At 41.1% G+C, this 57,671-nt stretch carries 42 protein-coding genes and 2 pseudogenes (1 of these 44 running past the window's edge); 38 read left to right on the forward strand and 6 right to left on the reverse strand.

Annotated features, from left to right (window positions below):
• Positions 1-428: 428 nt before the first annotated feature.
• A pseudogene (locus LJE12_RS08045) lies at positions 429-1,192 on the forward strand (IS5 family transposase).
• Here LJE12_RS08045 and LJE12_RS08050 read toward each other — a convergent pair.
• Positions 1,184-1,708 carry a phage integrase SAM-like domain-containing protein gene (locus LJE12_RS08050; protein ID WP_227292147.1) on the reverse strand — a complete coding sequence of 175 codons (525 nt, stop codon included), beginning with the start codon at positions 1,706-1,708 and terminating at the stop codon, positions 1,184-1,186. The pseudogene LJE12_RS08045 and the gene LJE12_RS08050 sit on opposite strands and share 9 nt — an antisense overlap.
• A 295-nt stretch (positions 1,709-2,003) precedes the next feature.
• On the opposite strand from LJE12_RS08050, the gene LJE12_RS08055 reads away from it, so the two are divergent.
• The 14 genes and pseudogenes from LJE12_RS08055 to LJE12_RS08120 all read left to right on the forward strand — a co-directional run bounded on the left by LJE12_RS08055 (position 2,004) and on the right by LJE12_RS08120 (position 20,542).
• Entirely contained in the window at positions 2,004-2,774 is a 771-nt protein-coding gene (locus tag LJE12_RS08055; protein ID WP_227292174.1) for a prolipoprotein diacylglyceryl transferase family protein, read from the forward strand.
• Positions 2,774-3,286 carry a hypothetical protein gene (locus tag LJE12_RS08060; RefSeq protein ID WP_227292149.1) on the forward strand — a complete coding sequence of 171 codons (513 nt, stop codon included), beginning with the start codon at positions 2,774-2,776 and terminating at the stop codon, positions 3,284-3,286. Before LJE12_RS08055 ends, LJE12_RS08060 begins: the two co-directional genes overlap by 1 nt.
• Positions 3,283-4,344, forward strand: a complete 1,062-nt coding sequence (locus LJE12_RS08065) for a hypothetical protein (RefSeq protein WP_227292151.1) — start codon at positions 3,283-3,285, stop codon at positions 4,342-4,344. The genes LJE12_RS08060 and LJE12_RS08065 overlap by 4 nt, the downstream gene beginning before the upstream one ends.
• A 19-nt stretch (positions 4,345-4,363) precedes the next feature.
• The gene (locus LJE12_RS08070; protein WP_227292153.1) at positions 4,364-7,885 is read left to right on the forward strand and encodes an FtsK/SpoIIIE domain-containing protein; all 3,522 of its coding nucleotides are present in this window, start codon (positions 4,364-4,366) and stop codon (positions 7,883-7,885) included.
• A gap of 71 nt (positions 7,886-7,956) precedes the next feature.
• A complete protein-coding gene (locus LJE12_RS08075) occupies positions 7,957-8,436 on the forward strand; it encodes a hypothetical protein (RefSeq protein WP_227292155.1) in 480 nt (159 codons plus the stop codon).
• A gap of 2 nt (positions 8,437-8,438) precedes the next feature.
• Positions 8,439-8,921 (forward strand): hypothetical protein, encoded by a 483-nt coding sequence (locus LJE12_RS08080; protein ID WP_227292157.1) that lies wholly within the window; start codon positions 8,439-8,441, stop codon positions 8,919-8,921.
• Positions 8,922-8,960: 39 nt separating this feature from the next.
• The gene (locus tag LJE12_RS08085; protein WP_227292158.1) at positions 8,961-13,520 is read left to right on the forward strand and encodes an ATP-binding protein; all 4,560 of its coding nucleotides are present in this window, start codon (positions 8,961-8,963) and stop codon (positions 13,518-13,520) included.
• Between the two features lie 20 nt (positions 13,521-13,540).
• Positions 13,541-16,072 carry a hypothetical protein gene (locus tag LJE12_RS08090; protein ID WP_227292159.1) on the forward strand — a complete coding sequence of 844 codons (2,532 nt, stop codon included), beginning with the start codon at positions 13,541-13,543 and terminating at the stop codon, positions 16,070-16,072.
• The gene (locus tag LJE12_RS08095; RefSeq protein ID WP_227292160.1) at positions 16,050-16,229 is read left to right on the forward strand and encodes a hypothetical protein; all 180 of its coding nucleotides are present in this window, start codon (positions 16,050-16,052) and stop codon (positions 16,227-16,229) included. Before LJE12_RS08090 ends, LJE12_RS08095 begins: the two co-directional genes overlap by 23 nt.
• Before the next feature lie 15 nt (positions 16,230-16,244).
• Positions 16,245-17,390, forward strand: a complete 1,146-nt coding sequence (locus LJE12_RS08100) for a hypothetical protein (protein WP_227292161.1) — start codon at positions 16,245-16,247, stop codon at positions 17,388-17,390.
• Between the two features lie 9 nt (positions 17,391-17,399).
• Positions 17,400-17,468: pseudogene (locus LJE12_RS21050) on the forward strand (zinc-ribbon domain-containing protein); the annotation flags it as partial.
• Between the two features lie 39 nt (positions 17,469-17,507).
• Positions 17,508-18,350 (forward strand): tetratricopeptide repeat protein, encoded by an 843-nt coding sequence (locus LJE12_RS08110; protein ID WP_227292176.1) that lies wholly within the window; start codon positions 17,508-17,510, stop codon positions 18,348-18,350.
• Positions 18,347-18,694 carry a tetratricopeptide repeat protein gene (locus LJE12_RS08115; protein ID WP_227292162.1) on the forward strand — a complete coding sequence of 116 codons (348 nt, stop codon included), beginning with the start codon at positions 18,347-18,349 and terminating at the stop codon, positions 18,692-18,694. The genes LJE12_RS08110 and LJE12_RS08115 overlap by 4 nt, the downstream gene beginning before the upstream one ends.
• A gap of 186 nt (positions 18,695-18,880) precedes the next feature.
• Entirely contained in the window at positions 18,881-20,542 is a 1,662-nt protein-coding gene (locus LJE12_RS08120) for a LamG-like jellyroll fold domain-containing protein (RefSeq protein ID WP_227292163.1), read from the forward strand.
• Positions 20,543-20,833: 291 nt separating this feature from the next.
• Here LJE12_RS08120 and LJE12_RS08125 read toward each other — a convergent pair whose 3' ends face one another.
• Positions 20,834-21,460, reverse strand: coding sequence for a hypothetical protein (locus LJE12_RS08125; RefSeq protein ID WP_227292164.1), 627 nt, complete (start codon positions 21,458-21,460; stop codon positions 20,834-20,836).
• Between the two features lie 556 nt (positions 21,461-22,016).
• On the opposite strand from LJE12_RS08125, the gene clpB reads away from it, so the two are divergent.
• The 4 genes from clpB to LJE12_RS08145 all read left to right on the forward strand — a co-directional run bounded on the left by clpB (position 22,017) and on the right by LJE12_RS08145 (position 27,665).
• Positions 22,017-24,608: an ATP-dependent chaperone ClpB gene (gene clpB / locus LJE12_RS08130; RefSeq protein ID WP_227292165.1), complete on the forward strand. Its 2,592-nt coding sequence runs from the start codon at positions 22,017-22,019 to the stop codon at positions 24,606-24,608.
• A complete protein-coding gene (locus tag LJE12_RS08135) occupies positions 24,609-24,782 on the forward strand; it encodes a DUF4250 domain-containing protein (protein WP_008706656.1) in 174 nt (57 codons plus the stop codon).
• Between the two features lie 426 nt (positions 24,783-25,208).
• The gene (locus LJE12_RS08140) at positions 25,209-26,648 is read left to right on the forward strand and encodes a sodium:proton antiporter (protein ID WP_227292167.1); all 1,440 of its coding nucleotides are present in this window, start codon (positions 25,209-25,211) and stop codon (positions 26,646-26,648) included.
• Between the two features lie 15 nt (positions 26,649-26,663).
• A complete protein-coding gene (locus tag LJE12_RS08145) occupies positions 26,664-27,665 on the forward strand; it encodes a cytidylate kinase-like family protein (protein ID WP_227292169.1) in 1,002 nt (333 codons plus the stop codon).
• Positions 27,666-27,789: 124 nt separating this feature from the next.
• Here the strand turns inward: LJE12_RS08145 and LJE12_RS08150 are convergent, their stop codons facing one another.
• Positions 27,790-29,124 (reverse strand): sodium-dependent transporter, encoded by a 1,335-nt coding sequence (locus LJE12_RS08150; RefSeq protein ID WP_118509247.1) that lies wholly within the window; start codon positions 29,122-29,124, stop codon positions 27,790-27,792.
• Positions 29,125-29,297: 173 nt separating this feature from the next.
• Between LJE12_RS08150 and LJE12_RS08155 the strand changes: the two genes are divergently transcribed.
• The 9 genes from LJE12_RS08155 (at position 29,298) to LJE12_RS08195 (ending at position 43,108) form a co-directional block, all read left to right on the forward strand.
• A complete protein-coding gene (locus LJE12_RS08155; RefSeq protein ID WP_055052619.1) occupies positions 29,298-30,182 on the forward strand; it encodes a LysR family transcriptional regulator in 885 nt (294 codons plus the stop codon).
• 250 nt (positions 30,183-30,432) lie between these two features.
• Positions 30,433-30,906 (forward strand): MarR family winged helix-turn-helix transcriptional regulator, encoded by a 474-nt coding sequence (locus LJE12_RS08160; RefSeq protein ID WP_227292170.1) that lies wholly within the window; start codon positions 30,433-30,435, stop codon positions 30,904-30,906.
• Positions 30,907-31,046: 140 nt separating this feature from the next.
• Complete coding sequence (locus LJE12_RS08165) at positions 31,047-33,209, forward strand: ABC transporter ATP-binding protein (RefSeq protein ID WP_008706649.1); 2,163 nt, start codon at positions 31,047-31,049, stop codon at positions 33,207-33,209.
• Positions 33,206-35,044: an ABC transporter ATP-binding protein gene (locus LJE12_RS08170; RefSeq protein WP_227292172.1), complete on the forward strand. Its 1,839-nt coding sequence runs from the start codon at positions 33,206-33,208 to the stop codon at positions 35,042-35,044. Before LJE12_RS08165 ends, LJE12_RS08170 begins: the two co-directional genes overlap by 4 nt.
• A gap of 500 nt (positions 35,045-35,544) precedes the next feature.
• Positions 35,545-37,602: a HelD family protein gene (locus LJE12_RS08175; RefSeq protein WP_227226530.1), complete on the forward strand. Its 2,058-nt coding sequence runs from the start codon at positions 35,545-35,547 to the stop codon at positions 37,600-37,602.
• Between the two features lie 402 nt (positions 37,603-38,004).
• Complete coding sequence (locus tag LJE12_RS08180) at positions 38,005-39,153, forward strand: hypothetical protein (protein ID WP_195303081.1); 1,149 nt, start codon at positions 38,005-38,007, stop codon at positions 39,151-39,153.
• 171 nt (positions 39,154-39,324) lie between these two features.
• Entirely contained in the window at positions 39,325-40,137 is an 813-nt protein-coding gene (locus tag LJE12_RS08185) for a class I SAM-dependent DNA methyltransferase (RefSeq protein WP_055052582.1), read from the forward strand.
• A 117-nt stretch (positions 40,138-40,254) separates the two neighbouring features.
• Complete coding sequence (hslO, locus tag LJE12_RS08190; protein ID WP_227226531.1) at positions 40,255-41,133, forward strand: Hsp33 family molecular chaperone HslO; 879 nt, start codon at positions 40,255-40,257, stop codon at positions 41,131-41,133.
• 58 nt (positions 41,134-41,191) lie between these two features.
• On the forward strand, positions 41,192-43,108 hold the full coding sequence (locus LJE12_RS08195; protein WP_227226532.1) for an NAD(+) synthase: 1,917 nt from the start codon (positions 41,192-41,194) through the stop codon (positions 43,106-43,108).
• A gap of 61 nt (positions 43,109-43,169) precedes the next feature.
• Here LJE12_RS08195 and LJE12_RS08200 read toward each other — a convergent pair whose 3' ends face one another.
• Positions 43,170-43,607 (reverse strand): FMN-binding protein, encoded by a 438-nt coding sequence (locus tag LJE12_RS08200; RefSeq protein ID WP_008706640.1) that lies wholly within the window; start codon positions 43,605-43,607, stop codon positions 43,170-43,172.
• Between the two features lie 103 nt (positions 43,608-43,710).
• Between LJE12_RS08200 and addB the strand changes: the two genes are divergently transcribed.
• Together addB and addA are read left to right on the forward strand one after the other, a co-directional pair.
• The gene (gene addB, locus LJE12_RS08205) at positions 43,711-47,085 is read left to right on the forward strand and encodes a helicase-exonuclease AddAB subunit AddB (protein WP_227226533.1); all 3,375 of its coding nucleotides are present in this window, start codon (positions 43,711-43,713) and stop codon (positions 47,083-47,085) included.
• Between the two features lies 1 nt (position 47,086).
• Positions 47,087-50,896, forward strand: a complete 3,810-nt coding sequence (addA, locus tag LJE12_RS08210) for a helicase-exonuclease AddAB subunit AddA (RefSeq protein ID WP_227226534.1) — start codon at positions 47,087-47,089, stop codon at positions 50,894-50,896.
• Between the two features lie 54 nt (positions 50,897-50,950).
• Here addA and LJE12_RS08215 read toward each other — a convergent pair whose 3' ends face one another.
• Positions 50,951-52,354, reverse strand: coding sequence for an RsmF rRNA methyltransferase first C-terminal domain-containing protein (locus tag LJE12_RS08215; protein WP_227226535.1), 1,404 nt, complete (start codon positions 52,352-52,354; stop codon positions 50,951-50,953).
• 764 nt (positions 52,355-53,118) lie between these two features.
• Here LJE12_RS08215 and LJE12_RS08220 point away from each other — a divergent pair.
• The 5 genes from LJE12_RS08220 (at position 53,119) to LJE12_RS08240 (ending at position 55,767) form a co-directional block, all read left to right on the forward strand.
• Positions 53,119-53,439: a PadR family transcriptional regulator gene (locus LJE12_RS08220; RefSeq protein WP_020993548.1), complete on the forward strand. Its 321-nt coding sequence runs from the start codon at positions 53,119-53,121 to the stop codon at positions 53,437-53,439.
• Complete coding sequence (locus LJE12_RS08225; protein ID WP_227218919.1) at positions 53,436-54,143, forward strand: DUF1700 domain-containing protein; 708 nt, start codon at positions 53,436-53,438, stop codon at positions 54,141-54,143. Before LJE12_RS08220 ends, LJE12_RS08225 begins: the two co-directional genes overlap by 4 nt.
• The gene (locus tag LJE12_RS08230) at positions 54,140-55,093 is read left to right on the forward strand and encodes a DUF4097 family beta strand repeat-containing protein (protein ID WP_227226536.1); all 954 of its coding nucleotides are present in this window, start codon (positions 54,140-54,142) and stop codon (positions 55,091-55,093) included. The genes LJE12_RS08225 and LJE12_RS08230 overlap by 4 nt, the downstream gene beginning before the upstream one ends.
• 132 nt (positions 55,094-55,225) lie before the next feature.
• Positions 55,226-55,411: a PspC domain-containing protein gene (locus LJE12_RS08235; protein ID WP_118576105.1), complete on the forward strand. Its 186-nt coding sequence runs from the start codon at positions 55,226-55,228 to the stop codon at positions 55,409-55,411.
• A gap of 158 nt (positions 55,412-55,569) precedes the next feature.
• Entirely contained in the window at positions 55,570-55,767 is a 198-nt protein-coding gene (locus LJE12_RS08240) for a small, acid-soluble spore protein, alpha/beta type (RefSeq protein WP_008706625.1), read from the forward strand.
• Between the two features lie 64 nt (positions 55,768-55,831).
• Here LJE12_RS08240 and LJE12_RS20590 read toward each other — a convergent pair whose 3' ends face one another.
• Positions 55,832-55,978 carry a DUF6783 domain-containing protein gene (locus LJE12_RS20590; protein WP_319017431.1) on the reverse strand — a complete coding sequence of 49 codons (147 nt, stop codon included), beginning with the start codon at positions 55,976-55,978 and terminating at the stop codon, positions 55,832-55,834.
• On the opposite strand from LJE12_RS20590, the gene LJE12_RS20595 reads away from it, so the two are divergent.
• The 3 genes from LJE12_RS20595 to LJE12_RS08250 all read left to right on the forward strand — a co-directional run.
• Positions 55,943-56,044, forward strand: a complete 102-nt coding sequence (locus LJE12_RS20595) for a DUF6783 domain-containing protein (protein WP_319017432.1) — start codon at positions 55,943-55,945, stop codon at positions 56,042-56,044. The genes LJE12_RS20590 and LJE12_RS20595 overlap by 36 nt on opposite strands.
• Positions 56,041-57,009 carry a Gfo/Idh/MocA family protein gene (locus LJE12_RS08245; protein ID WP_119253604.1) on the forward strand — a complete coding sequence of 323 codons (969 nt, stop codon included), beginning with the start codon at positions 56,041-56,043 and terminating at the stop codon, positions 57,007-57,009. The genes LJE12_RS20595 and LJE12_RS08245 overlap by 4 nt, the downstream gene beginning before the upstream one ends.
• A gap of 194 nt (positions 57,010-57,203) precedes the next feature.
• Positions 57,204-57,671, forward strand: the beginning of a protein-coding gene (locus LJE12_RS08250) for a putative Ig domain-containing protein (protein ID WP_118338615.1). The gene runs 2,214 nt beyond the window's last position; 468 of the gene's 2,682 nt are visible here — the first part of the coding sequence; it begins with the start codon at positions 57,204-57,206; its stop codon lies beyond the right edge, outside the window.

Genomic DNA, 57,671 nt, shown 5'->3' on the forward strand with positions numbered 1-57,671 from the left:
TGTATATAATTTTCCTACATGGCAATACTGTAAGTACAAAGATATATTCGACAGCCGCATAATCATTAATTCGACAGCAAAATTTTACATATCTATTTCTTATCAGAAAGATTTACTTTCCATAGACACAAGAATTTTTACACCCTCGTTTGCTCCGACAAAGAAATGTCCTCCCACCGTAAAGCACAAATTTCACCAATCCGTAAACCCGTAAACAGACATACAAGAATTCCTATATTACAAGGTTCTGGATTTTTCAATATATACATACAAAGCTGTTTTTGTTCAATTTTATTTAAAACTCGTATTGGTTTCGAATCTTGTTTTACTTGAATATCACTAGAGCGTGTCTGAAAAATAAAAATTGCACAAAACGCATGTTTTATTTCCCTTTTTCATGATAAAATAAAGAAAAAGGGGTGTTCACTATGTTGAGACGATATGAGTTGACTGATGAAGAATGGCTTCGCATTGAACCTTTATTACCTCCTGAAAATACTGGAAAACAAGGACGTCCAAGGAAAGACAATCGTATCATTATGAATGGAATTGTATGGCTTGCACGTAGTGGAGCACCTTGGCGCGATCTTCCTGAACGTTATGGTTCATGGAAAACTGTCTATAGCCGATTCCGAAAATGGATCGATGATGGTATCCTTGATAATATTTTCCGTATTTTAAGTCTTGAAGCAGAATTGGAAGAATTATCCATTGATGCTTCTATTATCCAGGCGCACCAGCATAGTGCCGGTGCAAAAAAAGGGGGCCTTCAAATGAAATCGGGCATAGCCGTGGAGGAGCCAGTACCAAAATCCATGCGACAGTAGATGCCTATGGATATCCAGTTTATTTAATGATCAGTGAGGGACAGCGTAATGATATCAATTATGCAATCCCTTTGCTCGATCAAATTGAAATAAACGGAAGCAATGTGTTAGCTGACCGAGGATATGACAGTAATAAATTACTTGATTATGTGTACGCCCGCGGTGGAGAGCCAACCATTCCATCCCGAAAGGGAGCTAAATTTGAACGTCATTGTGATTGGTGGTTATACAAAGAACGCCATTTAGTAGAAAAGTATTTTCTGAAATTAAAAGCATTCCGACGAATCGCTACACGTTATGACAAATTAGCTGCAACCTACTTGGGATTTATTTGTATCGCCTCAATATTAATTTGGTTAAAATAAACAATTTAAAATGTTTTTCAGACACGCTCTAGGATTATAGGCAACATAAATTCCTTTTTTTACAGCAAATTTTGTGATACTTCTAATTATTGAAAGAACATCATTTACAGTTTTAGAGGATAATCCTTGCTCTTTTTTTTCACCAGATTTCAATAAAAATCTGCAATGAGATTCTATTAATTCATAAGTTATTGTATCAAAAGTTTGCTTTCCGTACTGTGGAATAACATAAAGGGTTAATAAATTATGATATTTATTTTGTGTGGATAGTTTGGTGTACGCTTTAATACTTTCATACCATTCTGAAGCAAGGGTAGAAAATAATGGAGTTTGTTTTTTGACAAATCGTACATTAATGGTTGAACTTTTTTCCTTCAACTTTATTTTTGTTTCACGATATGTTCGTGAATACACATATCCATATACTATTTTCCCTTCGTCAGTCCTTGCTTTTATATATCGTCCTTCCCATCTACCGTCTTTCCTTTTGTATATGTTTTCTCCTTTTTTAGGCATAAAATAGCCTCCTTTCATTTGCGACTATCATTTTGACGACTTATGAGAAATAAAAAACAAATTTTTTTAAAAATTGCTATTCATTTTATACGTTTTTGGACATTAACACATTGACGCAAATATATTTAAGCAGTAAAATAAATGCATATCGTGTTGAAAAATGGTATAAAAACCATTCACAGAGTAGGATACTCTACGAAAAATATCATATAAATAAACTGCTAGATTCTGTTGAGAGAATTGTTCAGACAGTATATTGTGAATAGAGGTGAAAATACTGATAACTTTTAATAGTGTGAATTTTCAGATATTCGGCACACCTGCATATTTTTTATGCGCATTTGCAGGATTTGTTGTTGCAACATCTGTTTATATTGTTCTTATGTATTCTAAAAGATATGATATCTCGCAAAGTATGAAGATTTTGATGATTTCTCTTTTTGGTCTGGTATTAGGAGCCAAAATATTTGGATTTTTAACCGGAATATATAGAAATATAGGAACTGGGGAAAAAGTGACTTTAGAAACAATGCTGGATACAGGAATAGTGTTTTATGGTGGATTGCTCGGTTTACTTATTGTATATATGTTGTGTTTAAAGTCAAAACGTTACTGCTTGGATAAATATGCCGTAGATATTTTGGCTGTATGCATACCATTATTCCATTCAATAGCGAGGATAGGTTGCTTTTTATCTGGATGTTGTTTTGGAAAAATTTATGAAGGTGTGCTATCAATAAATTATATAACAATAATAAATGGGAATATTGACGAAAATATGCGTTTTCCTATTCAACTTATAGAAGCATTATTTGAATTTTTGCTTTTTTTATATCTTTTAAATTCATTAAATAGCGATCGATGGAAAGAAAAAAAACTATTAGTAAGATATCTAATTTTCTATAGTATCTTTAGATTTATGTTCGAGTATTTGAGAGGGGATATAAGAAGAGGACTCATATATGGTATTTCATTTAGCCAATGTATATCAGTTTTTATATGGATGAACTTAGGCTTTTTATATCTAAGACAATATATAATTTCTAAACGAAAAGGAGGATTATAATGGGCAAGACAATCTTATATACATTAAAAGGAGCAGCTATAGGGGCTATCGGAGCAGTTTGTTTATTTGTAGTGGGGTTTTGTATTGAACTATTTAATATGGGTTGTGCAATATTAACGTGTGATTGCGACAAACCAATGGTATTTGATTGGTCCGGAATGTGGGGACTGTTATTTATATGCACTATTGGCGGGGCAGTTGTTGGTATGGTATATGGGATTTATAAAGCAAAAGAGGAAATCAATGCTGAGAAGTCTAGGAGAGAAGCTGAAAATTCAGAAGCAGCGCGAAAACAGAGAATTCAATGGGCAAGCGAAGTGAAACAGAAAGCATTAAATGTAAGTAATACTTGTGAAGCAAATTGTAAAAATGTTCTACCGCTTGTAAGCAGTGCATATAAAGCAGATGCTCAAATGGAACTTGTTTTGTCAGAATTGGCTAAAGCTGCTGAATTGATGGGTAAAGTTGATGCGATGGCGGAAGATGTTCAGAAAGGTGGAGAAACTAAATGATAATTGTTACATGTCACAAATGTGGAAAAAAGATTCATAAAGCTGATAAGTGCCCATATTGTGGTGATTCGACAAAATTTGGGACTGTGAATGTAATGACAGATGTACATGAAAATGCATATATGGAATATTCACAGTTAGCTACTATTTTGGACTCAGGAGATTTTGCAAAATTAATAGAAAAATCTCGAGTTGTGCTACGGTGGATGCCAACCTGCTCTGAAGTTTTTTGGATGCGATTGTTAGCAAAAAATGGATGTAAGACCGATGCAGAACTTATACAAAAAGGGATAAACTGTGATGATTCAGGAGATTTTTATAATGCATATAGATATGGAACGTCTGTTGAAAAAGCTACATATGATAACGTTAAGAATTTGATTGGAAATGTGCGTACTATTCTTGAATCAGCAATTATTACTCATGAATATGAAGAAAAAGCTGCGACTTCTATTATGAGATGCAAAAGTGAGTTTCCTTTAGAACTTCAGGTTAAACGTAAAGAACTTTTTGAACTTTGGACACAATTGGAAAAAACGGAACAAGAGATGCATGTCATTGAACAGGAATGTAAACTTTTGCTTAATGAGCATAAAATAGCATTGGATAATTCAAAAAGCGAGGCTGCTCAAATAAAGACTCAAAGCTACAAGCTTAACGAGTGCACATCCGAGGAATTTAACGAATATATGATTCGATTGGGGAATGTCTTAAATCAATCAGATACTAGTAAAAAAGAGATTGAATTAATGAGAAAACAGTTACCTTGGGTAGAGACATTTAATAATAAGGTTCAAGAACGAGAAGAAATTAATTTAAAGATTACATCAAAACTATCTGATTTAAAATCGTATGAGAACAGAATTAAATCTACAGTTTCAGAAATTGAGCATATAGAAAAAAGACATCGACTGGCATTACGAAATTTGGCTAATTATGATTTTCAAAGTACAATCTCGTTATTAGGAATTAAGAAATATGAAGAAAGTTTGAGTAACGCAGGTTTAACATTGGCTTCTAGAGATGTAAAAGAAACTCAAGGTTTGTTTGATAATTAATCAGAAGGAGTACGGCTATATGGAATATACAGCAGAATTATTTGTGGAATTTTTGACAAAGTTAGGGTCGCTGGATAAAGATATCAGATCTACCCTTTCTGCGTCTGAAAGCATGGTATCATCGCGAGAATCTAAAGAACAATTTGAATGGCAAGAAGTTCAAAACAGATTAAGTCAGGTGCAAAGCCTAAGAGTATCCAAAAGTAAAAACGTTTTAACAGAATATTGCAATAATGTTGAAAATATTTTTTCTAAAGAAGTAAGTGATAAGAGAAGCTATTTTTTACGTCTGCAGAAGTGTAAGGAAGTATTGTCATTGCTTACAAGTGCAGAAAGTATTATTACGAATAAGGAGGTATATGATTCAATAAAAACGGGTCAAACATATTCGGTTAATATTTCAATTGAAGACTTACTTGCTGGAAAAATTGATTTTTTTGGAATGTCATATGCTGTAAACATTGCAATCAGAGATGGAAGGAAAAAAGAAATTTCAATAGCTAGTTCAAAGCTTTACAGTACATGTCGATATGCAGAACAAATTTTAATTCAAGAAAAAACAAACATTTTATCTCATATTAGTGGAAATAGGGATAGTGTTCGTAAAGAATATAATGCTGCAGGTGAAAAAGCTCATCGAGATATGGAAAAAGAATGGAATGTATCTTTTGAAAAATTTAATGAGATGTCTGCAAGCTTTGCACAGCAAAAGAAATCATCAAGAGCAAAAACTAGGGTAACAGAAGTGGAAGCAATTTCTGGCAAAAAAAATCAATTGGGAAAAATTATCGAGCGTTTTTGCACGGAATTTTCGCCAGAGCAGTTTGAAGAAGAGTACATTCGCTTGTATTCTTTGGAACCATCGTATAATCATTACGAGTGTGTATCAGAAATGCCTCGGAATCTTTATATAAGTACTCTGGAATATGATCTTTCAGAATGGAATTTATGCGATTATACAAAAGAATTTTTGGACAGATACTATTATTTTATGTATGGGGAGAATAAATTATATATTCCTCATTGTGCTCAGTTTGGTCAGAAATTCAATTATTTGTTTAAGTGTAACGGGACTGCCAAAGGAAAGGTTGTGAGTGATGCATGCAATATGGGAATGCGTTTATTCATGATGCTTCCACCTGGCAAAGTAAACTTTACTTTTGTTGATCCAGTATCTTTGGGCGAGAGCTTTGCAATGTTCACAAGACTCGTTAATGTAGATGATAGAACAAGTGAAGTTATAAATGGAAAAATATGGTCTTCTCCGAATGATATAGAGGATAAATTGAGGATTATGACGGATCATATCTCAAATGTTACTCAAAGATGTTTGCAGGGGAAATATGATAATATTTATGAGTATAATAAAGTGGCAGAGCAGAACGCAGAAGCATATCAAATTATTATGCTTATGGACTTTCCGGCAGGACTGTCTGAACAATCATTGCGACTTTTGGAACAGATTTCTACTTCTGGCCCAAAGTGTGGCGTGTTTACTATAATTTATAGAAATGAAACACAGTTTAGCAAAATCCCTGAACGCTCCCAGCCTTTAGTTACAAACATAGAAAATGGATTTCAGGTGTTTGATTATTCAGATGATGCAAAAAAAATTACATGTTCAAAAGGAACCGTAAAAGGACAGCCACTTTTGTGGAGTGGAATTGAAATGCCGTCTGCTGAATATATGGATAAAATAATAGATATATTGAAAAAAGGTATTAAATCTGCAGATAAGGTAGTCATTGGAATTGACAAGGTAAATAGAACTGAGAATGAGAGGGAACCAGAAGAGACATCAACAAAGAATGGAATTCGAATTCCAATAGGATTACATGGTGCTAAAGAGGTTCAATATCTTACTCTTGGAGTCGGAGGCAGTCATCATGCTTTGATTGCTGGCGTTGCCGGATCTGGTAAATCAAGTTTGTTACATACTATTATTCTTCAAGCACTTTCGCAGTATGGACCGGATGAATTGAGAATTTATCTTGTAGACTTTAAACGTGGTGTGGAATTTAAGATTTATGCAGATTACAAACTTCCTTCGTTTGAAGTTGTTGCGATTGAAAGTGAACGTGAGTTTGGATATAACATTCTTAAAGCACTTGAAAGAGAACAGAAAATTAGAGCAGATCGCTTTAAACGTGTAAAAGAAAGAAAAATTGATCGTATTGAGGATTATCGTGCATTGCCAAATGCAGCCCCGATGCCAAGAATTTTGGTTATTATGGATGAATTCCATGAATTGTTCTCAAATGCTAGTGATAAGATTGGAAAAGAATCAGCAGAGATGATGGAGCGAATTGTTCGTCAGGGTCGAGCTTTTGGTGTTCATATTATTCTTGCGTCCCAGAGTTATTCAAATGTGGGGGGATTAGATAAGTCTGTTTATGATCAGATGGCGGTAAGAATTGTTTTGAAATGTTCAAAGACAGATGCATCCCTTCTACTTGGAGATGGTAGCTCGGATGTGGATCAGATTTCAATTGATGATCCTGGACGTGCAATCTATAATTCGGAAGCAGGAAATAAGGAATACAATAGTCATTTCCGAGTAGCTTTTATTGACCCGTCTAAACATCGTGAAATTCTGGAAGGTGTCAGTGAAAGAACTTGCAAGCTTTCCAATAATAAAACAAGAATTCTCCTTTCTAATATTGAAGATAACAAATATAGCATTTTCAATCAGTTTACAGACTATGATATGGAAGCGTGCAAGGTTCCTGGAAGATTATATTTAGGTGAGCCACTTAGTGTTGTAAATAATCTCAACATGGATTTGGTAAGAAATGAATATGCAAACATGTTGATGGTTGGTTCTGATAGTGATAAGGCAAGAAGCATGTTTGCGTTTGCTATGCTCAGCTTGGCTATTAACTATTGGGTATCTCACAATAAAAAGGCACCAGAGGAACCGTTTATTTATTTTCTGAATTACAAGCCGCTTAGAGATGACTATTTCATTGATGCACCCAATATATTGGCTGCAGAGTTACTAACTAAGTATGTAAAGAATATACCAATTAGTAATCCTGGTGAGATTAGAAATACTATTCAGAATTTATATTCAGCATCTATGGATACACAGGGCAGTGTAAGTAGCGAGAACAAATATTTGATGGTATTTGGTTATCAGAGAGCTGAAGACCTGAAATCTGAAGATAAGGCTGCGGAGAAACAGGACATTATGAGTATGATGTCTTCGAGAAATCAAGGACCGACACATTCGATGAAGGAAATGATCGAAGTGATTCTGACAATGGGAGCACAGAATGGAATACATTCAGTATTTTGGCAGGATGATTTTAAAGCACTCGATTTTGCTGATCGAAAACTTATCACTTACTTCTATCAGAAGATTGCTTTTGATATGTCCAAAGAAGATTATTCACAGTTCGTTGGCGTGAATGATATTAGTCAGTTTGGTGAAAATACAGCTGTATATAATAATCGAATCGATGATACAAGAAGCTTCAGACCATATCAGTCGCCAGACAGGGAGTGGCTTGAAACTGTATGTGAGTCTTTGAATCAGTGATGGATTAAGGAGAGGGTAAGTTGTGATATCACTCCTACCCTCTCCTTCTTTAGATTAATGGAGGTTACACCATGGGTGAATTAAAAAATAAAGGTCGTGAAGGCGTAAAAGAAAATCAGGATAAGTATCAGGAAATTCATGAAGGTGCTGAGCAGTCTCTTGAAGAGAGAAATCGGAATATCGAAATCGTCCATTCGTTAGAGGGTGTTGATGATGATGATAAAGCTTCTATTGAGGATAGCAAGGAGCAAGGCAAAGAAATAGCAGACCAGATTGCAGAGAGTCAGATGGAAGCACCAAAAAATGAAGTGAATAGCAGAATGGAGAGCACTGTAAGTGAAATGAAAGACCTTGAAGGTCGAGAAAAAGATGATGTTAGCAAATCAAGTGCAATGGATGGCAATTATGGCGATGTTGGCGCAGGACTGGAGAGTAAATTCGAAGAAAGTGCTAATGAATTCAATGATATTGCCACAAGTGGAGAAGAGATTCAGGAACAGTCTAATGCTCAGATTGATAATATCATTCAGAACATGAAAGAAGATTGGTAAATATGGGGAAATTAGAAAACCGACTTCGAGAAACTATAGCTGACCTTCAAGAAAAACATAATGAAATAGTTGAACAGGGCGAGGAAAAGCTTAGGGAAAGAGATGAACATTTAGCCCCACTAATCGGAAGATTAGAAGAAATTGATGATGAAGATATTGCTTCGATTCAGAATGCGGGAGATTATGACGTGAACTCTCTTAAGAGTATTATTGATGCGTTAGAGTGCATAGATGATGATGATGCAGTAGTAATTCAGGAAGCAAAAGATGCAGCGAAACAGGTTTCAGGAAGTCTGGATGACGTTAATCAAACTATCGAGATTGAACCACCTCATGAGTTGATTGATTATGGCACAAGTCTATGTGGAGACTTAGAAGACGCGACTACGAATTTTGAAGATACTGTGGTCGAAATAGAGAATAATGCGGAAGAGTTTTCAGAAGAAATAAGTAAAATTATTCAGGAAATGAAAGAAGCATGGTAAGCAAATTGGCCTTGTTTGGGGGCAGAAAGGAAAATGCGAATGGAAGAGCAAACATACTATCTCATATTTACAGTAGATAGAATACCTGATCTGACATTAACAAAATATAGTGTGTTAGATGGATCCAGTGTTGATGACATTATGGACAAGCATGGAGTATTTCTGCGCCAACTTCACAGACTTGGCTCAACATCTGGAGTATATTTCCATCTTTTGTATTATTTTGATCCTGATGAAAGAATACCTAAGGGACATCATCTGTCGGTTGTATTTTATGCGACTTCAAGAGATCGGAGAAAACTGGAGGGCATTCGAGAGTTTTTGACCACCTCTGTTTTAAGCACTTACTATGATTTTCATTGCTATGAGGTAAGTACGGAGTTTTGCCCAGATACATTACTGACTTCTGATAAGAGAACAGAAAATGTAATCATGTTGACAAATATTGCTGGACAGAAAAAAACATACGGAATACATGGTTCAAATGTTGCTGATGTAAGTAGCTATAAGGCTGAAGTTAGTATGGGTTTACGCCAGACTATCACTTGTGAGATTGCTTCTGATGGTGATGCTGTCTTAAGCTTTAATTCTTTGAAAGCGAATAAGAATGGACAGATTCTTTTTTCAAGAAAGCATGTTCTGGCGAAGAGAATGCAAATAGTCGATGGGAAACTGAGACTGTTTGAGAATGATAAGATTGATTCTATTTATGAAGATTTTGAGTATGAATTAAGTGAAACATGGGAGCAGGTGTTTATAGAAGAACGTTCTGCTGACGATGGAACACGCTTCATCTGTTATTTTGAGCCTGATGGAACCAAAATTATTGAAATTGGTTCCAAAATGGTGCCGATGTATTTTTCTGAGAGGCATATAGTGGCTCGGCATATCGAATTTGGAATGAATGAAAATGGTGTTAGTACACTGTTTGTTATTCATGATGACGGAGCAAAACCTGACGAATATCAATATGACTTAACAGATGAACAGATTAATCGTTTCATCAACGATTTTAATAGTGGTTCAAACAGAGTCGCAGTTTGTTATTTCAATACATCAGGAAATATAATCGTAGAACTTGGATGTCATGATGAAATCCATGGAGATGCGAAAACATTTTTGACAAATGCTCCAGAAATAGAACGGAAATTTAATTTTGCTGCCTTCTTAACTAAAAAAGACTACTATTTGCCTGCTCAAAATAGATTGGATATTGATCCAGCTGGAGAAGTTCCGCTGTACTCAATTATGGAATGGGAACCTTGTGAGGATGGCAGACTGTACAATGTTCTCAAATTGATGGAAGGCTATAATAGCACAGTTGCTCTGCGTATCGACATTTTCCCTGTTGAGCAGACACAGTATATTCGACAGAAAATATTGCCATATGCAGATACAAGAAAAAGAATATCTGAAAGACAACAAGGAAAAGATGATAACAGCGAAAATATTATCAAATCATGGGATAAATATCTTCAAAACATGATGAAATTCCCTCAGTTTTTTGCAAATGTTGTCGCTTTTTCTGATAAAGAAGATATTGCTGTAATGCTTGCAGATAGCGTTGCTGCGGAAGCGGTTGAGTCAGGTACATATATTATTGAGAAAATTTATAAAGAGAATGGAATGTCGGTATATTACAGCGATCAGAGGGCACTTAACCTCGTTCGACTTGCTGAAAATGACGACCTTAGACTTAGACCGGACTCTCCTCTGTATTATAAGGAACCTGGAAATTATATTGCCCAACTTTTGACTTTGTATACTCTTGAAGAATTACGGCCGATGTTCTCGTTGCCTATTCTCTATCCGGGTGAATCAATCGAATGCTTGAAAGAGACGGATCCTAAACCGTTCAAAGAAAAAGATGGTGAGTCGGTATCTCTTGGAACGAGTAGTTTGGGATATGATGTCGATTTTCCTGTTAAATTGTTTAAAAAACATGCATTTATTGCTGGTGTTCCTGGTGCAGGAAAGACCAATACCATGCTCCATTTAGTAACCAGTTTGTGGAGAGATACAGAGGAAAAAATTCCTTTTCTAGTATTAGAACCAGCAAAGCAGGAATACCGCGCTCTGGCAAAGATTAAAGGAATGGAAGAATTAAGAGTATTCTCTCCTGGCGCGGACACATACTTCCCTCTTCACATTAATCCATTCCAGTTCCCAGTTGGATTGACATTGGCAGAACATATTGCAAATTTGAATGCAGTATTTGCAGGTGCATTTGAATTGCCGCCTCCTTCACCGCATTTTATCGATACATGTATTGAAAAAGTGTATCTTGATAAAGGTTGGAATGTCAATGAGAGAAACACGTTGGATGAGAATGGCAATTATCGCCATGAATTTCCAACGTTGCAAGAGTTGTATGCTTCGCTTGAAGTTGCCGTTAAGAATTCTCACTATCAGGGTGAAACTCTGGGTAACTTACAATCTGTGTTGGAAGTACGTGTAGGAAGCCTTTTAAAACGTGAAATCGGTAATGTTTATAATGTTCGAGAGTCTATTTTGAAACCAGAACAATGGTTGGATGTGCCAGCAATTATAGAGTTGGAATCTCTTGGTGAAGGCCCTGCAAACTTTATGTCATTGTTGCTTTCAACGTTAATTCGTGAAACTTTGAAAGTTAGAAAAACGAGTGATAATGAAGGTGACGTCGATAAACCAAGCAAGGATTTGAACCACGTTATTTTCTACGAAGAAGCGCATAATTTAATTGGTCCCGACACGGATAGCCCTATGGGCGATTCAGTAGATCCTAAAATTTCTGCTACAAAGTATGTAGTTAAAATGTTGGCAGAGGTTCGAGCACTGGGTGAAGGTATCGTTATTGCGGATCAGTTACCAACAGTAATGGCTCCTGAAGTGTTGAAAAATACCGGACTCAAAATTGCTCATAGAATTACAGCGCAGGATGACCGAGCGCTTCTGGGTAGTACTATGTCTGCATCGCCTGATCAGTTGGAAGAACAAGGAACATTTGGAACCGGATGGGCTTTGATTTTCTATGAAGATCTTCTGAAGCCTTACAAGATGAGGGTTCACGAGTGGGATATTCAAAATAAAGATAAAAATAAATATGATTCTCCTACGAACAAGCAGCTTTTCTCGTATCTTAAGGACAATCAGACATATCGTTCTACCCTTCTTACAAGTGCAAAAATCATGAAGGAAAAGATGGATGTTGAATATGATCAGTTACGTAGACGAGGAGAAAAGTTAAAGGAAAACATTGATAAAGAGTACTTGATTATAAGGGCATTAAGTCGGGGGATTGAAAATCAAGAGGCGGCTTCGCTGGAGATGCAGCTTCCGGAAGATGTAGAGCGTAACAAAATAGAACTTCAAAAACAGAAACAGGCAGTCGAGGAAAGAAAGTCTCGATTCCTTCAAAAGAATAGCCGAGAGTTACATCAGCTTTGTTGGGATTATATTAACCAGTACTATGCCACAATCACGTTAGCAAATAACTATGATTTCACATCAGAGAGATTGTATGCAGCTTCGGTTAGTGGCTTCTTTACCATCTTCGAAACTATGCGTTCATTAGTGGATGTACCTGAGTTGACTGAAACGTTGGTGTCTGAGCTTAAGAATGTTATATCTGATACGGAGCGTTTTGTTTCGTTGGATAAAACAAAGGAATGCGTATTGAAAGGTAGCGATATTTATCCTGATCTGCAGTTTGCCAGTGGTTATTACTGGGTCAACGATACATATCTCAAAAAGAAAAACTTGGTAGCAAAAGCAAAGCGTATTCTTCAGTTAGACAGTGATCGCGAAAAGTACATCAATTCGTATTGCGCTGATTGGACTAATGAGTTTGTTGAAGTATACCAAAAAGCTGATGCATACGCTGAGGCTACAGAAAGACTCATCTTAATTAAAGAATTCGAAGCAAAGGCTCTGTATGTTGATGAACCAGAAGCATATGAGCAAATGATGAAGCAGATCAACGACTATAAGAATAAGAAATACGCATTGTATAAGATGCTTCATTCTATGGTAGTTGGTCCAATTAAAGAAGCATTTAGGTTTTTAAATGGAGCTGATAGGATCGCATTCCTGAAGGCATCAAAGAAAATCAGAGAATTACATTTGGAAATTGTAAATTATCTGGACTCACCTGCAGATGCTAAGCTGTCAGGTTGTGATCGTTATAAAAAACTTAGAGAAGAAGCAACCGTAATTATAAATATGGATCTGTTGGCCCGTATTGAATTGGCAAGATCCAATAGGTTGCTACAAACGGAACAGTTAATCTCTTCCAATAGTACAGAAGAAAAGAAAAAGATTATTAGATTGATTCGTGATACTCATAACGCATATTTTGAGGCTTATAGCAGATATAACGTTGAACGTTTTGATTATCAGATTATCTTGGTTAATTTCTATATGCAGTATTTAGATAGCATGATGGATTTTGGAGAAATAGCTGTTCAAGAAATGATAAATGATGATCCTTCGAGATATGAAGTGAAGAAGTGTTCTGAAATCATTCAAAAATTGATTTCAAACGATACTGTTCCAGAAACCCAGAAGATTTCTTGGAATAGGATTCAGAATCGGTGGATTAAATTCTTCAAGGAAGCATAGTAACAAAAGGGGGTGTCGAAATGGCTATGCGTTCAGTCGAATTTGTTGGCAAGGCTGAGGGGATAAAATCTCATGAGCTCTCAGTTAAATCCTTAATGGAGAAACTGAGCGGCACCCTCTCAAGTTTAAAGGGACAAAAAAGGTCTTTGCAAAGTGAATTGTCATCGCTTTATGCAGAGCTGGCGGCGGCAGAGAGTGATACCGATGAAGATGGTGAACCGGATTATGGGCTGATTGCATCAATCGAAAATCAGATTGATCAGACTAATGAGGAATTATCCGAAACTGAAGGGGAAATATCTCAGACATCTGGTGAACTGCAAAGAGCACAACAAGAGTATGCAGAGGTTAAAGAGGAAAAACAACAGACTTTATTTGAAATACAGGAACGAGCACGCATAACTTCACAAGATGCATCAAAAGCAAGCGGTATGTTTGGGGCATGGGCATCGGTTGGTGCTTCATTAAATCAATCATTTCAGGCGAATTTTGATGCATTAGCCCAGGCTGCATCAATTCTCGATGGAAATGTTAGCGCAGCCAGCGCGCAAACAAGTAGCAGTGGTGGCGGGGGTGGTAGTAGTAGAACTGCTGGTGGCATAGGAATTGCCGCTGCCGGCGCTACGGCGATAGCGTCTTCCGGCATGATAGCATCAACCAAACCTATGAGTGGTAGCTTAGGAAGCAAACAGATTTCGGGTGCAAACTCGCCAGGTGGAAGGTTTCAGTATGCAAAAGGCGGGAATGCTAATCACAAAGAGCCACAACTAAGTTCAACTCAAAGCTCAGGAACATCCGTACATTCTTCGGTAGGTGCTTCAGTAGGCATTTCTGCAGGAGCTACGACAAGAAATTCGTCATTCGAAACATCGCAATCGAGGCATAGTTCTAGTAATTCTGGAAAGAGTAGCATGAAGGGCGCATCGACTGTAACTGGATATGATGATTCTATATCCAAAGAAACAAGGAGGGCAGTTAACAGAAAGACTGCTAGTAGTGACGTCCGAGACATCCAAGCATCGCAAAGCGTATCTACAGCATCGCCAAATGCAGGAAGTCCGATGATTGCGAGAAGAGGTCGTAATTCATTTACAGATGGTCTGATTGTGCAAGATTGGGAGTTGGGCAGGTATTCAAGCTATTCGCTTTCATCCATACGAAAGGTTGCCGCAGACGCAGATTACGCAGCTTACATAAAAAATCCATCTGCTTACTCACATACGTCATATGATAAAAAACCAATCGTATATCTTGATCCTGCAACTATAAAAGAGATTCGTGGGATTAATGATCCGAATTTTTGGTCATACAAAAGTACATCTTATTCAGATTATATAGATATGGCCCGTCAAATACCCCTAGTGTATTCTATGGCAAAAGCGGGGCAAAAATTGACCGATTTAGCAAAACGAAATGACGTGATTGGTGCATGCGCAAGAAATTATTTCCTTTCAGAAGACATAACCGCAATGCGTGTTGGAAATAGCTTTATTTTTGGTGGCGAAGGTCGACATAGAGTTATGGCCGCGCTGATTGCGGGGGTTAATATTCCGGTCAGGATTACTGATGAATTTACAAAAAATGGAAGTGAATCAGTAATATCAAAAAAACAATTAGAGCAGCTTTCGGAGAAAGAAAAAGCTTCAAGGTTTAGGCAGAATTTTGCCGAAAAATCATTTACGATATCAGAAATGATTGCAAAAGCTGACAAATCCGAACTTCAATCAATAGTACGAAATGAGCAACTGGCCCAAAAAGTTGATTTTGGTGATTTAGATATTAATGTTGCTAGAGAACTAGTTGACACAATAAGAAATGCTAAGAACAAGTATCTATTTTTAGATTTTCCATTCATTGGAGCTACGCAGTCACTAAATGCTAATCTTAGACAGAATATTGAAGCGAGCCTGACTAGATTGTATGTTCAAAACAATCCAACAGCATCTATGGATGATATTGCAGAAAGTGTAAAATTGCAAACTGAAGCTTATATGAGTCAGTTTAAGATTGAAGACAATGATTTGGCAGTTTCTATAAGTGTTAAGACACCACAGAAAATTGCTAGACCAAAACCAGGAATGGAAACAGCGGGATATGTTACAGAATATGTCGGTGATATTTATTCATCAAAACTAAACGGTATTAGTATTAATGCTGAAAATGCGAAGGATTATTCAGCGTTACGTCAAGATTTGGAAAAAGAAGAAGCACGCGGAGCATCTCCAAAAGGATGTAAATCCGTAAATTACTTGATAAATCATGAAATAGCTCATCAGCTAGATCACTTTTTAAATCTGTCTTCTGATCCAGACATTATTAGAGAATATAAGAAACATATTGGACTGACAGAAAAAGAGCAGATTGATAATGTTTGTACGTATGCTAGTACAGATATTCATGAATTTATTGCTGAAGCATGGGCTGAAAGTCAATGTAGTAGTACTCCAAGAGCAGTTGCAAAACTTATTGGAGAGAAGGTATCACTTGCATCGGATGCATATATGAAATCAAAGAAAGGAGACGATGAGTATGTCAGAGAGCGCGAAATCTAATATAAAAGAACCCGAAGTAAACTTTGTTACTGTTGAAATAAAGAAAGTGAAAAAAGATGAAGACGGTCATGTGTATGAAGTTGTAGAGGAACAGCAGGTACCAGACTTTATTGCGGAGATACTTATTGGAAATTCTCTGATTGAAACAGATCACTAATTTAGGAGGGATTTTATGGATTTCTTTGAACAGTTCATGTTTGAGGAACTGGAAAATTTATATGCAAATGATAATCTGGAAACTTATGAGTATCAGGATATTTATGAACGTTTTACACATCTGGAGCATTTAGAAGAAGTAAAGCCTTACTTATACGCTATGCGTTTTTTGGGAAAAGGAACTAAAGCAGAGCCAGATAATGTTTTGCACGAACTTGAGAGTATGGAATTATCTCCTGATAGCCAAATCAAAGGACTGTATTTGGACATTAAGCTAGTAATGAAAAAAGGAAATTCTGATGATATTGAGAAATTAGAAAAATGTGTTGAGTCAGGATATTCAGAAAAATATTTGAAGGCGGCATCCTATTTGTGTTCGGAATCTGAAAGCGAAGTTGATGATGACGATGACGAGTACGAAGAAGATGATGGCGATTTTTCAGATGATAATGAAAAGGTGCGTTTTAAGAGCATGACTTTTGAAGGTTGTGGCTACAGTGGTTATCGCTTTACGTCTGGTGATATAGATTATCTTAATGCGAAAGTGTTTATAGAACCAATAAAAAAAGCATGTACACTATCTGTTCGTTCGCAAATATATGATGGTGATGAACCATTTTCAAAAGTTTTTAGTAATGAATATCAGTTAAAGCCTGGAGATACATGGTTCCGGACAACTGGCTGGGGGAACAAAAATTTCTATGCATATAAAAATAAAACTTACCAGTGGAGAGTTGAATTCGATGGTAAGGACGTGTATAGTCAGAACTTTTATTTTTATGATGGAAAAATAAAGAAATCTGGGGTTACTGTTAAGGATGTTAAGTTATTTGCTTCAAAGGCTTCTGGGGCACTTGAAGCAGATAGGAATCGTTATTCTACGGCTTTTGAAGGAGAGGATTTAGAATATGTATATTTTAAGCTTTTTGTGGAAGAACCTGGCGAAGAAACAGTAATACAGATCTTTTTGAAAATTGTTCGAATGGAAGACGATTCAGTTTTCTATGATAAATATATTTTACATCGTTTAGATGCGAAAACTTATGCCTGTTGGAATGGCGTAGGTTTCAATAAGAAGGGTAAATGGGATAAGGGATTGTACAAGTATTCTTTGCGTGTGGGAAGCGGAAATACGCATGAGGGAACATTTACCGTGTATTAATTAGGGGTGGTGGAGTTGATATGTCCATTTTGTGGGAAATCTATCCCCGATAATACAATGTATTGCCCAGAGTGTGGACAAAGCATCAATAATAAACCTGTACAAAAAGACAAGAGTTTGGCTGCCTTAAAAGAAATGTGTAAGGCAGAAGATGTCTCTGCTCTCTATTTTATGGGATTTAATCTTATCATGGGAATTTGTGTCGATGCAGATGATGCGGAAGGTGTTCGCCTTCTTGAAATTGCGGTCTATAAGGGCGATGCAGCATCTGCAATACTGCTTGCAGAGTGTTATTTGAATGGATGGGGTGTTCCGGAGAATCCAGAGAGAGCAGTTGAGCTCTTTATTGATCATCCACTGAATAAAAACAAAAAATCCCCTTATCTTCTTGGCAGATGCTATTTCTACGGAAAAGGAGTAGAAAAAGACCTTTATAAAGCAGCGGAGTATTTTAGGGTTGCAGCTGAGCTGGGTCACAGTAATTCCAAAGACTATTTAGGTGACGGTTACTATTATGGATATGGTTTGCCAGTAGATTATTATGAAGCGGCAAGGTGGTATAAAGATGCCGCGGATAATCATATGAATGGAAGTTCCGCACATAGTTTGGCATTTATGTACTTGAAGGGACAGGGCGTTTCGGAGAGCGAACGTGAAGTGGTTCAGTATTTCAAGATTGCAGCAGAGAAAGGAATAGCTCAGGCGCAACGTTTTATATCACGTGAATACCTTACAGGAGAGTTCCTTCCTAAGAGCTATCAGGAAGCCAAAAGATGGATGGAAGCAGCTGCAGAACAAGGTGATGAGGAAGCACAGATTGGTTTAGGCAAATATTATGTTAGTGGATTCGGCTTTGATGATGACCAAAGGCATTTGAGTGGTTCAGCAAAGCTGCAGAGCAAGGAAATGCGGAAGCTGAGTATATTGTTGGCGGTTGCTATTAGAACGAGGTTGGAGTGAAAGAAAACTATTCTAAGGCAAACACTTGGTATATGAAGGCTGTAAAGCATAGACATATGAGAGCTGCTTATGAACTTGGCATCAATTATTTAGATGGAAGAGGAATTGAGAAAGATTCTGATGCAGGAATTCAATTTCTTGAAATGGCTGTAAATGGAGATCTCAAGGAGGCAAATAAAGAGTTGGCATCCAGATATCATTTTGGTATCAAGAATTTCCGTGGGCAAGCAGTTTATAAGAATCCAACTGAAGCTAAAAGATATGCAACTATAGCAGTAGAAGATGAGAAAGATGGTGAAGCTCAGTTCTTGTATGCAAAATGTCTTTGGATGTATAAAAAATAAAAAGAGTGCGAAGCAGTATTATCAATTGGCCGAAAGAAACGGTTATGTTTCGACAGAAAAACCAAAGAAGAGATTTGGTTTCTTCTAAACTATTGTAAGTTGTTTCCCATGGCAAGATTGTTTTATGTTGCCATGGGAAATTCATGAGTTATATGATCGGAAATTTAAAAGAATGGAGATGATCTGATGATATGTCCATATTGTAAAAAGGCTATACCTGACTCATCTGTATTTTGTCCGGAATGTGGACAGACTGTGACGCAAAATTCAAAAGGCTCACAGAATGTGGATCAGTTTTGGGATAAGGTTCAACGACAGAATGACAAAGCTGATCAAATAAAGAAAGCAGAACTTGCTAAAGAGAAAGCAAGGCAAAGTGCCAAAATACGGAATACAATTTGGGGAATTATAGCAGTATGTGTCATTGGATTGGTAATTGTATATTTTACGGTTATTGGACCTAATATGACATACAGCATAGCGACAAAACTTTTTGAAGAAGGAAACTATCTCGAAGCAGCAGAAAAATTTGAAACAATAAAAACTCACAAAGATTCTGAAGAAAAAGTGAATCTGTGCAGGTATTCTGCAGCCGAAGAATTGTTCAGCTCTGGTGAATTTTCGGTTGCATTGGATATATATAAGGAGATAGATACATATGGTGATGCAGTAGATAAAGCAAAAGAGTGTACTTATCTTATGGGGGTTCAGTTGTACGAGACGGAAAAATATAATGAAGCATTAGAGTTGTTCCAACAGATTGACACTTATAAGGATAGTGCGGAGTATGCGGTTAATTGTTTGCTGACAAATTGTAAGTACAGTTGGGATTTTTCAAATTCTCTGGGTGAAATAAACGGATGCGAATCTTCAGTAAATGGAAATACCCAAATAAAGGAAATGCCTGGTGGCTTAGCAGCTGCATATTTTGATGGTGATGGAGATTACATTTCTTGTGGTACAGGCATTAATTTAACGGATGATTGGAGTTTTCATACTGTACTGTGCTGTAAGGATATAGATAAAGAATATTCTGCATTCTTCGCAAAGTATGAGACAGATCATGGAGGTATGTATGCATTTTCTGTAAATGAAGGTTATATTAATTGCTGGTTTACAGATGAAAGTGGTTATTCTGAATACTTTGATTCTGAGTATCGCATAGCAAACGGAGAGTGGGTTGATATATCTATTGTGAAAAACGGAGATAATATCAAATTGTTTATTAATGGTGAATTGGATAGCGAAGAGAATGTGGGTTGGCAAACATCAAGCAACGATCTGGTTACAATTGGTCGTCAAGCTTTAATGTTTGAGCCATATAGTGATCTCCAGTTTACCGGCTATATTGCTGAGATTTCTATATTTGAAAATGCATTGAATGAAAAGGCTGTAAAAAGTCTTTATTACAACAGTATGTTCCAAGATGGCTTACCAAAGTATGCAATGGCAAATGCGCTATCATGGAATGGACACACATATGCGGTGTTTTCAAATACCAGTTCATGGGAAGAAGCAGCGGAATACTGTGAATCTATAGGAGGCTATCTTGCGGTAATTGAATCCGCAGATGAAAATATTACGTTGTTTAATTATGTATGTAATGTGGCTGATGGAAATGCTTACTTTGGATTTAGTGATTCAGATGAAGAAGACGAATGGAAGTGGGTGAGAAATTCAAGCAGTGGATATACGAATTGGCATTCTGGGGAGCCAAATGGAGAAAGCTCTAACGAAGATTATGCTATGTTCTATTACATGTTTGACGATGGAACCTGGAATGATGGAGATTTCGGTGGCTCAACTGTTAATGGTGGTACTGCATATATCTGTGAATGGGATCAATAAAAATGATTCATGATAGTGATTGTCATTCGCCATGTTGATAATTAGTAACCTCGTAGCTTTGTCTAAAACACAGTCGGAGCTACGAGTTTTTTTTACAGTTCTGGATGCACTTGTACAGAATCTTCTTGGAGGATATTGGCGTGAGTGTGGGAGGCTAATAAAGAGAGGTCAAAATTCTCCCGAATGATCTGCAAAGTAGATTGGCGTTTTTGCAGATCCTGCTTTTCATGAATAACTGTAGAACGTTTGAATATTACGGTGCGGCAGGTGGCTCAAAGAGCCCCGGAATAATCAACGTTCATTTTCCAGATTTGAGATTTTGGAGCTTTGCCGTTCTTTTGATGGTAGCTTGGAAATGCCCAGTTCCTGTAACTTTTGTTTCAGAGTATCATGCAGTTGATATTCTGATTGATGTTTGGATTTATAGGATTTGGGATTTGAAGCTTTTATCCCATTCTCAATGACTTTTCTACAAATACGATAGCTGTCACAATGCTTTTGTATTACTTTTTGTTTGGTGATTTCTGCATTGATTTCTGCAAGCTTTTGATCTGACGCAAGGAGGGCATTTGAGACATCTTCCATATGCTGTTGGAAATCCTCATAGTTCAGAAGGTTATTTTCCGAAAGATAATTAAAAGTGCGTGCGGATTCTTTTAAATTATTGAGCTTTGCCCAACGTTCAAATCCTTCTCGATTGCCGGTTGTAACATACGTGGAGATATTGATATACAGGCGAGCTTCTCTGGACAGATGCCTTGGAACTTTTACTTTGTTACGATTTTTTGCCAGACGGATGCGGACATTTTCTTCTGAATAATAGCTTCCAAGAGATTTCATATAAGTGAAGTTTTTATGTTCCGGTGCACGGAAGGACAGGTGTTTTCCCTGTCGAACTTCATATTCTGCTAACTGCATCTTGTCCTATACTATACTTGACACATCCACATACTCTTCGTCATACGGGATGTACCAGATTGGGTGAGAACAATGTCAATCCCAAAGTTATGCAGTATGTGAGGGGGTGCTGGATGTCCAGTGGACATCCGTTTAGCACCGACCGTAGCGGAGCGAAGAACATTCAGATGCACAGATCACAGTGAATATCTACAATCATATTGCAGAGAAGTCTCACGTGGAGAATGAGATGTCTAAAATGAACCTACCAGAAACTGTACCTGCTGTGGTATAAACCATAAGTTGTTGTCGTAAAATGTGGTAAGAAAATCAGACGAATATATTTTTCCAGGAATTTGTGGTAAAAATGTGGTCAAATCAAGAAAAACGAGTGCGAAAGCAAGTGAAAAATCCCTGTGAAGCCCATAAAATCAAGGATTAACAAAATTTTTACAAAATAATTAGCACTCACCTCTTGACAGTGCTAATAACGTGTGTTATATTACATGCAGAACAAAGAAAACAACATATTTCTCCTTCGGGAGAGATATTTCTCATATAAGAGGAGGGTTAGCCTATGAATATCAGTAAATTTACACAGAAATCCGTACAGGCTGTCCAGGATCTGGAGAAGGTTGCTTATCAGTTTGGCAACCAGGAGATTGAAGAGGAGCATCTTTTATATGCTCTGCTGGAACAGGAAGACAGCCTGATTCTTAAACTGATCGAGAAGATGGAGATAGATAAGGATTATTTCAGAAATTCTCTGAATCAGGCACTGGATGCCAGGGTTAAGGTATCTGGCGGTGAGCTTCGTTTCGGACAGTATCTGAACAAGGCTCTGGTCAGTGCAGAGGATGAAGCCAAGGCAATGGGAGATGAATATGTCTCTGTAGAGCATTTATTCCTTGCCTTGTTGAGATATCCAAGCCCGAGCATGAAGAAGCTGTTTCAGGAATTTGGCATTACTAAGGAGCGTTTCCTGCAGGCACTTTCTACAGTACGAGGCAATCAGCGTGTAGTCAGTGACAATCCGGAAGCTACTTATGATACTTTGAATAAATATGGCGAGGATTTAGTCGAAAAGGCACGTAACCAGAAGCTGGATCCTGTGATCGGACGTGATGAAGAAATCCGTAATATCATCAGAATCCTTTCACGTAAGACCAAGAACAATCCTGTGCTTATCGGTGAGCCTGGTGTAGGTAAAACAGCAGCAATCGAGGGTCTTGCACAGCGAATCGTGGCAGAGGATGTGCCGGAAGGTCTGAAGGATAAGAAGATTTTTGCCCTGGACATGGGTGCTCTGGTAGCAGGTGCCAAATACAGAGGTGAGTTTGAGGAACGTCTGAAAGCAGTCCTTGAAGAAGTAAAGAAGAGTGAAGGAAACATTATTCTTTTCATTGATGAGTTACATCTGATTGTTGGTGCAGGTAAGACAGACGGAGCTATGGATGCCAGCAATATGCTGAAACCTATGCTTGCCAGAGGTGAGCTTCACTGTATCGGTGCCACAACTCTGGATGAGTATCGTCAGTATATTGAGAAAGATGCGGCTCTGGAACGTCGTTTCCAGCCTGTTATGGTGGATGAGCCCACAGTGGAGGATACCATTTCCATCCTTCGTGGTCTGAAGGAGAGATATGAGGTCTTCCATGGTGTTAAGATCACAGACAGTGCACTGGTTGCAGCAGCTACACTTTCACATAGATATATCACAGACCGTTTTCTTCCTGATAAGGCCATTGACCTGGTGGATGAGGCCTGTGCCCTGATTAAGACAGAGCTGGATTCTATGCCTTCAGAGCTGGATGAACAGCGCCGTAAGATCATGCAGCTGGAGATTGAGGAATCTGCACTGAAGAAAGAGACAGATAACCTGAGTAAGGAACGTCTGGAAACACTTCAGAAGGAGCTGGCAGAGCTTCGTGATACCTTTAATACACAGAAAGCACAGTGGGATAATGAGAAGCATTCTGTAGAGAAATTACAGAAGCTTCGTGAGCAGATCGAGGATGTGAATAAGCAGATTCAGAAAGCAAAACAGAATTATGATCTGGAGAAGGCTGCACAGTTACAGTACGGCGAACTTCCGAAATTACAGCAGCAGCTGGAAATCGAAGAAAAGAGTGTCAAAGAAAGTGACAGAAGTCTGGTTCATGAGGCAGTCACTGATGATGAAATCGCAAGGATTATTTCCAGATGGACCGGTATTCCTGTAACAAGACTGACAGAAGGCGAGAGAGCCAAACTCCTCACTCTGGAAGATCAGCTTCACAAGAGAGTTGTAGGTCAGGATGAAGGTGTGAAGAGGGTTACAGATGCAATCCTTCGTTCCAAAGCCGGCATCAAGGATCCGACCAAACCTATCGGTTCCTTCCTGTTCCTTGGTCCTACAGGTGTAGGTAAGACAGAACTTGCCAAAACTCTGGCAGAGAATCTGTTTGATAATGAACAGAATATGGTCAGAATTGATATGAGTGAGTACATGGAGAAGTATTCTGTATCCAGACTGATCGGAGCGCCTCCGGGATATGTAGGATATGAGGAGGGTGGCCAGCTTACTGAGGCAGTCCGCCGTAAACCATACAGTGTTGTACTTTTCGATGAGATTGAGAAAGCACATCCGGATGTGTTTAACGTACTGTTACAGGTACTGGATGATGGCCGTATCACAGATTCTCAGGGACGTACTGTTGACTTTAAGAATACAATTCTTATCATGACTTCCAACATCGGTTCTCCGTATCTGCTGGATGGTATTGATGAGAATGGTGAGATCAAACCTGAGGCTCAGAGCCAGGTTATGGATGACCTGAGAGGTCATTTCCGTCCGGAATTCCTGAACCGTCTGGATGAAATAATTATGTTCAAGCCCTTGACAAAATCCAATATTGGTAAGATAGTAGACTTGATGGTCGGCGAGCTTGACAAACGTCTTGCAGACCAGGAGCTTTCCCTGGAACTGACAGATGCAGCCAAGAATCAGGTTATCGAGAATGGCTATGACCCGGTATATGGTGCACGTCCGCTGAAACGTTATCTGCAGAAATATGTAGAGACTCTTGCGGCACGAAAGATTTTGTCCGGAGATGTTCACGCAGGTGATACTCTGGTGCTGGATGTTCAGAATGGGGAATTCATTGTTACGGTAAAGGACGGAAACTAAATGATACCCAAAGATCCAATGATTCTGCTGAGTTATGTGAATACTCAGCTCAGGGATTACTATGATTCCCTGGAAGCACTCTGCACATGCAGAGGATTGAAGAAAGACGAACTGGTGGCGAAGATGCATTCCATCGACTATGAGTATGATGAAGCAACCAATCAGTTCATATAAGAAATATGCGAAATGCTCTCTGACAGCGGGAATTGCTGTCGGGGAGCATTTTTCGTATTGCATATAAGAAAGATCCCTGCTTTAATTGCAAAAAAGTGATAAACTGCGGAGCAGTTATTGGGTCATGTGTTTCAAAATCAGTACAATTTTAAAAAATAGATAAGGCAGTACAAAAAAATGTCAGTAATAAAGATTAAATCGTTAAAATATAAACGAAAATAATCAGGGAATATGTAAAAAATGTATAAAAAAACAGGAAATAAAGTGTAAATATTCACTATCCACACAATTGATTTTTGTATGCTGTATGATATAATTGCATCTGTAAAAAACAAGCGCATATTAAATAGGAAGAAACACGTATATGAAAAAAATCTCCTGAATGATAGTCGCGCTGTACGAAAATACAATATGGAGGTGGCAGTTTTGAAAAAGTTGGTGACCGTACTGGGTGCTTTTTTTGCAGTTCTTCTGGCTTGTCCGTTGAGTGTATTTGCGGCAGAAGGCAGTAAAGCACCATCTACAGTACCTGTATGGCTTTGCATTCCCTTTGCAGGGCTTTTGTTATGTATTGCAGTGATGCCTCTGGTAAAAGCGGAGTGGTGGGAGTCTCATCAGCCACTGGTTGTTGCCTTATGGATCATTCTGATGGTGGTTCCATTTGCTTTCGTTTATGGAGCCGGAAAGACTGCAGAGACAGTTCTGGACTGTATTGTGAATGATTATCTTACATTTATCATTCTGTTATTCGGTCTGTTCTGCGTATCAGGTAATATTACCATGGAGGGTGATTTCGCAGGTTCCCCCCGTGTTAATGTAGGTCTGCTTGCACTGGGAACTTTTCTGGCAAGCTGTATCGGTACCACCGGTGCCAGTATGCTGATGGTACGTCCGGTAATTAAAATGAATTCATGGAGAAAGAGAAAAGGACATATTATGATCTTCTTTATCTTCATGGTTTCCAATATGGGTGGATGTCTTACACCAATCGGAGATCCGCCGCTGTTAATGGGATTTATGCGAGGTGTTCCTTTCTTCTGGAGCCTGCATCTGTTCCCTGTACTGATCTTTAATATGGTCATTTTGCTGTTTGTATTTTATCAGATTGATAAACGTTCCTACAGAAAGGATATTGCAAATGGACGTAAACCGGATATCCGTAAACCGGGTACTCAGTTCCGTCTGGATGGACTGCACAATATCATCTTCCTTGTGATGATCGTTGGCGCGGTAATCTTAAGCGGTGTACTTCCGGGAATGTCCGCATTCCAGGATGCCGCAGGCAATGTAAGAGGCATTCATCTCTTTGGAGAAGTAACCCTGACATTCCCGGCTCTGATCGAAATCGTGATCATTCTGCTTGCTGCTTTTCTTTCCTTTAAGACAACAGATAAGCAGATCCGTATCAGAAACCATTTTACCTGGGGGGCGATCCAGGAGGTTGCGGTTTTATTTATCGGTATCTTTATCACCATGCAGCCTGCATTGATGCTTCTGAAAGCTGTAGGGCCGAATCTGGGAGTTACTGAACCAGCAGAGATGTTCTGGGCAACCGGTGCGCTTTCCAGTTTCCTGGATAACACACCTACTTATCTGGTATTCCTTACAACAGCAGGAACGCTGGCATTTACAAATGGAATCACAACCACACTGGGAACTGTACCTACCAAGATTCTGTCTGCCATTTCCTGTGGTGCGGTATTCATGGGTGCCAACACTTATATCGGAAATGCCCCAAACTTTATGGTAAAGGCAATCTCTGATGAGAATGGTGTGAAGATGCCGTCATTCTTCGGATATATGTTGTGGTCTGTTGCATTTCTGGTTCCGGTGTTTATTATCGATATGTTTGTATTCTTTTTATAAGGAGGGAGGATCATTATGCAGGATAATCAGGAAAAATGTAAAGAACTTGCAATACGCATTTATAACCTGGACGAAGAAGTTTATAAATGTGTGGGTTCCTCTCTGGGACGTACATTTACAGGACAAAAAGAAACAACTCTCCGTCATCTGGCAGCGCTGATGTATACCAAGCCGGACGGACATCTGCTCAGAAGTGAACTGGCGCTGATCAGTAACATGGCCCGTACCATCAGGGATAAGAGCGAGAGAAGACGTCTTATGATAGAGTATGACAGTATTCTGAAAGAGATTGAAAGTCTTCCGGATACATTTGGACAGACAGATATTGTAGATAAAGAACGTATCAGTCTGAATAATCTGATCGCAAGACGCCAGAATGAGATTTCCGAAAATGATCATTTGATCATCTGTATCAGCCGTACACAGGGAAGTGGCGGTAATGATATCGGATTTGAACTGGCGGATCAGCTTCAGATCAACTATTATGATGCAGAAATTTTTGATCAGGTTATGAAGCGTCTGCAGGCAGATAAAAGTGTAGTCAGTGATACTGGTAATTTTGAAGGATTTGATAAATACAGAAAGAAAAAACACACAGATCTGAAAACCTGGTTCAGGGAATTCAATCGTTATCATGGACTTCCGAAGCAGGACGCAGTATTTTTCAATATGAGTGATCTGATCTGTGAACTGGCAAAGAGTGAAGACTGCGTGATCATGGGACGTTGCGCAGATGCGATTCTTAAGAATAATCATATTCCTCATATCAGTCTGTTTATCAGTGCTCCGTTTCAGGTTCGTGTGCAGCACGTTATGGATATCCGTAATATGAATCTGAAACAGGCAGTACGTTTTCTGAAGCAGATGGATAAGCAGCATAAGAAATATTATGAATTTTATACCGGTGAGAAATGGGGAAAACCGGAGAATTATGATTTGTGTATCAACAGTGCCAACTATGGACTGAAGGATACCATTGAGCTGATCCGGAGAATGCTGGATCAGAAGGTTCGCTGATCAGAGGGAGATTTATCTGTCTGATTTAACCGAATCAAGTAAATTGCGGAGCGGATTGTGAATATCCGCCTGACAAAGAAAATAAGCTCTGTGGATAAAAGAAAAATCCACAGAGCTTATTTTTTTATTTCCAGTTGAATGTGAACATTCCATAAATATAGATAAAGGCAATTATAATCGGAAGTACAAATCGGAAGAGCGGTTTCATCCAGCTCTGTACCTTTAAACCCTTACCGGTATTGCTCTCTTTGATAAAGTTATCCCATCCCCAGCCGAACTTATTACAGCAGAAGAGTGCAAGGATGAGAGAGCCAAGGGGTAAAATATTGTTGGAAACAATAAAATCCCAGAAATCAAGCCAGGTAGTTCCTTCGGCAAATGGCTGGAAGTGGAAAACGCTGAAACCAAGGGCTGTGGTAAGTGCCAGAAGAAAAACACCTGTGCCGCAGACCACGCTGCCTTTTGGACGAGACCAGCCGGTAAGCTCACGTATCATTGCCAGGATGTTTTCGCACACTCCCAGAACTGTTGACATGGCTGCAAATACCATGAACAGGAAGAATAAGGAACCCCAGATGCGACCTCCGGACATGTTGTTAAAAACTGCTGCCATTGTATCAAACAGAAGGCTCGGACCTGCATTTACTTCCAGATTAAAGGTAAAGCATGCAGGGAAAATAATAACTCCTGCCAGAAAAGCAACCAGTGTGTCCAGTGTGATCACATGAATAGCTTCCCCCATTAGAGAATGCTCTTTGCCAATATAGCTGCCAAAGATAGCCATGCCACCCATACCTGTAGATAAAGTAAAGAATGCCTGGTTCATTGCCCCTACGATCACCGAACCATCAATCTTTGAGAAATCCGGTTTCAGATAAAAGGTCATTCCCTCACCAGAGCCTTTCAGAAAAAGACTGTGTACAGCGAGAGCAAGCATCAGTACCAGCAGTGCAGACATCATATATTTTGTCACACGCTCCAGTCCTCCCTGAAGATTGAAGGAAAGGATGAAAAATGCAATGACTACAGTGACCAGTAAGAAGAATACATTCACAGAGGGAGAGGAGATCATGGCTGAAAATCCCAGTGAACCATTTTTACCTCTGAGAAACTGTACAAAATAATAAATGATCCAGCCGCAGACAACAGTATAAAATGCCATCAGGGCAATGTTGCCAAGCAGACAGAACCAACCGAAAATCCCCCATTTCTGTCCTGGCTTTTCCAGCTTACGGTACATGAAAAGGGGACTTGTCTGAGCCGCTCTTCCGATGGAAAATTCCAACACAAGAGCCGGGATTCCCAGGATGACCAGACACAGAAGATAGATCAGCATAAAGCTGCCGCCGCCATTTTGCCCGCACATCCACGGGAATTTCCATACATTTCCGCAGCCAATGGCGCAGCCGGCGGAAAGCATAATGAAGCCAAGCCGGCTTCCAAGCTGTTCACGTTTCATAAGATAACGCTCCCTTCAGAAGTTCATATAAGGGATATTATAAGATAAAAAACAATATTTGTAAAATTAATTGTTTTGTTGTATATTATTGAAAATATCGTTTGTATAAGAAAAATAACGCTTCTGCGTTTTGATGGGAAAATATTGAAAAAAATATGGGAAAGGAACGAGAAATGGATACAAATGTGTTAAAAACTTTTATTGCAGTATGTGAATATTCAGGATTTTCGGCTGCTGCAAAGGAACTGGGATATACGCAGTCTACAGTTTCTTCACAGATTAAACAACTGGAAAAGGAGCTTGATGTCAGGCTGTTTGACCGTTATTATCATAAAATCAATCTTACGGAAAAGGGAGTTTTAGTTTTGCAGCAGGCTCGAAATATTCTGAAGGCACAGGCGAAAATGCTTGATTCGCTGAATTCGGCTGAAAGCATTGAAGGCGAGATCCGGTTGTCTATGTCCAGTTCTGTCTGCAGCAGATATTTTAAAAATGATTTTCTGCGTTTTCATCATCAGTATCCGGAAATAAAAGTGGAGATAACAGAAAACGGTACAGAGCAGATGTTTGATAAATTGCGGAAGAACGAAACAGATCTGGTTTTTACTCTGGACAGGCATATTTATGATTCGGATTTTATTATTTGTGCGGAACAGGAAGAACAGGTACATTTTATTGCAGCGGCTGATAATTCTGTTGCAGGCTGTTCATGGAAATTAAGTGAAATTTCTCAGAATGAGTTTGTGTTAACAGAACAAGCCATGAGCTACAGAAAAATACTGAATGAAACCCTTGCGTCCCAATCACTGGAAATCCGTCCGGTTCTTGAAATCGGAAATCCGCTCCAGATATGTGAACTGGTAAAAAACAGCAGCCTGCTTTCCTTTCTTCCGGATTTTATTTCGGAGAAATATGTGAAAGACGGACAGATTAAAAGACTGGATGTTGCCGGCTGCCCGGTAACTGTATGGACACAGTTGCTGCTCCACAAAAATAAATGGCGGTCTCCGGCAATTAATGTGTTTATAGAATTTTATAAAGAAGTCATGCAGAGATAGAAAGATTACCCGTCTATATCAACTCCGCAAAACAATTGGAGGTTTTATTTGACCTGAGATAAAAAATTAGCCGGGCAAAACAAAAATGTTGGTTTCTAAATTGAAAATATCAAAGTTAAATCTAAAATAATTGTAAATTACACAAAAAACACTTGCGTTTTTTGTATAAAAGTATATTATATATGATTAGTCGGGCTAATTAAAAAATATCAGACCTAAAAGAGGACAAAGGACGGAAAGGAGTGAAGTTATGTGGTGTCCGGAAGAGGAGAAGAATGAGAAAGAGAAACGGGAAGAGAAAAGCATGCCTGCTCTCTTTATGGAGATCAACCGCCAATATGGTATGAGATGTATGCAGCGTATACGGGAAATCGGTATCCAACAGGGACAGATGCCGATCATTATGATCGTATACAGACATAACGGCTGCAGTCAGAAGGAGATTGCAGAGCGGATGGGTGTAACACCGCCCACTGTAAATGTAAGTATCCAGCGTCTGGAGAAAGCAGACATTGTCTGCAGGAAACGTGATGATAAAGATCAACGCATCATGCGTGTATATCTGACAGAAAACGGAAGAAAAATCGTGGAGGAGCTCCAGCAGGAAAGCAAAGCTGTGGAAAAAGTGATGTTCAGCAATTTCAGCGAAGCAGAGCTATGTCTTTTACGAAGGTTTTTTGGGCAGATTCTGGATAATATTTCGGAGATACCTGTCAACAGGTAGAAACTGAAAAATACATGGTGGAGCAGATTGAGAAAACTGTATCAGCATGTTCAGATAAAAATAATATTGTCTGTAAAAGAACTGACACGTGAGTTTAAACAGACATACATATTAAAAATAGGAAAAGAGGGAATCAAGCAATGATTAAACTGATGAAATATCTGAAGAAATCAGCGGGATACATTGTCCTGATCATAGCACTTCTGTTTCTGCAGGCGTACTGTGATCTTTCCCTGCCGGATTATACCTCCAAGATCATTAATGTAGGTATCCAGCAGAAAGGTATTGAAGACAGTGTGCCGGATAAGCTTCGGGATTCAACCTTGCAGAATCTTCAGATTTTTATGGATGAGGATCAGAAAAAGGAAGTTTCACAGAATTATACACAGGAGGATGATACCTGGGTATTAAACGATGATATTTCCAAAGAAACCAGAGAGAATTTAAATGAGGATTTCTCAAAGGCAATGATGATGGTATCTGCCTTTTCCGAAGACAGTGAACAGGGGCAGGCAATGGTTGCACAGATGGGCCTTCCGGAGGGAACAGACCCACTGACAGCGCTGGCGCAGATGCCGGAAGAAGCAGTACAGCAGATTATGAGTCAGGTGGATGAGAAGCTGAAAGATATGCCGGAGTCTATTGTGACACAGGCTGGTGTTTCCTTTGTTGCTTCAGAATATGAAGCACTGGGGAAAGATGTGGATGCCATTCAGATGCATTACATCCTGATGTCAGGTATCAGAATGCTTGCCATGGCTCTGGTGATCATGCTGGCAGCAATCAGCGTCACATTTATTTCGGCCAGAGTGGCAGGCAGACTTGGTCATGACCTGAGAAACAGCATTTATCGCAAGGTTATGAGCTTCTCCAGCAGAGAATATCATAAATTCTCCACAGCATCCCTGATCACACGAAGCACCAATGATGTGCAGCAGGTACAGCAGGTTATGGCAATGATGTTCCGTATTGTTCTGTACGCGCCGATCCTTGGTATTGGTGGTGTGATCAAGGTATTGAATACAGATTCTTCCATGACATGGATCCTTGGTGTGGCAGTTGGCCTGATCCTGATTGTGATTTTTGTGCTGTTCCAGGTGGCAATGCCTAAATTCACTATCTTACAGACTCTGATCGACAGACTGAACCTGGTATCACGTGAGATCCTGACAGGTATTCCGGTGATCCGCGCATTCAGCCGTGAGAAGCATGAGGAAGAGCGTTTTGAGAAAGCAAATCTGGATCTGACAAAAACAAACCTGTTTGTCAACAGATGTATGACTTTTATGATGCCTATTATGATGCTGATCATGAATGGAGTATCCGTACTTATTATTTACAGTGGTTCCCATGCAGTAGACAACGGAACCATGCAGGTTGGTAATGTTATGGCATTCATCCAGTATGCAATGCAGATCATTATGTCCTTCCTGATGATCACTGCAATGTCTATTATGCTCCCGAGAGCAAATGTTGCAGCGCTTCGTATTGATGAGGTTCTGAAAACAGAGGTTTCCATTCAGGATCCGGAAACTCCGGTACATCCGTCAGAAAGTGTGAAAGGTGAGATCGAATTTGACCATGTATCCTTTGCTTACCCAGAAGCAGGTGAGAATGTACTGACAGACATTTCCTTTAAAGCAAAGAAAGGTCAGACGATCGCAGTGATCGGAAGTACTGGAAGCGGTAAGAGTACCCTGATCAACCTGATCCCAAGATACTATGATGTGACAAAGGGTTCTGTTAAAGTGGATGGTGTGGATGTCCGCGACATGACTCAGAAAGAGCTTCGTGATAAGCTGGGATATGTGCCGCAGAAGGGTGTACTTTTCTCAGGTACCATTGATTCCAATATCCGCTATGGTAAGCCGGAGATCACTGATGCACAGGTAAAGGAAGCAGCAGAGGTTGCACAGGCTACAGAATTTATTGATACCAAACCGGAGAAATATGAATCTCCTGTATCACAGGGAGGTACCAATGTTTCGGGCGGACAGAAACAGCGTCTGTCCATTGCCAGAGCCATTGCAAAGGAACCGGAAATCTTTATCTTTGATGACAGCTTCTCTGCCCTTGACTTTAAGACTGACAGTCAGTTAAGAAAGGCATTGAAGGAGTACACCAAGGATGCAACTACTGTGATCGTTGCCCAGAGGATCAGTACCATCCTTGGTGCAGATCAGATCATTGTACTGGACGACGGACATATGGCAGGTATTGGAACTCATAAGGAACTGATGGCAAATTGTGAGGTATATCAGCAGATTGCAAGATCTCAGTTATCAGAGGAGGAACTGGCATGAGCGAACAGAGAAGAAGAGGTCCTATGGGAGGACATGGACGTATGATGTCCGGCGAAAAGGCAAAAGACTTCAAGGGCTCCATGGCTAAGCTTTTCCGTTATATGGGACGATATAAATTCCGCTTTATACTGATGTTTATTTTTGCAGTAGCGGGAACTGTGTTTAGTATTGTAGGACCTAAGATTTTAGGTAAGGCGACCACAGAGCTGTTTAACGGTCTGGTTGCCAAGGTAAACGGAACCGGTGAAATTGACTTCGGAAAGATCGGGATGATCCTGTTATGGACACTTGGATTATATGTGTTAAGTGCATGCTTTTCCTTTGTACAGGGCTTTGTCATGTCCGGGATCTCCAATGATGTTACCTATAATCTGAGAAAAGATATTTCAAAGAAAATCAACAGACTGCCTCTGAATTATTATGAGAGCAGAACAAACGGTGAGATCCTTTCCCGTATTACCAATGATGTGGATACTCTGCAGATGAGTCTGAACCAGAGTCTGACGCAGCTGATCACATCAGTGACAACCCTGATCGGTGTATTTATTATGATGCTTTCCATCAACGTGTGGATGACTCTGGCAGCACTTCTGATCCTGCCGGTTTCCATGTTCATCATCCAGACTGTCATGAAGCATTCCCAGAAATATTTCCAGAATCAGCAGAGCTATCTGGGCAAAGTAAACGGTCAGATTGAAGAGAATTTCGGCGGCCATAATGTGGTCAGAGTTTTCAACAAGGAGAATGATGTAGTAGAAGAATTTGAAAAAGACAATCAGAAGCTTTATGAATCTGCATGGAAATCTCAGTTCTTCTCAGGAATGATGATGCCGATCATGCAGTTTGTAGGTAACCTTGGATACGTAATGGTAGCTCTCCTGGGCGGCGTGTTTGTAATCCAAAAAAGTATTGAAGTCGGTGATATCCAGTCCTTCTTCCAGTACATCCGTAACTTTACACAGCCAATCCAGCAGATCGCACAGGTTACCAACCTGTTACAGTCCTCAGCAGCAGCTTCCGAACGAGTATTTGAATTCCTGGAGGAGCCGGAAGAAAGCCAGAATGAGAAGAATCCTGTAGATGTTAATACCCTTACAGGAGATGTACAGTTTGAGCATGTAAAATTTGGCTACAATCCGGATAAGATCATTATCAATGACTTCTCGGCAGATGTGAAGGATGGCCAGAAGATTGCAATTGTAGGTCCCACAGGTGCAGGAAAGACAACTATGGTGAAACTGCTTATGAGATTCTATGATCTCAATGGCGGAAATATTAAGGTAGACGGTTATGACATCAAAGACTTTAACAGAAGCAGTCTGAGAGAGATGTTTGGTATGGTGCTTCAGGATACCTGGCTGTTCTCAGGAACCATTATGGAAAATATCCGTTACGGACGTCTGGATGCCACAGATGAAGAGGTAATCGCAGCAGCAAAGGCAGCCCATGTGCACAACTTTATCATGCAGCAGCCGGGCGGCTATGACATGGTTCTGGATGAAGAAACCAGTAATATTTCCCAGGGACAGAAACAGCTTCTCACTATTGCCAGGGCAATTCTTGCCAATAATAAGATCCTGATCCTGGATGAGGCAACCTCCTCTGTAGATACCAGAACCGAAGTGCGTATCCAGAAGGCTATGGATAACCTGATGAAAGGAAGAACAAGCTTTGTTATTGCACACAGACTTTCTACCATCAAGGATGCAGATCTGATATTGGTTATGAAAGACGGCGATATTATCGAGCAGGGAAATCATAAAGAACTCCTTGCTAAGAAAGGTTTCTATGCTGATCTGTATAACAGCCAGTTTGAGAATAAGGCAACTGCTTAAAATATAAAGTTACAATCCCTCAGGGGTATTTGTGAAAGAGAATATATCTGGTTTCAGGCTAATGCAGATATTTCCTTCGCCAGGAAGATATAGAATCATACAGATACCGGCTGAGGGATTTTTGCCGGATTTACGTCTTTTCTGTAAGAGGGTAATATGTTATAATTAAAAACCAATCTACGAAAATTGATATATTTTGTTACTGTTCACTGGTAATATCCCGCGAGGTGTTTTTTGTGAGCGAAGGTCACAGAAAACCCGAGACATACCGCGCGAATTTATGCGATTAGCATAAATTAAGTTTGCGAAGCAAACGATACTCCTTGGGCATTGCACAAGGAGGTTCATATTTCCTGCATCGCGAAGCGTGTTGCTGGGAACGGAGTGAACAGTAACTATATTTTATCATCATAATAATAAGAGAAAATGATAACAATAATAAGGAGTATTGTAGCTGTGAAGTTACTGAACAGTTGCAAATATCAGAGGATATCAACAATATGACAGATAAGAAAAACGGCAGAGAATATCTGGGCTATGTGCTGGAAAAATTAAAAGAACGTATCACAGAAATCAGCCTTTCTCTGGTGGAAGGCCAGAAAGAGATTGAGGGAATGCATGAGTATTACTGGGAAAATTATACAGAGATGGACCAGTATGGTTATGAGAATTATGATAATCAGCAGGCATTGTTCCGCCAGATTTCCGCAAATGAAGAGCAGCTGATTTTGAAACAGAGATTTCGCAGAATGGCAGATTCTCCATTCTTCGGAAGAGTGGATTTCATTTACGAAGGAGAGGACGAACCGGAGATCTTTTATATTGGAATTGGAAATTTCGCAGAGAAAGCAGGGCATATTCCATTAGTATACGACTGGCGTGCTCCGGTAAGCGGTCTGTTTTATGACTATGACAAAGGACCGGCTTCTTATGAGGCTCCCATGGGCGAGATTCATGGCGAGGTTGCTTCGAAATGGCAGTATAAGATCCGCAACGGAAAAATGATCTACGAATTTGAGAGTGATGTGAAGATTGATGATGAGATCCTGAAAGCAGAGTTGGGAAGTAACGGTGAGGTACAGCTTAAGAACATTATCCGTACCATTCAAAAGGAGCAGAATGCCATTATCCGAAATACCAAAGACAGGATCATGGTGATCCAGGGTGCAGCAGGAAGCGGGAAAACTTCCGTGGCGCTTCACAGGATCGCCTATCTTCTCTACCATGACAGACAGAATCTGAAGTCTTCCAATATTCTGATCCTGTCACCAAATGGAGTGTTTTCCGATTATATTTCCCATATCCTTCCTGAACTGGGAGAAGAGAATATTAAGGAAATGAGCTTTGATCTTTTTGCTTATAAGCAGCTTCGGGATACAGTTTCTGACTGCGAAGACCGCTATGATGAAATTGAACGCAGAATCCGTTTTCCGCAGAAAGCTTCTTTGGCAGAGGAAAAGCAGTCCATGAAATTTATAAATCTTATGGAACGCTATCTGGTGGAACTGGAAGACCGGCTGATGAATTTTAAAGATGTGGAATATAAGGGATTTGTAAAGATAGAATCAGAGATTATTGAACTGTTCTATTTTAAATTCCAGGATTTTCCGCTTCTTTCAAGAATGGATGCAGTGGCAGATTATTTCATTGACGAGGTGGAAACCCTGAGGGATCGTGATCTGGCGGATGATGAGAAAGACCTGATCCGTGAGAAATTCATGAAGCTGTATGTGACCAGAGATCTTTATGTGATCTACAGTCAGTTCCTGAAAGAAAATGGATACAAAGGACTTCCGCGTGTTTCTTATGAGAAAAGGAAGCTGAAATATGAGGATGTTTATCCTGTTCTTTACCTGAAATATCGTTTGCAGAGCCAGCAGGGAAGAAGCAATATCAAACATCTGGTGGTAGATGAGATGCAGGATTACTCAAGGCTTCAGTATGAAATTCTGCAGAGGATTTTCTCCTGCAGAATGACGATCCTGGGTGACCGGGCACAGACTATGGATGATAAACAGCAGGATGTGCTGAAATTTCTTCCGAAGATTTTCGGGAGGGATATCCACAAGATCATTATGAATAAGAGTTACCGTAACACCATAGAGATTGCGTCTTATGCAAATCAGCTTGCGGGTATTGAAGATATGGAACTCTTTGAACGTCATGGTGCTCCGGTGGAGGAGAAAATATTTGCAAATATGAGCCATGCTGCGGAAGAGATTGCAGAAACTCTGAAACTCGGCGAAGAAGAATATGAAACAGCAGCGGTTGTCCTGCGTACAGAGAAAGAAGCAGAACATATGTGGCTTCTTCTGAAAGAAATTCTGGGAGAAAAAGGATTTGATATAAAAGAACGTCTGTCTTATCTGGACAGAAACAGCACAAGCTTTAAGAAAGGTCTTACAGTTACGACATTCTATCTGGCAAAAGGTCTGGAATTTGATCAGGTATTTGCAGTATTTCCGCAGAAAGACCAGAGCCCGCTTGTGCGTCAGGCGAGATATATCGCTGCAACAAGAGCCCTTCATGAACTGCATATGTATGAAGTGGAAAAATAAAAAAGTAATCGTTACTGTTCGCTCCGTTTACAGTAACGTAGCCAAAATTCATTCCAGATTGCCTGCGGCAATGGAATTTTGGCTTGTATGTCTCAGGATAGTGGTGTGTGAACAGTAACAAGTAATCTCTCAGTTACAGAGAAAAAAAGATAAATGGTATGATGAAGCAGAAAAATGGCGTTATGACAGACTATGCAAATCGCAGAAGGCTGAGAAATCGACATTGACATCTATGTAATGAAATTGTAAAATATATAATGTTAGGGGCAAAATATCTTTTGACCCTGACATCATATTTTATAAAGTACGGAACAGTTATAATAATATCAGAGAGAGGTTTCCTCTCCTGACCTGATATCAAATATTACCTGAAGACTATATATCTATTCTAAGGAGGATATTATGAAAAATAAAAGAGTACTAATGTTATTGGCCTTAACAACTGTATTATCTGTTTCCATGACTGCATGTAACTTTGGAGGTGGCAGTGACGAGGATTCAAGTGTGGTACAGGTAACTCCTACACCGGAGCCAACCAAAGCAGCGAAAGCAACTCCTACCCCTGCACCGGCCAATGCCCAGAATACCACCTATACATCTAAGAACAAAGCAGTATCCATTAAACTTCCGGATGCGACATGGGCGAATAAATCAGATTCTGACGATATGTTAAGCTTCGAGTCACCGAAACAGGGCAAACTCCTGATCCTGCATGGTTCCGGTGAGGAGGATATGTCTGTGGCGATCATTCCAAGCTCACAGGATACAGCCTCTGCACTTGTAAAGGCAGATAATCTTGTAGAAGGTACAGATTTTGAGATCCAGGATTATAAATCAGAGGAAGTCAGCGGTGTAAATGTTTACAGCTATACAGTTCATTACCTCACTGACAAGAGTGACTATAAATATGTTGTAAATAAATATTTCACAGATAATACAACAGAATTTTACAGTGTTGCAGGTTCTGTAAAGGATGAGAAAGCACTGGCAGGAATCAAGACTTCTGTTGATTCATTCACTATTTCCGGTGATTCTGTACTGAAAGTAGCAGCAACAGGAAAAACTTCAGGAACTACAGCAGGTACAACTGCGGACGGCACTTCAGGAACTACAGGAACAGCGGCTGCAGGTACAGACCAAACAGCATCCGGCAGTTCATCAGATGGAAGTTCTTCAGCAGGCACAGACGGTTCTTACAGTGATACTTCATCGGGCGGTTCATCAGATTACAGTTCATCAGACTATACTTCTGATGGCAGCAGCGACGGATCTTATGATTATGACGATGGTTCCTCCAATGGATATTATGCAGATGGAACACCTGTAGGAACAGATGATCCGGACTATGATACAGATCAGACAAGAACTATTTACAGAAACTCCGACGGATATCCGCTTGTAATTTATCCGAACGGTGACGGTACATGGTGTGATGATGACGGAAATACCTATGATTTTGCTAATGGTGAGGACGTTTATGATGAGAATGGCGTTGACTATTACTATCATGGAGAACCGGCGTATGTCCGCTATATGCCTAAGAATCAGTAACAGAAAAGTTGAAAAGGACGGCTGCTGTAAAAAACAGTCGTCCTTTTTTGCGCTGACAGAGACCAACCTGTTATTTACATAAGAACGGATGTTGTGGTAGAATAGCAGGGAAAATATGTGTTGCTGTGAACGGAGTGAACAGTAAAACAGGTAGATAATGAGGGCTGATGAATGGAATCATATGGAAGATTTGCCGGTGTTTATGATGTTTTCATGGATAATGTAAACTATCGTGAATGGGCAGACTATATTATAGAAACACTGGCTCAGGACGGGATCAGGGATGGTCTGGTTCTGGAGCTGGGATGTGGAACAGGTACTGTGACAGAGATGCTTGCAGATGCCGGATATGATATGATCGGTATCGATAATTCTGAGGAGATGCTTGCAGAGGCTATGGAGAAGCGGGCAGAATCCGGTCATGATATTCTGTATCTTTTGCAGGATATGCAGGATTTTGAGTTATATGGTACGGTTCGTGCTGTGATCAGTGTCTGTGACAGTATGAATTATCTGACGGACGAGGAAGATCTGGAGTATCTTTTTGCACTGGTAAATAATTATCTGGATCCGGGCGGACTGTTCATTTTTGATATGAATACGATCCATAAATACCGGGATGTGATCGGCGATACGACTATTGCTGAGGACAGAGAGGACGGAAGCTTTATCTGGGAGAACAGTTATGACAGGGAAAATGCCCTGAATGTATATGAACTGGCACTTTTTCTTCCAAGAGAAGACGGATTGTATGAGAAGTGTGAGGAGGAACATGTACAGAAAGCATATTCCATAGAAGCAATCAAGGCTATGATTGTGAAAGCAGGAATGGAACTGGTGGCAGTCTGTGATGCATATACTCATAATCCGGGTGATGAGAATTGTGAACGTCTGACTTTTGTTGCAAGAGAGCATGGAAAAAGTGCACAGAACGGATATCATGGAAGGATTCCGGAGAAACCTGAGACACATCGCGCGGATTGATGCAATTATAGCAGGCCTCTTAATTAATGCATTATTTACGGGAATTGCTATTGATTTGATGTTAAGCCATGGACAAAATGAAAATAATATGAAAGAAATAACAGGAGTAATAAACGAATGAACGATTATATTATCAGAGCAATTGCAGCGAATGATCAGATTCGTGCATTTGCGGCAGTTACTACAGAAACAGTAGAAACAGCGAGACAGGATCACAATACAAGCCCGGTTGCAACAGCGGCACTGGGACGTCTGCTTACAGCAGGTGCCATGATGGGTACCATGATGAAGGGGGATAAGGATGTCCTCACACTTCAGATTAAGGCAGGAGGTCCTCTGGAAGGAATTACTGTGACAGCAGATTCCAAAGGTCGTGTAAAGGGATATGTGGGAAATCCTGATGTATGTATCCCGGCAAACAGCAAGGGCAAACTGGATGTTGCAGGTGCTGTCGGAGTAGGATTTATGAACGTGATCAAGGATATGGGACTGAAAGAGCCTTATGTTGGCCAGGTTGCGCTTCAGACCAGTGAGATCGCAGAAGACCTTACCTATTATTTTGCTACAAGTGAACAGGTACCGTCAGCAGTTGGTCTCGGAGTTCTTATGAATAAAGACAATACAGTACGTCAGGCTGGCGGATTTATCGTGCAGCTGATGCCGTTTGCAGAAGAGAGCACAATTGCGAAGCTTGAGGAAAATGTGCAGAAAATCACATCTGTCACAAATCTTCTGGAAGAGGGGCATACTCCTGAAAGTCTGCTTGAGAAAGTTCTGGAGGGCTTTGACATGGAGATCAATGAGAAAGTTCCTACGGAATTTTACTGTAACTGCAGCAGAGAAAGAGTGGAGAAAGCCCTGATCAGCATCGGAAGAAAAGAACTCAATGAAATGATCCAGGAAGGTAAGTCCATCGAGATGAACTGCCATTTCTGTAATAAGAATTATGAATTTACAGTGGAAGAACTGAAAGAAATCCTGCGTAAATGTAAATAAGAGATGCAAATGTACTGACAGATAGATCTGCCGGAGCACAGGGAAGAAGAGGTAGAAAATGAAAAACGGTTATATCAAAACAGCAGCCGCAACACCTTATATCACAGTTGCAGACTGCAATGCCAATGGAAATGAGATTATCAGACTGATCCATGAGATGGAAAAAGAACATGTGAAGGTTATGGTTTTTCCGGAGCTTTGTATCACAGGCTATACCTGTCAGGACCTTTTCCTGCAGAGACGTCTTCTCGACAGCGCCTGGGAAACTTTGCTGAAGATCACAAAGGAAACTGCTGATGTGGATGCCCTTGTTTTTGTAGGTGTGCCTTTCAGAAATCATGGAAAATTATATAATGTGGCAGCAGTTTTAAACAGAGGCGAGATCATTGGGCTGGTTCCGAAAACTTATCTTCCAAACTATGGAGAATTTTATGAGCAGCGCCATTTTGCGTCAGGTCTTGGATGTCTGGAATATGTGGATATTGAGGAAAAGAGAGTTCCTTTCGGAACAGATATTCTTTTTATCTGTGAGGAGGAGCCGGAGCTTGTGGCAGCAGCAGAGATCTGTGAGGATTTATGGGTGACACTGCCGCCAAGCGTTCTCCATGCACAGGCAGGAGCGAATCTGATTGTGAATCTGTCAGCCAGCAATGAGATGGTCGGAAAGGACAGCTACCGCAGAGATCTTGTTTCCGGACAGTCTGCACGTCTGGTGTGCGGATATGTATATGCAAATGCAGGAGAAGGTGAGTCCACACAGGATCTGGTCTTTGGCGGTCAGAATATGATTGCAGAGAATGGAGTGATCCTTGCGGAAGGAAAACGTTTCCACAATGGTATTGTATACAGTGAGATTGATGTGCAGAGGCTGAACGATGAGAGAAGAAGACTGACTACTTATCAGCCGGCTGACGACAGTGATCACATTAAAGTGTGCTTCCATCTGAATGTGGAAGAGACAAAACTGACCAGAAAATATTCTCAGTATCCTTTCGTACCTTCACGAAAAGAAGAAAGGGATATGCGCTGTGATGAAATTCTGAATATCCAGGCAATGGGACTTAAGAAACGTATGGATCATATCCATTGCCATAAGGCAACAGTGGGACTTTCCGGAGGTCTGGATTCCACACTGGCACTGCTTGTGATCGCAAGAGCCTTTGATCTTTCCGGTGCGGACAGAAAGGATATTCACTGTATTACCATGCCATGCTTTGGAACCACAGACAGAACTTATCAGAATGCCTGCAAATTAAGTCAGTGTCTGGGTGCGACTTTAAGTGAGATCAATATCAAAGAAGCAGTAAATGTACATTTCCGGGATATTGCTCATGATCCGTCTGTGCATGATGTGACTTATGAGAACAGCCAGGCAAGAGAGAGAACGCAGATCCTGATGGACAGTGCAAATCAGGATGGCTCGATTCTGGTGGGAACAGGAGATCTGTCTGAGCTGGCTCTGGGATGGGCAACCTACAATGGTGACCATATGTCCATGTACGGCGTGAATGCTTCAGTGCCGAAAACTCTGGTGCGTCATCTTGTACGTTATTATGCGGATACCTGCAAAGATGAGAAGCTGACAGAGGTTCTTCTTGATATTCTGGATACACCGGTAAGTCCGGAGCTTCTGCCGCCTAAGGATGGCAAGATCGCACAGAAGACAGAAGATCTGGTGGGACCTTATGAACTTCACGATTTCTATCTGTACTATATGCTTCGTGCAGGATTTGAACCGGAGAAAATTTACAGGCTGGCATGTGAGACTTTTGAAGGAATGTATGATAAGGAGACAATCTTCAAATGGCTGAAAACCTTCTATTGGAGATTTTTTGCACAGCAGTTTAAACGTTCCTGCCTTCCGGATGGCCCGAAGGTGGGAAGCGTTGCGGTTTCACCGAGAGGTGATCTGAGAATGCCAAGTGATGCAAGTGCAGGAGTATGGCTGGAGCAGCTTGAAAATATGGATATTTAGAATCGCATAGCGGAGTGGAGGATTCTATCCGCGTGATTTTGCATGGCGAAGCGGAGAACGATCAGTTGTTCTCCGCTTTTTTCAGTGCTGTTTCAATTGCATTCAAAAGAATCATGGAAGTATACTTCTGATCTTCGGAATATTGGATGTTTTCCAGCGACTGGGAGGTATAGATCTGGCTGGCCAGTGATTCCAGAGCCGGTTCCATGAGAGGAAACATGGCTGCGGTGCTTTCGCTTAAATTTACCAGACGGATGGAAGTTACCCTGTCAGAGTCAACGGTTACTTCCAGGTCAAAGGTGTTTTCATTCAGGTCGATGGAGGAAGTATAAATTCCCGGTTTGTACAGGCTTTTGGCATCGGCTGAGGCACTTTTTTTCTGACCGGGTCCAAACATGAAGAAAAGTACAATAGCCAGGATGACAGCAAGAAGAAGGAAAATGCCGGTGTATATAACTTCCTTCATATGTAGGACTATGATTTTTGTTTTTGCACTCATGGTACACGCCTCCTGGATGGTTTTGTATATTCTATTACAGAAGTGCTTAAATTATGATATACTGAAACAACGAATGTGAGTAACCGACAGTAAGGAGAGAAGAATGTCATTACAGTTTATTATCGGCAGTTCCGGTGCCGGAAAGTCTTATTTTGCATATGAGAGAGTAATCCGGGAGTCCATGGAACACCCGGAGAGAAATTACTATATTATTGTTCCGGAGCAGTTTACCATGCAGACACAGAAGACGCTGGTGGAAATGCATCCGGGAAAAGGAATCCTGAATATTGACATCCTGAGCTTTGAACGTCTTGCGTACCGTGTATTTGAAGAAACCGGTGGAGATAACAGAAAGGTTCTGGAAGATACGGGAAAAAGCATGGTGCTGCAGAAAATGGTGCAGCAGCACAGAAAGGAACTTGCCTATCTGGGAAGTCAGATGAATAAGCCGGGATATCTGGATGAGGTGAAGTCTCTGGTTTCAGAATTTATGCAGTATGATATCAGAGAAGAGAATCTGGCAGAAATGAAAGAGAAGGCCAAAGATCAGCCATTACTTGAAATTAAGCTTAAGGATGTGGGAATCCTTTATCAGTCATTCAGGGAATTTCTGAAGGGGCATTATATGACAGGGGAAGAAGTGATGGATGTCCTGCTTAAACAGCTTCCCTTTTCCGAAAAACTTAAGGGAGCGGAATTTCTCTTTGATGGATTTACCGGATTCACGCCAATTCAGGTCAATGTGCTCAGGGAACTTCTGGTCATTGCTGATCGCATAAGTGTTACTGTGACTATGGATGAACGGGAGGATGCTTTTTCTCCGGGAAAAACTTATCAGCTTTTCTTTATGAGCAAGCAGATGATACGGACACTTGCAGGGCTGACCAGAGATCTGGAGGATCCAGTGTATCTGAAACCATCCGGACAGTCCCGGTTTGCACAGGCACCTGCCTTACAGTTTCTGGAGAAAAATATCTTCCGCTACAGAAAGGGCGTGTATGCCGAAGAACAGCAGGAGATAAAAATATTTACTGCGCCATCCCCCCTGGAAGAAATGCGGGAGGCTGCCAGAAGGATGTCAGAACTTGTGCGTACCTGCGGATACCGCTATGGTGAAATTGCAGTGATCACAGGAAATCTGGAAGAATATGCAAGACTTGCAGCACAGGTATTTGAGGAGGCAGATATTCCATATTTTATTGATGAGAAGCATTCGGTAATGATGAATCCTTTTGTGGAGTATCTGCGCGCTGCCATGGAGATGGCGGTACAGGGATTTCCTTATGAGAGTGTTTTCCGTTATCTCAGATGCGGGATGTCAGAAGTTACCAGAGAACAGGCTGATAAGCTGGAGAATTACGTGCTGGCGCTGGGAATCCGGGGATATAAGAAATGGTCTGAAAAATGGGTTCGTGTATACAGAGGAATGGAAGCGGAGAAGATACAGGAACTGAATGAGATCAGAGAAATCTTTGCGGAAGAAGTAAGGGAACTTGCGCAGGGGTTTGGTTCCGGGAAGAAGACAGTGGAAGAGTACTGCCGGATTCTCTATGAGTTTATCCAAAAAAGCAATGTCTGGCAGAAACTGAAACGACAGGAGCGAAAGTTTAAAGAGTCAGGCGATAAAGCAATGGAAAAAGAATATAACCAGATTTATGGAATTGTGATGGACCTGCTGGATAAGATGGTTGAGATTCTTGGCGAAGAAACGGTAAACAGACAGGAGTTCCGACAGCTTCTGGAATCAGGACTTTCTCAGGCAAAAGTAGCGCTGATTCCGCCGAGCATAGATCAGGTAATGGTGGGTGATATGGAACGATCCCGCTTAAAGGAGATTAAGGCGTTGTTCTTTGTTGGCGTGAATGAGGGAAATATCCCAAAGAGCACACAGACAGGCGGAATCTTATCAGAGCTTGACAGGGATTTCTTCCAGGAGCAGGGAGTGGAACTGGCACCGGGGCCTAAAGAACTGATGAATATGCAGAGGTTTTATCTGTATCTGAATATGACGAAACCGGGAGAAAAGCTGATCCTCTCCTATAGTGATACAAATGCAAAAGGAGAAGGCATAAGTCCGGCATATCTGATCGGGAGTATACGCAGTCTGTATCCGAAGCTGGAAATTGAGGGCGGAGCCGGGGTCAGACCCCATAAAAATTCTATAAACAATTATTGTTATCCGGAAAATCCGGAAGCTGGGATTGATCTGTTTCTGGAGAAGCTGGTACAGGAGACAGAGAAAGAACATGAGGATATTCTGGAGCAGGCAGATGAGACGGATGCAATGTTTGGAGAGCTTTATAGCTGGTATCTGCGGAATCCGGAATACAGAAGCAGAGTACAGAAGCTGGTACAGTCGGCTTTTGCCGGAAAACCAAAGGACATTATCAGCCAGAGTGTGGCGAAGGCATTATACGGAGAGGTTTCACCTTACAGTGCTACCAGACTGGAACGTTTTGCAGCCTGTGCATTTGCACATTTCCTTCAGTATGGAATGAAGCTTACCGAGCGTGTGGAATATGAGTTTAAACCTATGGATATGGGAAATGTTATGCATGGAGCACTGGAAAGCTTTGCAGAAGAAGTACGAAAAAGAGGCATGAAATGGACAGAGCTGACAGAACAGGAACGGAATGAGATTGCGGACCGGTGTCTGGATAATATTGTGGCAGATTATGGAAATACAGTGCTCAAAAGCAGTGCCAGAAATGAATATATGATCGAGAGAACAAGAAGAATTCTGCGAAGGACGGTATGGGCACTTCAGAAACAGCTGGAACAGGGAGAATTTCAGCCGGAAGGCTTTGAGGTAACCTTCGGGGGAGGACGGATTGACAGAGTAGATATTATGGAAGATCAGAATAAGGTGTATGTGAAGGTGATTGATTATAAAACCGGAAATACATCCTTTGACCTGGTTTATCTGTATCATGGCCTGCAGTTACAGCTGATGATCTATCTGGATGGTGCTCTGCGTGTAGAGCAGAAGAAATATCCGGATAAGGAGATTATTCCTGCGGGAGTTTTCTATTACAATATCAAGGATCCTATGATCCAGGAGAAGATAGATGCGGATGTGGAAGCAGTCAGTGCAGGTCTTATGAAAGAACTGAAGATGAATGGGCTGGTTCAGGCAGATCCGGAGCTTGTGTACAGGATGGACAGCAGCCTTGGCTCCATTCCTGTCGCATTTAATAAGGACGGAAGCTTTCGCAAAAATTCTTCTGTGGCAGACAGAACACAGTTCGCAGTGCTTGGACGGTATGTAAGGACGAAGATTGAGAAGATAAGAAGTTCTATTCTGGAGGGAGATGCAGAGGTTTCTCCCTATGAGCTCGGAAAAAAGAATGCGTGTACTTATTGTCCGTATATGACGGTATGCGGATTTGACCGCAGGCTGTCAGGATATGAATTCCGCAGACTGAAAAACTTCTCTGATGAGGAATTATGGAAAGCATTTGACAGGGAGGCAGAATAAGATGGGCGTACAGTGGACAAAGGAGCAGCAGGAGGTTATACGGCTGCGGGACAGAAATATTCTGGTCAGTGCGGCAGCCGGGTCCGGAAAAACGGCAGTACTGGTAGAACGTATCCTGAGTAAGATCACAGATAAAGAACACCCTGTGGATATTGACAGACTGCTAATCATGACATTTACAAGAGCGGCAGCAGGTGAAATGAAAGAGAGGATCTCGGCAGCTATTGAAAAAGCACTCTGTGAGGATCCCGATAATGAGCATCTGCAGAGACAGACAACCCTGCTTCATACTGCGCAGATTACAACTATTGATGGTTTCTGTGCCTATATTATCCGGAATTACTTTCATCTGATAGGACTGGATCCGGGATATCGGACGGCAGATGAGGGGGAACTGAAGCTTCTGCGAGGAGATGTTGTGAAAGCGTTGCTTGAAGAATATTATGCCAGGAAAGATGAAAAGTTTCAGAAATTCGTGGAATGCTTTGCAACGGGAAAGTCAGATGATAATCTGGGAAACCTGATACAGAAATTATATGAAATGGCTATGAGCAATCCTTTTCCGCAGGAATGGCTGTCCGGATGTATGGATGATTACAGGATTGATTCCCTGGAAGAGTTAAGAGAGACTGAGTGGATGAAAATGCTCTGGGATGCAGTGAAGGATGAACTGCAGGAAGCGAAGCTTCTGGTGCAGGAGGCGCGAAGAATCTGCTCAGAGCCGGATGGTCCGTATCTGTATGATGAGGCACTGAGCAGTGATCTGCTTCTTATAAGAAGTCTGCAGGAACTGGCAGAGAAAAGAGATTATAATACAACTGCAGAAATACTTATGAAACCCTCATTTGCCCGGCTGAGCACAAAGAAGGCTTCGGATGTAGATGAACAGAAGAAGCAGAGAGTGAAAGATCTCCGGGATGAGGAAAAGGGGATTCTGAAGGAACTGGGGCAGCGATATTTCCAGAGTACAGAGAAGGAACTTCTGGAAGTGATCAGATATATCAGAGGCCCAATAGAGATGTTAGTTGAGCTGACTGTGCAATTTAAAGAGCAGTTCGGAGAGGCAAAGAGAGAAAAGAATATTCTGGATTTTACGGATATGGAACATTTTGCCCTGCAGATACTGATGACGAAAGAAGGGGAAGAAATCCATATGTCTCAGGCTGCAAGAGAGCTCTCCGCAAAGTATGATGAAGTCCTGGTGGATGAATATCAGGACAGTAACTTAGTGCAGGAGCTTCTGACAACAGCAGTATCCGGGTGGATCAACCAGAAGAAAAATATCTTCATGGTAGGAGATGTAAAGCAGAGTATCTATCGTTTCCGTCTGGCAAGGCCGGAGCTTTTCATGGAAAAATATAAAAGTTATTCCACAGAAGAAGCACAGGAGCAGAGAATTGACCTGCACAAAAATTTCCGGAGCAGGGAACAGGTTCTGGAGAGTGTAAACTTTATTTTCCGACAGATCATGGGGGAAGACCTGGGAGGGATTACCTATGACAAAGATGCAGCCCTTTATCCCGGAGCTTCTTTTCCGGAAGGAGAGTCAGAGGAATTTGTAAAGACAGAGGTTCTTCTGGTCGAGAGAGACGGAGAAGAACTGTCTGATGTACAGGACTATGAAGACCCAGGTGTATCGGGAAGCCGCAAAGAAATGGAAAATCAGACCGGACAGGAACTGGAAGCGCTGGCCATTGCACAGAGAATTAAAGAAATTGTGGGAAAAGAACAGATCGTAGATAAAGAGACGAAGGAATACCGGCCTGTGGAATACGGGGATATTGTAATCCTGCTGCGCACTGCCTATGGATGGGCAGAAACCTTCAGGGAAGTGCTGGCGTCTCAGGGAATCCCTGTATATTGTACATCAAGAACCGGATATTTCTCTGCAACCGAGATTGTGACTGTATTGAATTATCTGAAGGTGTGTGACAATCCGCTGCAGGATATTCCGCTTATGGGAGTGCTTCGTTCACCGATCGTCGGATGCACTTCGCAGGAACTGGCAGAGCTTAGAATACAGTATCCTGATGGTCTGCTTTATGAGAGTGTTTCGGCATATGCAGGAGAAAATGAAATCCCCGAAAAAGAACTGGATCCGGATAAGCTGAAATCTGAATTATTAAACAGTAATCTGCGAACAGATGAAAAGAACTCTCTGAATATTAAATTAAAAGGATTTCTGAGTCTCCTTGAAAAGGTAAGAAATATGGCTGCATATACGCCGGTCCACGAACTGATCCTTTATGTGCTGAAAGAAACCGGGTATGGAGATTATGCAAGGGCACTTCCGGGAGGGGAGCAGCGTTTTGCAAATCTTACCATGCTTGTGGAGAAAGCTATGGACTATGAGAAGACAAGCTACAGGGGTCTGTTTAACTTTGTTCGTTATATCGAACAGCTACAGGCATATCAGGTAGACTATGGAGAAGTCAATCTGACAGGAGCGGGCAATACAGCAGTGGAGATCATGACGATCCACAAGAGTAAGGGACTTGAATTTCCGGTAGTATTTGTGGCCGGTATGGGAAAACAGTTTAATTTTCAGGATATGAATGCAGGTCTTTTGCTTCATCCGGAACTGGGAATAGGGACTGATGCTATCATACCGGAGAAACGGGTGATCGCATCTTCGCTGAATAAGCAGGTGATCAGAAGACAGCTTCTGAAGGAGAGTCTGGGAGAGGAACTGAGGGTACTTTACGTTGCCATGACAAGAGCAAAAGAGAAACTGATCCTTACAGGAACAGTCGGAAAGCTGGAAAAGCAGATGCTGTCGCTGTCGCGTTTTCTGGATGAGGAAGAAGAACTGCTCCCACTGGGAACCAGAATGAAAGCAAAGAATTACTGGGCTTTTGTACTGCCTGCACTGGTGCGGCATCGGGCCATGAGTGAACTTCTGTGGGAATATGGAATCCTCATGAAGAAACAGCCGGGGATTTACGATGATATCTCTGAGTTTGTGATAAAAAAGATCACTGTCCGTCAGATGACAGAAAAAGCAGTTCTCATCCAGGCAGGAAACCAGATGCAGGAGGAATATCTGAAGAACTGGGATGAAAATAAAGTGTATGATGAGGCTGTGAAGGAAGAGATAGAGAAGAGATTTTCCTTTGTATATCCGTATAAATATCTGGAAGATATTCCGGTTAAAGTCAGTGTTTCGGATCTGAAAAAGAGAAGCTGGCATGATGAAAGTGAACTGGAAGAGAATATCAGTGTGTCTGCCGAAGAGCAGGAGGAAGAACAGGAAGCGCCGGTTCCCGCATTTATGGCAGAGAAGCAGGAAGAGTATAAGGGGGCTGCCAGAGGTACTGCTTATCACAGAGTAATGGAATGTCTGGATTATGCAGAAGCAGATACAGAGGAACAGCTTCGGGCTCAGTTAAAGAGACTTCTGGAGAGCCGGAAGATGACAGAGCAGGAAGCAGAATGTATCCGGATCCGGGATATCAGGAGGTTTGTGGAGTCCGGGCTGGGGCAGAGGATGAAGAAGGCTGCCATGAAAAAACATCTTTACAGAGAACAGCCTTTTGTGATTCAGAGAAGTGCTTCTATGCTCGATGATGGGTGGAAGAACGAAACAGTGCTGGTGCAGGGAATTATCGATGCCTATTTTATGGAAAGGGATGAGATTGTTCTTGTGGACTATAAAACGGATAGAGTGAAGAGAGGACAGGAACAGAAGCTGATCGATCTGTATCATGTGCAGCTTGAGGATTATGCCCGGGCATTGGAACGGATGACGGGGAAAAGAGTGAAGGAGAAGATCATTTATTCGTTTACATTGCACAAAGAGATATTGCTGTGAGCGGAATAAATATTATTATTGTGAATTCAAATATCCGGCAGGGATAAGCGCGTGTTATACGCGCCACCCTGCCGGATATTTGTTTTTCAGGATCTGGTTGACCAGTTTACCGAAGCCAATGGGATATCCATCTGCACAGAGGAGATGCCAGCCTTTTTTGTGAGCTGCTTCTTCGGGTTCGATATTTAAGGTTTCGCCCTTTAAATATCTGGTGATCCTTTCGTCAGAAGCGGAGAGAGAGATGACTGCTTCTGCTTCATCTTTGCGGATCGCCAGTGCAAGTGGCTGAGACGGCTCGAAGCGGTTTTTCTTCAGGTCACCGAGATAGAGACCGTTTCTTAAGAAGGTGATGCCGCGGAAGTTGTGGGCAACCGGGGGAAGATAGTAGGCTTTATCACCGCGGATTTCCACACGTTCCCAGTCAAATGGCTGACCGCAGAGGGTTTTCAGACCGATTTCGTTCAGAAATTCCGCAATCAGTGGAAATGCGTTTTTGTCCGGTTTTGTGTGAGGACGGGAGCTTTCCTTGATTGCCTGTCCTTTTTTACGGAAGAGCGCAAGGAAGTGTCCCTCTCCATTCATTTTGTGTGGGAAAATCCGGATGCATTTGGTAAGCTCAGGATTTCCGTTTCCCCATTCAGGAACTCCATGGGAGAAGCCTTCATAATCTTCCATTTCTGCCAGTTCCATGTCAGGACGGTTTTCCAGAAGCCAGGAAACAGTTTGTTCGTCTTCTGCAGGCGCGAATGTGCAGGTAGAGTAAAGCATCAGTCCGCCGGGACGGAGCATATCGGCTGCCTGGAGGATAAGCTCTTTCTGGATTTCGGAAAGCTCCATGGATTTTTCGGGAGTCCAGTCTTTGGCAAGTGCTTCTTCCTTACGGAACATTCCTTCTCCGGAGCATGGAGCATCCAGGATGATCTTATCGAAGAATTCGGGGAATGCTTTGGTTAACTTTGCAGGTGTTTCGTTTGCTACGAAGACATTTGGGATGCCGAAGAGTTCCAGGTTGCGAAGGAGGGCTCTGGCGCGGGAAGTGCTGATATCGTTTGCTACCAGAAGTCCCTGTCCCTGAAGTGCTGCGCCTGCTGCAGTTGCCTTGCCGCCCGGGGCTGCGCAGAGGTCCAGGACTCTGTCACCTGGCTCGATGGGGATGCGGGAGGCGGGGGTCATGGCGCTGGGTTCCTGAAGGTAGTAGAGGCCGGCCTGGTAGTATGGGCATCTGGAAGGACGGATGTCTTCATCGTAGAAGTAGCCGTTTTTGATCCATGGGATCTGACGGGTTGGAAATGGAGACAGGTTTTCGAAGTCTTCGCAGGTGATCTTGGAGGTGTTTATGCGCAGGCCGTAGGTTCGGGGGGCGCTGAAGCTGGAGAGGAAGGCGGGGTATTCGTTGCCGAGCATTTCTTTCATTCGGGTGAGGAATGCGGGGTGGAGTTGTGTTGTATTTTCGTTCATAATGGGTTGGTTTCCTTTGCTGTAGTTTTTGATTGGTGGGTGGGGACGCGCAGGAAAATATATCTGTCTGAGTGCGGTTTCGGCATCTAAGATCTTCTAAGCCGGTAAAAATCTGCTAAAAGCATGGAGAAAAATGCAAAACTCGCTCCGCTGCAGGCTTCGCTCAGACAGGTTGCGATTTTTCTCCATAACGCAGATTTCTACCGGCTAAGAAGATCTAAGATGCCTGCAAATGCACTCAGACAGATATATTTTCCTGCGCTGTTTACTGAAAATAACTGTAGTATAACGTGAGGTTTATGGAATATTAAGTTTATGAAATACTATAGCAATTTAATAAAATAATGCAATCAAGACAGTTCAGCAGGACTTCACGCTATGATGGACTGGATTGTTTGCAGTAATTTATGAAATAAGAAATTGATATATAGCAATGCTTTTAAATACATTATTTATGAGGAGTGCTATAGTAAACCGGAAGACGTTAAGGAGGTATTTTCGGTAAAGGTATCAAAATGATTATAAAGTATAAATGATTTTTGCTAAATAGTATTGACAAAATCATATTATACATCATATAATATCGTTAACAAAACAATATTGATGTTCTGTATAGTATGTGAACAGGATGGAATAAATGTATCAGATGTGAAATGGCGTTTACCTTTGGTATAGTCTGGAGCATTTTTCAGACACGCTCTAAGGCTGGATTGCAGAGATGATGCTGTCTGTACAGAACATAATTGAAACGAGGGAGTGAGCATATGGTTTTTAATACGGGTGCTGCGCTTCTGGATGCGGTTGTTCTGGCGGTTGTTTCTAAGGAGAAGGAAGGGACTTACGGGTATAAGATCACGCAGGATGTGCGTGGAGTTCTGGATGTTTCGGAGTCTACTTTGTATCCGGTGCTCAGGAGGCTGCAGAAGGATGATTGTCTGGAGGTTTATGATATGGCGTATGCAGGGCGTAACAGGCGTTATTATAAGCTGACGGACAGAGGTGCTGCGCAGCTGGAGTTTTATAAAGCTGAATGGAAAATTTATGCATCCAAGATAAGCGGGATGTTTGAGGGAGGAATAGGATGATGGACAGGGCGCAGTTTATGCAGGCGCTGGAGAAGCTGCTTGCTGATATTTCCGAGACAGAGAGGCAGGATGCCCTTGATTTTTATAATAGTTATTTCGATGATGCAGGAGCTGAGAATGAAGCTTCGGTGCTCAGGGAACTTGGAAGTCCCGAGAAGGTTGCAGCGATTATCAAGGCGGATCTGAAAGGTTCGGCAGGAGGCTATGAGTATGGAGAATATACGGAGCATGGCTATGAGGATGCCCGAACTAAAGAGAGAGGACAGATGCCTGAGAAATATGGAGAAGAGTCGGGAACAGGGAAGCGTTTTTTCAGAAAGGGGAATCAGGCGGTGCTGATCCTTGCGGTGATTCTGCTGGTTTTTATCTCTCCCTTTGTTAAGGGGGCTGTTGGTGGGATTCTGACATTTGCAGTTGGAATCTTACTGCTTCCGTTCTGGCTGATCGTTGGATTGGGTATAGGCGCTGTGGCTTTACTGGTTGGCGGGCTTGCAGCTGTTGTGGCTGGAGCAGGGCTTTTGACTGTAATGATCGGAACCGGGATCATGACAATAGGAATTGGATGTCTTATGATTGCTCTGGCAATCCTTATGGTATTGGGGCTGATCAGTGTCGCAGTACGTATTGTGCCGAAGTGGTTTCGGAAGATTACCGACTTTTTTAACAGGGTACTTTACAGAAAGAGAAAGGAGGCGGTTAAATGAAGAAGTTTACAAAAGGAATGTTGATCGCAGCGGGGATTTTTGGTGCTGTGGGAATCGGGCTGACAACTGCCGGTGGTGTTATGGGAGCCAGTATGTCGGAACTGACAGGGGTGGAAAGCCTGAAAAGGGTGCTTCTGGTGGCAGACGGGGATTATGATTATGATGACAGCGATGACTATGACAGCGATGATTATGATGACGATGATGATTATGACGATAGTAGTGATTATGATGACAGCGATGATTATGACGACAGTGAGGATTATGCCCGCGCTGTTGATGAGGATGAGGAAGATGGCACTGTATATCAGCTGAAGTATCAGCCCGCAAAGCTGGATATAGAGCTGAAGTACGATGATCTGATCCTGGAAGAGGGTGACAGTTTCTGTGTCAGAGTTTATGATGACAGTGGGAAGAATGTGACAGTGAAGGAGAGTTCAGATACTCTTAAGGTCAAAAGCACAAAAAAACTGTCTAAGAACAGAAAGGTGTGTATTTCTTATCCGGAAGATGTTAAGCTTCAGGAGCTGGAGATTGAGATGGGTGCAGGTACTGTTTATCTGAACAGAGATATTGAGACAGAGAAGCTGAGTGTGGAGATGGGAGCCGGGGAATTTGAAAGTAAGAATCCGGTGACTGCAATGGAGGCAGATCTGGAAATCGGAACCGGAAGTATGACATTTGCAGATCTGAGCGCCAGGAAGACAGATGGAGAATGTGGTCTGGGTGAACTGGATCTGACACTGACCGGTACGCAGGAGGATTATAATTATGATCTGGAATGTGGAGTGGGAAATCTGGATGTAGGTTCTGATTCCTACAGTGGACTTGGACGGGAGAAAACCATTTCCAATAAAGGCGCAGACAGGAAACTGGATCTGGAGTGCGGTATGGGAAATATATCAGTAGATTTCTCCGGGAAAGAGCACAGAGATTTGCAGATATCCTGAAGAGCATATACTCTGACGTGCAGAAATAAAAGTGGTATTTAACCGAATCAAGAAGTTATTCGGTGTAGAGTAAGTAGCGAAGCGGATGATTTTATCTGCTTGACTAATCTGGGTTTAAGGAGGAAATGGAACATGGGTGACAAACGTTTATACAAATCATCAGAAAACAGTATGCTTTGCGGTGTATGTGGAGGAATCGCAGAATATTTTGGTATTGACCCTACGTTGGTGCGTCTGGCATGGGTGATCCTTACCTGCTTTGGCGGTGCGGGAATCTGGGCATATATCATTGCGGCAATTATTATTCCGAAAAGATAACAGAATCTCAGAATCCAATCTGTAATAGACAGAAGTTTAACCGAATCAAGCAAGCAGCGAAGCGGATTGCGAATATCCGTTTGCATGAAATACAGTGAAATACAGTATAAAAATTAAGAAAACAGCCCATACTCCAAAGAAAAGGAGTGTGGGCTGTTTTGAATAAAGAGAAGGAAATAAAAGCTTACCTTGATGGAGAATTATTGCCGGAGGTCAGAATGAAGTATGAAATTGCAGAGGAAATGGGATTGCTGGACAGAGTATTGAGTGATGGATGGAAAAGTCTGTCTGCGAAAGAGACCGGACGGATCGGAGGGTTGATGACGAAACGAAAAAAAGAGAAACTGAAAAAATAAATGAATGATATGGGATAAACATATAACGGAATAAACTTGTTCTCCGGGCGATGATGCTGTAAAATTAAGAATAGGTATTAGAGCGTGTTTGAAAAATCATTCCCACAATCTGCACGCCCCATTTTGAGGTATATTTTTCCCGAATTCGGTTGTCGTAGCCCGCTATGACGCCCTTATTCGAACAAAATCTCCCACAAATTGTGACGCACATCTTGCAGAAAGCCTTTTTCAGACACGCTCTGGAGTAGCGAAGAAATATGGGAGGACAATAAAATGAAGTTAGGTATTCTGGGAGCAGGAGGCATTGCTTCTACTATGGCGAAAACAGTGGCAGGAATGAAAGGTGTGGAGGCGTATGCGGTTGCTGCCCGTGATCTGGAACGTGCCCGGGAATTTGCACAGAAATATGAAGTAAAAAAAGCATATGGATCCTATGAGGAAATGCTGGCAGATGATGAGGTTGGACTGGTTTATATCGCAACTCCTCATTCACACCATTATCTGCATGCGAAAATGTGTCTGGAAGCGGGAAAGCATGTGCTTTGTGAAAAGGCATTTACTGTAAATGCAGAGCAGGCACAAAAATTATTTGACCTTGCAAAAGAGAAAAAGCTTCTGATCACAGAAGCAATCTGGACAAGATATATGCCGTCCAGAAAGATGATCAACGATATTATTGAAAGTGGTGTGATCGGAGAAGTTACGGCAGTTACCGCGAATCTCAGCTATACAGTAAGTCATGTGGAACGTATCCGTAAACCGGAGCTTGCAGGAGGTGCTCTTCTGGATGTAGGCGTATATCCGATCAATTTTGCCTCCATGGTGCTTGGCGATAAGGTAAAGGATGTAAAGGCTACTGCAATCTTTCAGAATGGAGTGGATATTCTGGACAGCATTGCCATGGTGTTTGAGGGAGACCGCATGGCAACCCTTCAGTGTGGAGCAAGAGAAATCTCAGACAGAATGGGAAGTATTTTCGGAACCAGAGGATATATGCAGGTGCAGAATATCAATAATCCGGAAAAGATTACAGTGTTTGATACCGAACATAAAGAAGTGGCTTCTTATGTTGTGCCGGAACAGATCTCAGGATATGAATATGAGGTAGAATCCTGCATGAAAGCAATTCATGAGGGAAAAACGGAGTGTCCGGAAATGCCTCATGCGGAAACAATAAGGATCATGAAAATCATGGACGACATCCGTAAATCCTGGAATTATGAGATTCCCTGTATCGAATAAAAAGTGTGGAATAATCTTATAAAAAAGACCAGTAATGTTTTTGACATATACCCGAAACATTACTGGCTTTTCTGATATTCATGACCATTATACAACATGTCATTCCGTAATTACAGAAACATTCCCGTCCAGTGGTATATTAATATTAATTAGGTAAATTGATACTTTTATATTTTATTATCTGGAGGAGAAGAATGAAAAGTAATTACAAAATTTTTACAGCAGTTTTTTTATCGGCAATTATGACAGCAGCAGCTCCGTTAACAGTATGTGGGGCGGAAGTTTTTTCGGCGGGAGAATCTTTCAGTGATGGAACGGGGAGTATTCCTGCCATATTGACAGATATGGTTCTGCCGGATGGAGAGATTGGAACGGAATATCAGGTACAGCTTGAAGCTGATACAGATGTGAACTGGAGTCTGGAAGAGGGAAGTGAGCTTCCGGCGGGATTTACGTTGTCTTCCGGGGGAGTGATCAGTGGAATGCCACAGGAGGAAGGGAGTTTCAGCTTTACTGTACAGGCGGACAATGGTATTGGAGTTTCTTCACAGGAACTGAGCCTTTATGTTGCACAGCGTGAGCAGGAACCTGTTATAAAGCAGTATGAGCTGACATCAGGTACTGCTTTGATCGATCTGGGAATTCATGCAGAGGGAGAACAG

The sequence above is a fragment of the Blautia sp. DFI.6.71 genome, assembly GCF_020593585.1.
Classification (GTDB): Bacteria; Bacillota; Clostridia; order Lachnospirales; family Lachnospiraceae; genus Blautia_A; species Blautia_A wexlerae.

Bases quoted from the DNA above. Each gene is read 5' to 3' on its own strand.
- LJE12_RS08050 (WP_227292147.1), bottom strand. From the start codon at position 1,708: ATGCCTAAAAAAGGAGAAAACATATACAAAAGGAAAGACGGTAGATGG.
- LJE12_RS08060 (WP_227292149.1), top strand. From the start codon at position 2,774: ATGGGCAAGACAATCTTATATACATTAAAAGGAGCAGCTATAGGGGCT.
- LJE12_RS08065 (WP_227292151.1), top strand. From the start codon at position 3,283: ATGATAATTGTTACATGTCACAAATGTGGAAAAAAGATTCATAAAGCT.
- LJE12_RS08070 (WP_227292153.1), top strand. From the start codon at position 4,364: ATGGAATATACAGCAGAATTATTTGTGGAATTTTTGACAAAGTTAGGG.
- LJE12_RS08075 (WP_227292155.1), top strand. From the start codon at position 7,957: ATGGGTGAATTAAAAAATAAAGGTCGTGAAGGCGTAAAAGAAAATCAG.
- LJE12_RS08080 (WP_227292157.1), top strand. From the start codon at position 8,439: ATGGGGAAATTAGAAAACCGACTTCGAGAAACTATAGCTGACCTTCAA.
- LJE12_RS08085 (WP_227292158.1), top strand. From the start codon at position 8,961: ATGGAAGAGCAAACATACTATCTCATATTTACAGTAGATAGAATACCT.
- LJE12_RS08090 (WP_227292159.1), top strand. From the start codon at position 13,541: ATGGCTATGCGTTCAGTCGAATTTGTTGGCAAGGCTGAGGGGATAAAA.
- LJE12_RS08095 (WP_227292160.1), top strand. From the start codon at position 16,050: ATGTCAGAGAGCGCGAAATCTAATATAAAAGAACCCGAAGTAAACTTT.
- LJE12_RS08100 (WP_227292161.1), top strand. From the start codon at position 16,245: ATGGATTTCTTTGAACAGTTCATGTTTGAGGAACTGGAAAATTTATAT.
- LJE12_RS08120 (WP_227292163.1), top strand. From the start codon at position 18,881: ATGATATGTCCATATTGTAAAAAGGCTATACCTGACTCATCTGTATTT.
- LJE12_RS08125 (WP_227292164.1), bottom strand. From the start codon at position 21,460: ATGCAGTTAGCAGAATATGAAGTTCGACAGGGAAAACACCTGTCCTTC.
- clpB (WP_227292165.1), top strand. From the start codon at position 22,017: ATGAATATCAGTAAATTTACACAGAAATCCGTACAGGCTGTCCAGGAT.
- LJE12_RS08135 (WP_008706656.1), top strand. From the start codon at position 24,609: ATGATACCCAAAGATCCAATGATTCTGCTGAGTTATGTGAATACTCAG.
- LJE12_RS08145 (WP_227292169.1), top strand. From the start codon at position 26,664: ATGCAGGATAATCAGGAAAAATGTAAAGAACTTGCAATACGCATTTAT.
- LJE12_RS08150 (WP_118509247.1), bottom strand. From the start codon at position 29,124: ATGAAACGTGAACAGCTTGGAAGCCGGCTTGGCTTCATTATGCTTTCC.
- LJE12_RS08155 (WP_055052619.1), top strand. From the start codon at position 29,298: ATGGATACAAATGTGTTAAAAACTTTTATTGCAGTATGTGAATATTCA.
- LJE12_RS08160 (WP_227292170.1), top strand. From the start codon at position 30,433: ATGTGGTGTCCGGAAGAGGAGAAGAATGAGAAAGAGAAACGGGAAGAG.
- LJE12_RS08165 (WP_008706649.1), top strand. From the start codon at position 31,047: ATGATTAAACTGATGAAATATCTGAAGAAATCAGCGGGATACATTGTC.
- LJE12_RS08170 (WP_227292172.1), top strand. From the start codon at position 33,206: ATGAGCGAACAGAGAAGAAGAGGTCCTATGGGAGGACATGGACGTATG.
- LJE12_RS08175 (WP_227226530.1), top strand. From the start codon at position 35,545: ATGACAGATAAGAAAAACGGCAGAGAATATCTGGGCTATGTGCTGGAA.
- LJE12_RS08180 (WP_195303081.1), top strand. From the start codon at position 38,005: ATGAAAAATAAAAGAGTACTAATGTTATTGGCCTTAACAACTGTATTA.
- LJE12_RS08185 (WP_055052582.1), top strand. From the start codon at position 39,325: ATGGAATCATATGGAAGATTTGCCGGTGTTTATGATGTTTTCATGGAT.
- hslO (WP_227226531.1), top strand. From the start codon at position 40,255: ATGAACGATTATATTATCAGAGCAATTGCAGCGAATGATCAGATTCGT.
- LJE12_RS08195 (WP_227226532.1), top strand. From the start codon at position 41,192: ATGAAAAACGGTTATATCAAAACAGCAGCCGCAACACCTTATATCACA.
- LJE12_RS08200 (WP_008706640.1), bottom strand. From the start codon at position 43,607: ATGAGTGCAAAAACAAAAATCATAGTCCTACATATGAAGGAAGTTATA.
- addB (WP_227226533.1), top strand. From the start codon at position 43,711: ATGTCATTACAGTTTATTATCGGCAGTTCCGGTGCCGGAAAGTCTTAT.
- addA (WP_227226534.1), top strand. From the start codon at position 47,087: ATGGGCGTACAGTGGACAAAGGAGCAGCAGGAGGTTATACGGCTGCGG.
- LJE12_RS08215 (WP_227226535.1), bottom strand. From the start codon at position 52,354: ATGAACGAAAATACAACACAACTCCACCCCGCATTCCTCACCCGAATG.
- LJE12_RS08220 (WP_020993548.1), top strand. From the start codon at position 53,119: ATGGTTTTTAATACGGGTGCTGCGCTTCTGGATGCGGTTGTTCTGGCG.
- LJE12_RS08225 (WP_227218919.1), top strand. From the start codon at position 53,436: ATGATGGACAGGGCGCAGTTTATGCAGGCGCTGGAGAAGCTGCTTGCT.
- LJE12_RS08230 (WP_227226536.1), top strand. From the start codon at position 54,140: ATGAAGAAGTTTACAAAAGGAATGTTGATCGCAGCGGGGATTTTTGGT.
- LJE12_RS08235 (WP_118576105.1), top strand. From the start codon at position 55,226: ATGGGTGACAAACGTTTATACAAATCATCAGAAAACAGTATGCTTTGC.
- LJE12_RS20590 (WP_319017431.1), bottom strand. From the start codon at position 55,978: ATGTGCGTCACAATTTGTGGGAGATTTTGTTCGAATAAGGGCGTCATA.
- LJE12_RS08245 (WP_119253604.1), top strand. From the start codon at position 56,041: ATGAAGTTAGGTATTCTGGGAGCAGGAGGCATTGCTTCTACTATGGCG.